This is a genomic window from Pseudomonas sp. YL2 (genome assembly GCF_023063025.1).
Classification (GTDB): Bacteria; Pseudomonadota; Gammaproteobacteria; order Pseudomonadales; family Pseudomonadaceae; genus Aquipseudomonas; species Aquipseudomonas putida_A.
This window is the reverse complement of sequence record NZ_JAJSLU010000002.1, coordinates 394,321-442,727: the sequence shown is the minus strand read 5'-3', so window position 1 is coordinate 442,727 and position 48,407 is coordinate 394,321. Positions and strand designations below refer to the sequence as shown.

Genomic DNA, 48,407 nt, shown 5'->3' with positions numbered 1-48,407 from the left:
GGGGGGGGGGGGCTCCGCCCCGGAGGGGGGGGGCGACGAGAGAGGGTTTTTTGGTCCCCCGCCCTCTCCGGGGGCAACCCCCCCTCCCACAGGGGATTCGTGCTGAATTCGCATCCTGCGTTAAGATGCCACTCACTCGAAAACAACAAGGTCTGCCTCGCTCCATGTCGGAAAAGGACACCATTGCCGTTCAACTGGTGCGTGAAGCGCTGCTGCAAAGTTGTGCCCCGGGCGTGGCCACGGATGAAGTCTTGAACAAGGTCGGGATTGCTCCGGCGCTGCTGCACAGCAAGCAAGGTCGGGTGCCTGCCTCGCAATACGCCAGACTCTGGCGCTTGCTGGCCCGGCGCGGCGATGACGAGTTCTTCGGCATGGACCCACGCAAGCTCAAGTCCGGCAGTCTTGAGTTCCTTTGCCGCAGCGCCATGGCGCAACCGACGCTGGCCACCGGTCTGGGCATGGGCCTGAATTTCCTCTCCTTGATGCTGGAAAAAATGCCCGCGCAATTGGCGCATCAGCAGAGCCTGGCGGAAATCGTCCTGCTCGAAGACGATCCCGAGCCGCGCCGGGCGTTTACCTATTTCACCTATTGGATGATCGTCCACGGCGTGGCCTGCTGGCTGGCGGGGCGGCGGATTCCGATTCTGGCGATCGAACTGCGCTGCGCCGAGCCGGACTTTTGCGACGACTACCGGGTGATGTTCTCGGAAAACCTGCGCTTCGACCGTCCGCGCACGCGGATGATCTTTGCTGCTGACTGCCTCGACCTGCCGATCAAGCGTACGGCCGAAGAACTGAAACGCTTTCTGGCCCATGCGCCGGCGAACATTCTGGTGAAATACCGCGACCCGGAAAGCCTGGCCAGCCGGATCAAACAGGACCTGCGGCAGCTACCCGCCGAACAGTGGCCGGAGACCGAGGCGCTGGCGCAACAACTGTGCATGTCCGCCTCGACCCTGCGCCGACGTTTGTCCGAGGAGGGGCAGACCTATCAGGGGCTCAAGGACAGCGTGCGCAAGGAATTGGCGATCAGCTGGCTGGCGGAGCCGTCGATCAGCTTCGTCGAAATCGCGACGCGGCTGGGGTTTGCCGATGCGAGCTCGTTCTACAAGGCGTTTCGCAAGTGGTCGGGGTCGAACCCTGGGCATTACCGCACCCTGATCCTCAACGAAGCGGTCTGATCCGGATTGTTTGTAGCCTGATCAGGCCTCTTCGGGAGCAAGCCCCCTCCCACATTTGAAATGCATTTTTCCTGTTATTTGCAGCCTGCCTGGATTGCTCAGGTGGCCATCATTTGAAATGCATTCCTTCTTTGATTGCAGCCTCCCTTGCTTTTGTGGCTGATCCCTCATTGTGAAATGCAATTCCCTGTGGGAGGGGGCTTGCTCCCGAAGGCGTCAGTCCAGCCTGTGCATCTCTCGAACCTTGGCCAAACCAGTCAGCCACTTTGATGGCTTTGACCATTGCCGCTTCAGCGCCGCAGCGCGACTATCCCTGTGTTGTTTACGGTTCCCAGCCTAATAAAAACACCGAGGGATTCTGGCAATGCGCGATTACCTGTCTGCCACCGAACAGTTCAACTATCAGCACACCGTGGACGCTGCGCTCAGCGGCACGCTGGAGGCGCTCAACGCCTGCGTCGAATGTTGCGACCGCCACGCCTTGCCGGGGCGCATTGCGTTGTTCTGGGAGGGCCGCGACGGCGCGAGTGCCACGTACACCTTCAGCGAGCTGCAAGACCAAGCCGCGCGTTTCGCCAATTTCCTTCTCGAACAAGGCGTGCAGAAGGGCGACAAGGTCGCCGGTCTGCTGCCACGCAACATCGAGTTGCTCATCACCGTGTGCGCCACCTGGCGCATTGGCGCGGTGTATCAGCCGTTGTTCACCGCATTCGGCCCCAAGGCCATCGAACATCGCCTGAACAGTTCCGGCGCCAAAGTGGTGGTCACCGACGCGGTCAACCGGCCGAAACTCGCTGAAGTCAGCGAATGCCCGACCATCGTCACCGTCGGCGGCGCCAAGGGCCAGGGCATCGTGCGTGGCGATTTCAGTTTCTGGGCCGAGCTGCCTAATCATTCCAGCGTCTGCGAACCGGTATTACTGTCGGGCGAAGACCCGTTCCTGCTGATGTTCACCTCGGGCACCACCGGCCCGTCGAAAGCACTGTCGGTGCCGCTCAAGGCCATCGTCGCGTTCCAGAGCTACACCCGCGACGCGGTGGATCTGCGTCCCGAAGATTCGTTCTGGAACGTCGCCGATCCGGGCTGGGCCTACGGCATCTATTTCGGCGTCACCGGCCCTATGTCGATGGGGCACCCGATCACTTTTTACGATGGCCCGTTCACTCTCGAAAGCACCTGCCGGGTGATCAACAAATACGCCATCACCAACCTCACCGGTTCGCCAACCGCGTATCGTCTGTTGATTGCCGGCGGCAACGAGTTCGCCAAATCGATCAAGGGCAAGCTGCGCATCGTCAGCAGCGCCGGCGAGCCGCTCAACCCGGAAGTGATCCGCTGGTTCGCCGACAATCTCGGCGTAGTCATTCACGACCATTACGGCCAGACCGAACTGGGCATGGTTCTGTGCAACCACCACGGTCTGCAGCACCCGATCCACCTCGGCGCCGCCGGTTTCGCCTCGCCGGGCCATCGCATCGTGGTGCTCGACGAGCAGTACAACGAACTCGGCGTCGGCCAGCCGGGCATTCTCGCCATCGACCGCACCCAGTCGCCGATGTGCTGGTTCGGCGGCTACGAGGGCGTGCCGACCAAAGCCTTCGTCGGCGATTACTACCTCAGCGGCGATACCGTGGAGTGGAACCCGGACGGCAGCATCAGCTTCGTCGGCCGTAGTGATGACGTGATCACCACTTCCGGCTACCGCGTCGGCCCATTCGACGTCGAAAGCGCGCTGATCGAACACCCGGCGGTGGTCGAAGCCGCCGTGGTCGGCAAGCCGGATCCGGAGCGCACCGAACTGGTCAAGGCCTTCGTCGTGCTCAACCCGCAATACCGCGCCGAACCGGCGCTGGCCGAAGAGTTGCGGCAACACGTGCGCAAACGCTTGGCCGCGCATTCGTACCCGCGGGAAATCGAATTTGTCAGCGAATTGCCGAAAACCCCAAGCGGCAAATTGCAGCGCTTTATCTTGCGCAACCAGGAAATCGCCAAGGCTCAAGAGGCCGCGGCGCATAACGTTTCAGCTTGAATCAGGAAGTCAGTCATGCAGATCGAGAACAAGGTTTTTATCGTCACCGGCGGCGCCTCCGGCCTGGGCGCGGCCAGCGCTGAATTGCTGGTCAGTGCCGGCGCCAAAGTGATGCTGGTGGACATGAACGCCGAAGCGGTAGCCGCTCAGGCCCAGCGCCTTGGCGCGCACAGCGTGGTGGCCGACATCAGCAACGAAGCCGCTGCCGAAGCTGCGGTGCAGGCGACGGTGAAAGCCTTTGGCAGCCTCAACGGTCTGGTCAACTGCGCCGGTATCGTCCGTGGCGAAAAGATCCTCGGCAAGAACGGCCCGCATGCGCTGTCGAGTTTTGCCCAGGTGATCAACGTCAACCTGATCGGCAGCTTCAACATGTTGCGTCTGGCCGCGGCGGCCATCGCCGAGAGCGAAGCGAATGCCGATGGCGAGCGCGGGGTAATCATCAACACCGCCTCGGTCGCTGCGTTCGACGGCCAGATCGGTCAGGCCGCGTATTCCGCCTCCAAAGGCGCGATCGCCAGCCTGACCCTGCCGGCCGCCCGTGAACTGGCACGCTTCGGCATCCGCGTGATGACCATCGCCCCGGGCATTTTCGAAACGCCGATGATGGCCGGCATGACCCCGGAAGTGCGCGAGTCGCTGGCCGCTGGCGTGCCGTTCCCGCCGCGTCTTGGCAAACCTGCCGAGTACGCCGCGCTGGTTAGGCATATCATCGAAAACAGCATGCTCAACGGTGAGGTGATCCGTCTCGACGGCGCCTTGCGCATGGCCGCCAAGTAAGGAGGATTTGTCATGACTATTGCCAACGATCCGATTGTTATCGTCAGCGCCGTCCGCACCCCGATGGGCGGTTTTCAGGGCGAACTGAAAAGCCTCACCGCGCCGCAACTCGGTGCCGCCGCGATCAAGGCCGCGGTTGAACGCGCCGGAGTTGCCAGCGATGCGGTCGACGAAGTATTGTTCGGTTGCGTATTGCCGGCCGGCCTCGGTCAGGCACCGGCGCGTCAGGCGGCACTGGGTGCCGGGCTGGATAAATCGACGCGCTGCACCACGGTCAACAAGATGTGCGGCTCGGGCATGGAAACCACCATTCTCGCCCACGACATGCTGCTGGCCGGCAGCGCCGATGTGGTGATCGCCGGCGGCATGGAAAGCATGTCCAACTCCCCGTATCTGCTGGATCGTGCCCGCGCCGGCTACCGCATGGGCCATGGCCGGGTGCTCGATTCGATGTTCCTCGACGGTCTCGAAGACGCCTACGACAAGGGCCGTCTGATGGGCACCTTTGCCGAGGACTGCGCCGAAACCAACGACTTCAGCCGCGAAGCCCAGGATGCGTTTGCCATTGCTTCGACCACCCGCGCCCAACAGGCGATCAACGACGGCAGCTTCAAGGCCGAGATCGTTCCGCTGACCGTGACCGTCGGCAAGGAGCAGGTACTGATCAGCAACGACGAGCAGCCGCCGAAAGCCAAACTGGACAAAGTCGCCTCGCTGAAACCGGCGTTCCGTGAAGGCGGCACGGTGACGGCGGCCAACTCCAGCTCGATCTCCGACGGTGCGGCGGCACTGGTGCTGATGCGCCAGTCGCAAGCGCAGAAACTCGGGCTTAAACCACTGGCGGTGATTCATGGTCACGCGGCGTTTGCCGACACGCCGGGCCTGTTCCCGGTGGCACCGATTGGCGCGATCAAGAAGCTGGTGAAGAAGACCGGTTGGGCGTTGAACGAGGTCGATCTGTTCGAAATCAACGAAGCGTTCGCCGTGGTGGCGATGGCCGCGATGACCCACCTGGAAATTCCCCACGACAAGCTCAACGTGCACGGCGGCGCCTGCGCGCTGGGCCATCCGATCGGTGCCTCGGGCGCGCGGATTCTGGTGACCTTGCTCTCGGCCCTGCGCCAGAAAAACCTGAAACGCGGGATCGCGGCGATCTGCATCGGCGGCGGTGAAGCCACGGCGATGGCCGTGGAATGCGTTTATTGATTCACGCAATCCCTTTGTAGGAGTGAGCCTGCTCGCGATGGCGTCGTGTCAGTCAACACTGATTTATATGACCCACCGCTATCGCGAGAAGGCTCACTCCTACAAGGGAAAGCGGGTCGACTTGAATTTAAGGATTCACCATGATTCCCAACGAAGACCAGACCCAGATCCGCGACATGGCCCGGCAGTTCGCCGAGGAACGGCTGAAACCGTTCGCCGCCGAGTGGGATCGCGAGCATCGTTTCCCCAAGGAAGCCATCGGCGAGATGGCCGAACTGGGCTTCTTCGGCATGCTTGTGCCGGAGCAGTGGGGCGGCTGTGACACCGGCTACCTGGCGTACGCCATGGCCCTGGAAGAAATCGCCGCCGGCGACGGCGCCTGCTCGACCATCATGAGCGTGCACAACTCGGTGGGCTGCGTGCCGATTCTCAAGTTTGGCAACGACGACCAGCGCGAACGCTTCCTCAAACCGTTGGCCAGCGGCGCCATGCTCGGCGCCTTCGCCTTGACCGAACCGCAGGCCGGTTCCGACGCCAGCAGCCTGAAAACCCGCGCACGGTTGGAAGGTGAGCACTACGTGCTGAACGGCTGCAAACAGTTCATCACTTCCGGGCAGAACGCCGGGATCGTGATCGTGTTTGCGGTGACCGATCCGAGTGCCGGCAAACGCGGGATCACGGCGTTCATCGTGCCCACCGATTCGCCGGGCTATAAAGTCGCCCGGGTCGAAGACAAGCTCGGCCAGCACGCCTCGGACACCTGCCAGATTCTGTTTGAAGACGTGAAGGTGCCTGTCGCCAACCGCTTGGGTGAGGAGGGCGAAGGCTACAAAATCGCCCTGGCCAACCTCGAAGGCGGGCGGGTCGGCATCGCCTCGCAAGCGGTGGGCATGGCCCGCGCTGCGTTCGAAGCGGCTCGCGATTACGCCCGCGAACGCGACACCTTTGGCAAACCGATCATCGAACACCAGGCCGTGGCGTTCCGTCTGGCCGACATGGCCACGCAGATCGCCGTCGCCCGGCAAATGGTGCATTACGCCGCGGCCCTGCGTGACAGCGGCCAGCCGGCGCTGGTCGAGGCTTCGATGGCGAAACTGTTCGCCTCGGAAATGGCCGAGAAGGTTTGCTCAATGGCGTTGCAGACGCTGGGCGGTTACGGTTATCTCAACGATTTCCCGCTGGAACGCATCTACCGCGACGTGCGCGTGTGCCAGATCTACGAAGGCACCAGCGACATTCAGCGCATGGTTATTTCGCGCAATCTCTGACAAGGAATCTTGCCCATGACTTACGAAACGATTCTGCTGGAAAACCACGGCCGCGTCGGCCTGATCACCCTCAACCGCCCACAGGCGCTGAACGCCCTGAACGCGCAACTGGTCAGCGAAGTGAACCATGCCCTCGATGGTCTGGAAGCGGATGCGAACATCGGTTGCATCGTCATCACCGGTTCGAAGAAGGCCTTCGCCGCCGGCGCCGACATCAAGGAAATGGCCGAGCTGACCTACCCGCAGATTTACATGGATGACCTGTTCAGCGACAGCGACCGTGTGGCCAACCGCCGTAAGCCAATCATTGCTGCGGTCAACGGTTTCGCCCTCGGTGGCGGCTGCGAACTGGCGCTGATGTGCGACTTCATCCTGGCCGGTGACAACGCCAAATTCGGTCAGCCGGAAATCAACCTCGGCGTGCTCCCGGGCATGGGCGGCACCCAGCGCCTGACCCGCGCCGTGGGCAAAGCCAAGGCCATGGAAATGTGCCTCAGCGGGCGGATGATCGATGCGGTGGAAGCCGAACGCTGCGGCATCGTTGCGCGGATCGTGCCGAGCGATGAACTGCTCGACGAGGCGCTTAAAGTCGCCGCGGTGATCGCCAGCAAGTCGTTGCCGATTGCGATGATGATCAAGGAAAGCGTCAACCGCGCCTTTGAGGTCAACCTGACTGAAGGCGTGCGCTTCGAACGCCGGGTGTTCCATGCGGCGTTTGCCACCCAGGATCAGAAGGAAGGCATGGCGGCGTTCGTCGCCAAGCGGACGCCGGAGTTTGAGGGCAAATAATGCGCTGAGCTGACTGACGCCTTCGCGAGCAAGCCCGCTCCCACATTGGATCTGCGTCGTACACAAATCCCATGTGGGAGCGGGCTTGCTCGCGAAGCTTTTGGCGTTACAACTGATAGTTCTTCAGCTCCCGAGCAATCACCATCCGCTGAATCTCGCTCGACCCCTCGTAGATCTGGGTAATCCGCGCATCGCGGTAGTACTTCTCGACCGGATAGTCTTCCAGATACCCATACCCGCCATGAATCTGAATCGCCGAGGAACAGACCTTTTCGGCCATTTCCGAGGCGAACAGTTTGGCCTGTGAGGCCTCCGACAGGCACGGTTTGCCCGCCGTGCGCAGGCGCGCCGCGTGCAGGATCATCAAGCGCGCCGCGTTGATTTGCATGTGCATGTCGGCCAGCAGGTTGGCGATGCTCTGGTGTTCGTTGATCGGCTTGCCGAACTGGATGCGATCGCGGGAATACACCAGCGCCGCCTCAAACGCGGCCCGGGCGATGCCCAAGGCTTGCGCAGCAATGCCGATGCGGCCGCCTTCGAGGTTGGACAAGGCAATCGCCAGGCCCTTGCCGCGCTCGCCGAGCAGATTGGCCTCGGGAATGCTGCAGTTGTTCAGGGTCACCGCGCAGGTGTCGGAGGCGCGTATGCCCATCTTGTGTTCAGTGCGATCGACGATGAAACCCGGGGTATCGGTGGGCACCAGGAACGCGGAAATGCCTTTCTTGCCCAGATCCGGATCCGTCACCGCAAACACGATTGCCAGTTTCGCCCGTTTGCCATTGCTGACGAATTGTTTGGCGCCGTTGATCACCCACTGGCCGTCGCGCAGTTCGGCGCGGGTGCGCAGGTTGTGCGCTTCGGAGCCGGCCTGCGGTTCGGTGAGGCAGAAGCAGCCAATCGTCTGGCCACTGGCGAGATCCGCCAGCCAGGTCTTTTTCTGTTCTTCGCTGCCGTAATTCAATACCGGCCCGCAGCCCACCGAGTTGTGGATGCTCATGAACGCGCCGGTCGCGCCATCGCCGGCAGAGATTTCTTCCACCGCCAGCGCATAGGCCACGTAATCGACGTAAGTGCCGCCCCATTCCTCGGGCACCACCATGCCGAGCAGACCGAGTTCGCCCATCTTCGCCACCAGTGCGTCGTCGATCCAGCCGGCCTTTTCCCAGGCTTGCGCATGCGGCGCGATTTCGCCACGGGCGAAGTCCCGGGCCATGTCGCGGATCATCACTTGTTCTTCAGTCAGTTCGAGATCGTGCATGGCTCAGCTCCCGCTCTCAGTAAAACCGTGAAAGAAACTCGCGACATGCCCGGTGTCCAGCGCAGCAAGGGTCGGCGGGTTCCAGCGTGGGGTCTTGTCTTTGTCGATCAGCAGGGCGCGCACGCCCTCGATCAGGTCGCCGCGTTCGAACCACTGGCGATCCAGATGCAGTTCGAGAGCGAAGCAGTGTTCCAGGCTCAGGTGCCGACCGCGACGGAGCATTTCCAGGGTCACGGCCATCGCCAGTGGCGAGCGGGTCTCCAGCAGGTCAGCGGTGGTCGTCGCCCACTCATGGCTGTCGGCGACGGTGACGGCGCGCAGTTGCTCGACAATGCTCGGCACGTCCGGCAGGGCGAAGAAGTGGTCGATGGCCGGGCGCAGTTTCTCCAGCGGCGCATCGGCCAGGGTTTGCACGCCGTTTTTCGCCAGCAGGCCCTGCAGATCCTTGAGCGGCGTGTCGCGCCATTCCAGATGATCGAGTTGTTCGTCGAGGCTCGACAGTTTGCTGCTGTCGACAAACCAGTCCGCCAACCCGCAGTACAACGCATCGGCCGCGCGAATCTGCACGCCACTGACGCCCAGATAGATCCCCAGTTCACCGGGAATCCGCGAGAGGAAATAGCTGCCGCCGACATCGGGGAAATACCCGATCGCCACTTCCGGCATCGCCAGCCGGCTCTTTTCGGTGACCACCCGCAGATCCGCGCCTTGCACCAGGCCCATGCCGCCGCCGAGGACGAAACCGTCCATCAAGGCCAGCACCGGTTTGCGGTAATGATGTAGCGTCAGGTCGAGGGCGTATTCCTCGACGAAGAAATCTTCGTGCAGCGTGTCGCCGCTTTTGAAGCTGTCGTACAGCGAACGAATATCGCCACCGGCGCAGAATGCCTTCTCACCGGCACCGCGCAGCACCACGGCGTGCACGCTGGCGTCAGTCGCCCAGGCATCGAGTTGCTGCTGCAACTGACGAACCATGTCGAGGGTGATGGCGTTGAGACCGGCGGGGCGGTTGAGGGTCAGGTGACCGATGTGATTGCGAACCTCGGCCAGCACTTCGTCTGGCGTGGCATCCATGGACGGCGTCCGCTGGGATGAAGCCTGAGCAGTCATCACTAACTCCCTGCTTTTATTGTCTTTATTCGAGAAGCTCGCGCGCGAGCGTTGACGGATCGTAACAGTGCAAATTTGCCGTGTACAACCGGGATATGTGCAGGGGGAGTTTGCGTTTTTGCAGCAGGTTGAGGATTGCCTTTGTGGCGAGGGAGCTTGCTCCCGCCGGGTTGCGAAGCGGCCCAACACCGCGGTTTTACGACTGCTGCGCAGCCAAGCGGGAGCAAGCTCCCTCGCCACAATGATGCAGGTGGTTATCGGGTGAAGACTTCGCCGATGCTGCGGCGTTTGGCATGCAGCTCGCTGGCGTGGATCAGTTGCTCGAGGTCTTCGGGGGTGACGTCGATAAACGCTTCCATGTCGGCCAATGCCAGTTTCAAATCCTCAGCGGTAATTGCCTGGCTATCGACCGGTGCCAGTGCCGGCGCTGGCTCGGCCGGGCGCTTGGGGTAGCGGATGCGCGTCAGGTTGTTGTAGGCCAGCGCGCTGAGCAGCATGCACGCGGCGGCGAGCATCACCGGTTCCATGGCTTTCCAGTCCATGGCGATGGTGGCCGGATCGGCCAGTACCAAGGTCAGCGCCAGTGCGCCGGCCGGTGGATGCAGGCAACGCAGCCAGCACATCAGGATCAACGCCATGCCTGCTGCCAGGCAGGCGCTGCCCAAGGTGCGGCCGAGGACGTGGGCCACCAGCAGCGCGACCACGCTGGCGCACAGGTAGCCGCCGATGATCGACCAGGGTTGCGCGAGGGCGCCCGATGAGACGGCAAACAGCAACACCGCTGAAGCGCCCAACGGCCCGATCAGGTGATACGCGACCTCAATGCCGAACACCTGACTGCACACCCAGACGCTGAACAAAGTGCCCAGCGCCATGCCGATCGCGGCGCGGCTCCATTCGGTGGGGCGGGTGTTGATGGCGGCGGGCAACCAGCGAGCGAGCATGTGAATCGGGTCCTTGCAGTAAATTCGGGGCAAAAAAAAGGACTTGTCCGTTTCGGAAAGTCCTCGAAGCGTTCCAACTATTGGGGGAGGAACGCGCACAGTGTGCCGTGCAAAGTCGATGCTGACAAATTCATATAAATGCTGCTTCAGTGCATTATTTTTGAGTTGTCGCCACGCGGCGTCCGCTGACAAAACACAAATACCCACCCAGCCCCGCCAGAGCGCTCAAGGCGTAGAACATGCTCGGCGCCGGCGTGTGCATCAGCAGAACCCCGCACATCACCGGACTCAGCGCACCGCCCAGCGCCGCGAGGTTCTGCGCACCGTAGTAACTGCCGCGCAGCTCTTCGGGCGCGAGGGTGTCGACGAAGAGGAAATCCGCCGGATAGATGATCATCTCGCCGAGGGTGAAGATGAACATCGCCACGCACCAGCCGACCAGACTGTCGGCCAGGCTGAAGCCGATCAGACCGACGATGAACAACGCGGTGCCGCCGGCAATCCAGAACCGCAGGTGCTCACGCTTGAGGAAGCGGCCGATCTGGTATTGCAGCAGGATCACCGTGATCGCGTTGCAGGCGAGCAGGGCGGCCATGGTGTCGAGGGTCTGCTCCTGCGTGTGGGTCACCAGCAGATACTGCGACAGGTACAGGGTGAAGCGCCCGTGAACCAGGGTGCTGAGCAAGCAACCGAGGGTGAACAGGATCATCGTGCGGTCGTTTTTCAGAATGATCAGGGTGTTCAGGAAACTCTGCGGGGGGCTGGCCTGCGACTCCGGACTGGCCTCGCGGGACACGCCCAGCAGCAGAAAAACGCTGCCAGCGGCAATCAGCCCCGCGACGATAAACGGCGCTGAAGGCTGAACCCCGGCAATCACCACGCCGATCATCGGGCCGACGGCGTAGCCAATATTGGTCAGCGTGTAGTTCAGCGAAAACGCCTTGACCCGCTGGCCGACCGGCAGGTTTTGACTGAGCATCGCTTTGGAACAGATCAGGAACAGCGCCGACGCCGTTTCACTGATGATCAGCACCAGCGTGACCAGGTACAGATTCTGCGCGAAGGTCAGCAGCATCAGGCCGACACCGCTGGAAAGCATGGTCAGGATCAATAGTTGGCGCTTGTCGAGTCGATCGATGATGTAGCCGCCGTACAGCGACAACAGCGTGGCACTGAACACGGCGATGCCCAACAGCAGGCCGACGTCTTGCGGGTTGAGACCCAGTTTGTTGCTGAGGAACAGGGTCAACAGCGGGCTGATCAGGGCACGGCTGATGACGATGCTCAGCGAGGTGATCATCAGTCGGCGGATCAGGCGGGAGTAGGTGGCCACGAAGAGATCAATGTCCTTATTTCAGAATGCGCGGGTGAGCCTTGCCATCCTCACCGGGTCCCGCTCGGCGGTCAACCTGACACACCGCAATTCCTCTCTGTGGGAGCGGGCTTGCTCGCGAAGGGGCCGGCACATTCAGCATATTTATTAGCAGACACACTGCCTTCGCGAGCAAGCCCGCTCCCACAGAGGGGATTTGCAGTGTTCTCAGTCGAGGGGCAGGTGCATGGCGCAGCGTCGCTCGGCGGCAAAGCCATGCTCGATTTCTTTCTGCAGAGCATCGAGCAAATGCGCTTCGTGCTCACCGGGTGCGACTTCCACAAACCCCATCCGCTGATAAAACGGCGCATTCCACGGCACGTCGCGAAACGTGGTCAGGGTCACCGCGCGCAATTGCTCATGGCGGGCATGTTCGATCGCAGTCAACACCAGTCGACGACCCACGCCTAGCCGCTGAAACGCCAGGCTGACGGACAGTTCTTCAATGTGCAGCAAGTTGCCGAAATCCAGCGCGCGAATAAATCCTGCGAGCTGCGCCGAGGTGTTTTCGGCGACCCAGACGTACGCATTGTCGATGGCTTGGCGGTGTTGCGCGGCGCTGGCCACGTCGGTGTCGGCCAGCCAGGCGAGGGTCGGATCTGTGCGAAACAGCTCGGCGGCCGAGCGTTCGATGGCGGGGAGGGCGGCGGCATCATTCTGCCGCGCCCGGCGTACAACAAAACTCATGGTAAACAGTCCCTGTAGAAGCTGCCGCAGGCTGCGATCTTTTTCCTGAAAGCGCAAAAGATCGCAGCCTCAATCAGTTCCTACAAGGGCTTCAGATACAACAGCACGTAATCGTTCTTGTCGAAACGCCCGGTCAGCACCGGTTGCAGGCTGGCCAGCGGGGTGCCTTGCAGCGATTGCAGGTCCTTGCTGTCCATCATCAGCCAGGCCGGGCCTTTGAGGGCTTCGAGTTGCTGCACCGTTTCGGTGAACTGCGGTTGCAGATCCTGCTCGACATTGACCATGAACTTGATCGCTTTGGCGTCTTTGCCCATGCCGTGCAGCACCAGCGGGGCCGGGTTCTGCTGCACCTGCGCGAAGGCAGCACGACTGAACGCCTGCGTGTCGTACAGACGTCGCTCCACCGGTTCGAACACCGCGGCATACACCGTCCACAAGGCTAACACCGAGCACAGCGCCAACACTTCGGCCCGCCAGCGCGGGATCATCAGACGCGACAACGCGAGCAATTGCAGAACACCGAGTACGATCAGCACCAGGGTGATGCCGTCGAGTTGCTCGGGAAAGCGACGCCTGGCAACCAGCAGGGCGACCATCAACAGCCCCGGCGTCACCAGCCAGATGCCTTGAATCACCCCACGCAATACGCGGAACACTCGTCCGTGCAGGACCTGAAACGGGTACGCCGCGATGATCGCCGCCATCGGCAACATCGGCAGCAGGTAACGCGCCTTCTTCGCCTGTGGAATCGACAGACCGACCATGACGATCAGCCCGGCGGCGGCGCAGTACTGCACCAGACGCAAGGCCGGCCCGCGCTGATGCGGTTTGCTCAGCCAGGTCGCGGCCAACGCCAGGATCGCCAGCGGATACGCCAGTGCGTAGTTGCCGATGGAGCTGGTGAAGTAATACAGCGAACCACTGACCCCTTCGCTGCCGTCCATGCGCCCCATGAACTGCATGCGGATCACGTCTTGCAGGAACGCTTCGCCACCGCTGAGTTTCGCCAGCCACAACAGCAGGCTGACACACGCTGCGAGTAACACAGAAGCGATCACGCCGAACACGAAGAGGCGTTTCCACTCACGGTTGAGCAGGTAGTAACTGCAGAGCATGCCGGTCGGTACCACCAGGCCGATAGGCCCGCGAATCCCGAAGCCCAGCAACAGCAGGACAAAGATCAGCGGCCAGCGCCGGCGCGAGCCGAAGTGGTCGTGCGCATAGCCCAGATAAAACACCGACAGCGCCACGGCGGCGAGCATCAGGTCTTGCGACACCGCGCGCACTTCGGTGACGAAGGTGCTGGTGAGCATCAGCAACGCAATGCTGATCAGCGCCCAGCGCTGCGAATGCACCGCCAGCAAACGGTACATCAATGTCACGATCACTCCACCGGCAATCGCGCTCGGCAGCCATGCCGTCAGGGTGTTGACCGCGCCAAAGGGCAACGACAACAACCAGATGAACAGCGTCGAGAGCGCCGAATAGTCGGCGTACGGCTCACCGTAAGTGGTCGGGAATACCGTTGGCCCGTGCCGGAGCATCTCCTGGGCAAACAGTACGAAACGTGAATCGAAGCCAATGGGCGCCTGTCCGTAAACCCCGGCGATGAACAGCAACAGTGCCAGCAGCCCTGCGATCAGGGACTGCCGGCGGATGACAGGCGACAACGTGATCAAGCGACGTCCGCTTTGTCAGACCATTGCTGCAGCGGCATCGGCAGTTTGCGCGAGTCGCCACGGCCGATCGGGAAGTACTTGAAGCCGTTGCGCGCCAGACGCTCGGCGTCGTACAGGTTGCGGCCGTCGAAGATCACCGGGGCTTTCAGGCGTTGCTCGATCAGGTCGAAGTCCGGCGCCTTGAACTGCTGCCATTCGGTGCAGATGATCAGCGCATCGGAACCCGCCAGCACCGATTCCGGAGTGCCCATCAGCATCAGTTTTTCTTCGTTCGGATACAGATGCTGGGTTTCCTGCATCGCTTCCGGGTCGAACGCGCGCACGCTGGCGCCGGCAGCGAACAGCGAGTCGAGCAGTACGCGGCTCGGCGCGTCGCGCATGTCGTCGGTGTTTGGCTTGAACGCCAGGCCCCACAGGGCGAAGGTCTTGCCGCGCAGATCACCTTTGTAGAACGCATTGATGCGGTCGAACAGCTTGTGCTTCTGCCGCTCGTTGATCGCTTCGACCGCTTGCAGCAGGTCGCTGGAGCAATGCGCCTGTTCGGCACTGTGGATCAGCGCGCGCATGTCTTTCGGGAAGCATGAGCCGCCATAACCGCAGCCCGGGTAGATGAAGTGGTAACCGATGCGCGTGTCGGCGCCGATGCCCTGACGCACCGACTCGATGTCGGCGCCCAGGTGTTCGGCCAGTTCGGCGATCTGGTTGATGAAGCTGATCTTGGTCGCCAGCATGCAGTTGGCCGCGTATTTGGTCAGCTCGGCGCTGCGCAGGTCCATGAACATGATGCGGTCATGGTTGCGGTTGAACGGCGAGTACAGGTCGCGCATCACATCTTGCACTTCGTCACCTTCGCAGCCGATGACGATGCGGTCCGGACGACGGCAGTCGGCCACCGCCGAACCTTCCTTGAGGAACTCCGGGTTGGAGACGATATCGAACTGCAACTCACGACCGGCCTTGTCCAGCGCGGCCTGAATGTGCGCACGCAGAGTGTCGCCGGTGCCGACCGGTACGGTGGATTTTTCCACCAGGATCAGCGGCTGCTCACGGTGGCGCGCCACGGCGTCACCTACCGACAGCACGTATTTCAAGTCAGCCGAGCCGTCTTCGCTGGACGGTGTACCGACGGCGATGAACGCGACGCGACCGTGCTGTACGGCGAGTTTTTCATCGGAAGTGAAATGCAGGCGGCCGGAGTCCAGGCCTTCGCGCACCAGGCTCGACAGGCCCGGTTCGAAGATGCTGACGTGACCCTGGCGCAGCAGTTCGACTTTCTTCTGATCGATGTCCATGCACACGACGTCGTGACCGACTTCGGCCAACACGGCGGCCTGCACCAGGCCGACATAACCGCTACCAAATACTGTGATTTTCATGGAGCACTCCTGAATTCGGGCGCACGAGACGGACGAGTGTTAATAGTGATGACCCCGAGCATGACCAGTGCCACGCCCAGCGATTTAGTGAAACTGAACGATTCGTTGAACAACGGCAGACTGGCCGCCAGCAGGTACACCAGCGCGTAGCTGATGCTCAATAGTGAATAAGCCCGGCCCAGCGGCAGATCGCGCAAGGCCGCGAGCCAGCAGAGCATCGACAGGGCGTAGGCGAAAATCGCCGCCACCACCACGGCCATTGCCGACAGATCGACACTGCCGGTGCTCAGCGCCGTCAGCCATTGTTCCGGTTGCGGCAGGCGCGTCATGCTCCAGCGCATGCCCAGTTGGGCGCCACTGACCAGCATTACGCTGCCCAGAGCAAAACCGATTCCACGCGCTTGGTTCATGACTGTTGCCCCAGCAAAACCACGCCGCCGATCACCAGCGCCACGCCCAGCCAATGCTGGCGGTCGATGGGCTCGCGAAAGACGAAGCGGGCAATCAGGGTGATCAGCACGAAGTTGAGGCTGAGCATCGGGTAAGCGATGCCCACTTCAAGACGTTGCAGCACCAGCAGCCAGACCAGCAGCCCGCTGCCGAGTGAAAACAGCGCCAGCCACAACCACGGCGAACGCAGTTTGTCGGCCCAGGACGAATCAACGCCGCGCCAGCTCTCCACGGCGAATTTCTGCGCGACTTGCCCCAGGCAGGTCAACAGACACGCCGTCAGTAACAGCAACCAGCTCATGACGGATCCTTGGGCAACACCATGATCACCAGATTGCCCGATTCGTAACGGGTACCGTCCTTGGGCAGCAGGTCCAGCTCTTCGAGCTCGTCCTGACCCTTGACACGCATCAGCACGCCGACCGAGCCGCTGCGGCGCGCTTCACGTACCCATTGTTGAACGTTGTCCTTGGTGAGTCGGCGCTCGGCGCCTTCCGGGTAGGACAGACCGTATTTGAGTTCGCCGACCGTGTTGTACAGCGCGACCTCCGGTTGTTTCATGCGCCAGGCCAGCGCTGCCGCCGCACCCAGATCATTGCTCAGCAGGTGCGTGGCGCCGGACAGTTCGGTGACATGGTGGCGGATGAACTGATCCGGGGTTTTGTTGGCCACCACCGACTTGGGCAACGCCGCCGGCAGGATTCCCGCCAGCAACAGACTGCCCAACGCCGGCGCCGCCCAGCACTGCAACGGCAGGAACGCTTGCGCCAGGTTGGCGATGATCCAGCCGATCAGGGCGATGAACACCAGCACCAGGCTGTGCAGTTCGTGGTCGTACACCGGTTTGTTCAATTGCAGGTAAACCAGTGCGATCAGCGTGACCACACCCAGCAACAGGTTCAGCAGGCCGTTGATCCCCAGTGCCCGACCTTGTTCCAGACGCAGGCGATCAGCCAGCGCATTACCCAGCAGCAGTGCCAATGGCAACAGGCACGGCAGAATGTAGGTCGGCAGCTTGCCGTTGCTCAGGCTGAAAAAGCCCAGCGGCAGCCACAACCACAACAACAGAAAGACCATGTTCGGCTGGGCCCGGGTTTGCCAGGCTTGCTTGAACGCGGTCGGCAACAGGCCAACCCACGGCAGACTGAATGCCACCAGCAGCGGCAAGTAGAACCACCACGGTGCATCGTGCTGCGCATCGTCACCGGCAAAGCGCCGGATGTGTTCGTGCCAGAAGAAGAACCGCCAGTAATCCGGTTCTTGTGCGTGCACCGCCAGCGCCCACGGCAAGCTGACGATGATCGCGATGGCGATCGCCACCGGACCGAACACCAGCAGTTCGCGCCAGCGTTTTTGCCAAAGCATCCACGGCAACGCGATCAGTACCGGCAGCAACCAGGCGAGAAAGCCCTTGGTCATGAAGCCCATGCCGCAGGCCAGCCCCAGCAGCGCCCAGGCGCCCAGACGGTGCCCGGTGCTTTTGCTGTCGAGCGCAAACCACAGCGCCACCAGGCTCAGGTTGACCCAGAAGGTGAATTGCGGATCGAGGTTGGCGTACCCGGCCTGACCGGCGACGACGGTGAAGCTCATATAGAGCAGGGCGCAGACGAAGCTCTTGCGCGGATCGTTCCATAGCCTGCGCGCGACCAGGTAGGCCAGCAGCACGCTCAACGCGGTGCTGAGGGCCGAGGCGAAGCGCACGCCGAACAGGTTCTGCCCGAACAGTTCCTGGCCGATGGCGATCATCCAGTAGCCGGCAATCGGCTTCTCGAAATACCGCAGCCCCATGAAATGCGGCGACACCCAGTTGCCACTGAGCAGCATGTCCTGGCTGATCTGTGCGTAACGGGTTTCGTCGGGGATCCACAGGCCATGGGTGCTCAACGGCAACAGATAGGCCAGCAGACAGAGGCCGACCAACAGCGGCAGTGCCCAGCGTCTGGTCATGCGCCTTGCACTCCCAGCCAGCCTTCACGGCCTTCGAGCACACCGCGTTGCACGCGGCCCACGGGCAGGGTGTTGAAAAACTCGGGCAACAAGTCGCCCAAGGGTTTGAAGTCAATATTGCGCTGGCGTGCATCGGCCAGCAATTGACGAAAGTCCTGAGCCATCAGAATCCCTTCTACTTCGGCATGAATGGTGTAGACATTGAGTGCTTGCGACTGGAACCGGTCGAGGATGAAGGCGTTGAAGTCCTTCGCCGCCACGTGCGGGCCGACGACTTCGTCGAAGGTCGGCAGGTCCACCGGAATCTGCGGAGTCCCCAGCGAACCGTCCGCCAGCAGCGGACGGAACAGGCTCTGCCCGCGACAATCGCTGTTGTAGCGAAAGCCGAAGGCCTGTTTGGCCTCGATCACGCGCTCGTCCGCACGCCAACCGGCGGCGGCCGAACACTGGATCTTTTCGCCGAGGATGTCGCTCAAGGTGTCGACGCCGCGCCGGATCTGTTCGATCAGTTGCGCGTCGCTCCAGCGCCCGGCGTTGGCCTGCCAGCCATGGTGATCCCAGGCGTGCAGGCCGACTTCGTGACCGGCGTCCCGGGCCTGACGCATCAGGTGCCCGAGATCACGGCCAATCGGTTTGCCGGGCCAGGCAGTGCCGGCCAGCAAAATGTCCCAGCCGTAGAGGCCGGCAGCGTTGGAGCGCAGCATTTTCCAGAGGAACTGCGGGCGGATCAGGCGCCACAGATGCCGACCCATGTTGTCCGGGCCGACACTGAAGAAAAACGTTGCCTTGACCTGCGCCTCGTCGAGCATCTCCAGCAGCCGCGGCACACCTTCTCGGGTGCCACGGTAGGTGTCGACATCGATACGAAGACCTGCCTGCATTACTTCTTGTCCGCGATTTCGAGCATGGCTTCACGCAGGAAGAAGTCCAGGGTGTTGCCGATGGTCTCGCGCATTTCCACGGTCGGCTCCCAGTTCAGCAGGCGCTTGGCGTTGGCGATGCTTGGCTTGCGGTGTTCCACGTCCTGGTAACCGGCACCGTAGAACGCCTTGCTTTCCACGTCGCGGAAACCGGCGAACGGCGGGAAGTTGTGGCGCAGCGGGTGCGCTTCGAACTGACGCAACAGCTCTTCGCCCAACTGACGGATGCTGGCTTCGTTGTCCGGGTTGCCGATGTTGATGATCTGGCCGTTGCACACGTCGTTGTCGTTGTCGATGATCCGCGCCAGTGCCTCGACGCCGTCAGCGATGTCGGTGAAGCAACGCTTCTGCTCGCCACCGTCGAACAGACGGATCGGCGTGCCTTCCACCAGGTTGAGGATCAACTGGGTGATGGCGCGGGAGCTGCCGATACGGGCCGAATCCAGACGGTCCAGACGCGGGCCCATCCAGTTGAATGGACGGAACAGGGTGAAATTCAGGCCCTTGGCGCCGTAAGCCCAGATCACGCGGTCCAGCAGTTGCTTGGAGACCGAGTAGATCCAGCGCTGCTTGTTGATCGGGCCAACGATCAGGTTCGAGCTGTCTTCGTCGAAGTTCTTGTCCTGGCACATGCCATAGACTTCCGAAGTCGACGGGAAAATCACGCGCTTGTTGTACTTGACGCAGTAGCGAACCAGTTTCAGGTTTTCCTCGAAGTCCAGCTCGAATACGCGCAGCGGGTTGCGGGTGTATTCGATCGGGGTGGCGATGGCCACCAGCGGCAGGACCACGTCGCACTTCTTGATGTGGTACTCGATCCACTCGGAGTGAATGCTGATGTCGCCTTCGACGAAGTGGAAGTTCGGGTGGCTGCGCAGACGGTCGATGGCGTCGGAGCCAATGTCCAGACCGTAGACTTCGTAGCGGTCGTCACGCAGCAGGCGCTCGGACAGGTGGTTACCGATGAAGCCGTTGACACCGAGGATCAGCACACGAGTGCGACGTGGCGCACGACCGGATTCGGCGCCGCGCAGCAGCGAGCCATCGACCAGACCCAGTTCGTTGGCCAGTTGCGGGCCGCTGAGGTACAGGCCGTTGTCGTTGCGCTGACCGGCGTTGATCACCAGCGAGTCCTGACCGCAGGCAATGCGCAGCGGATCGACGCTGATCACGCGGCCTGGCGCCTGGCCTTCGTTGCCCTTGACGACGTCGGCGCTCCAGACGATCAGTTTGTGCTCGCCCACGGCGCAGAACGCGCCCGGGTAAGGGCGGGTGACGGCGCGCACCAGGTTGAACAGTTCTTCGGCCGGTTTGGCCCAGACCAGTTTGCCGTCCGCCGGGGTGCGACGACCGAACACGGTGGCTTTCGATTCGTCTTGCGGGGTTTCAGTGATCTTGCCTTGCAGCATGTTCGGCAGGGTGTCGCGCAGCAGGTCGCTGGCGGCGGTGCGCAGTTTGGCGTGCAGGGTCAGGCCGGTGTCGCTGCGCTCGATGGCAACGCGCTGCTGGGCAACGATGGCGCCAGCATCAGCGCGCTTGACCATACGGTGCAGGGTGACGCCGGTTTCGGTTTCGCCGTTGACCAGCACCCAGTTCGCCGGAGCGCGGCCGCGATAGCGTGGCAGCAGCGAACCGTGCAGGTTGAACGCGCCTTTTTTGGCCAGGGCCAGTAGTGGTTCGCTCAGCAGATTGCGGTAGTAGAAGGAGAAGATGTACTCCGGGTCCAGCTTGGCGATGCGCTCGATCCACAGTGGGTGGTTGGCGTCTTCCGGCGCGTGCACCGGGATGCCTTTGTTGGCGCACAGCTGTGCAACCGAGGCATAGAACGCGTTTTCTTTCGGATCATCGGCGTGAGTGAACACTGCTGCAATGTCATAGCCGCTGTTGAGCAGGGCTTCAATGCCGGCGCAGCCAATATCGTGGTAGGCGAAGACAACAGTTTTTGCACTCATGAGAGAACCTGATCGGAAGTGGAAGAAGTAGCGGTAGAAGAAAGACCATCAACGGTGACGGCAGGGGCCGGAGCGGCCGGCTGGCTGCGCAACACCTTTTCGATGAAGAAACGTGGACGGGCGCGCACATCGCTGTACATGCGGCCGAGGTATTCACCCAGCAGGCCCATGCCAATGAACTGGCCACCGGTGAACACGAACAGCACGGCGAACAGCACGAACATGCCGTCACCGGCCCAACCGGCACCGAAGGCCAGACGCAGAACGATCAGCGCAATCGCGAACAGCACGCCCAATCCGGCCATGGCGAAGCCGACGATGCTCAGCAGACGCAGCGGCGTGGTGGTCATGCAGGTGACCAGATCGAACATCAGGTTGATCAGGCGCATCGGGCTGTATTTCGAGTCGCCGTGTTCACGCTCGGCGTGGGCCACGACGATTTCGGTGGTGTGACGGGCGAAGCTGTTGGCCAGGATCGGGATGAACGTGCTGCGTTCGCGGCAGGCGAGCATCGCGTCGATGATGGTGCGGCGGTAGGCGCGCAGCATGCAGCCGTAGTCGCTCATGGCGACGCCGGTGGAGCGTTGCACGGCAAGGTTGATCAGCTTCGACGGATAACGGCGCAGTGCCGAGTCCTGACGATTGCCGCGCACGGTGCCGACCACGTCGTAACCTTTTTCGGCTTCGGCCACCAGCCGCGGGATTTCTTCCGGCGGGTTCTGCAGGTCGGCGTCGAGGGTGATCACCACGTCGCCCTTGCACTGTTCGAAACCGGCCATGATCGCGGCGTGCTGACCATAGTTGCGGTTGAGAATGACCGCCACGAACGGGCTGTTTTCACGCCCGGCGGCTTCTTCGAGCATGTTCGCCGATTCGTCGCGGCTGCCGTCGTCGACCAGCACGATTTCAAAATCGTGGTGCAACTGGCGGCAGGCCGCCTCGGTACGACGCAGCAGCTCGGGCAGGCTTTCCTGTTCGTTGTAGACCGGGATGACGATCGACACGCTACGGATTGGATAAGGTTTCACAGGCGTTTTTCCATGATTTGAGCGATGGCACCGACCACCCGGTCAAGGTCTTGACCGGTCATGTCGGGGAACAGCGGAATCGAGCACAGCCGCGCCGAGTTCCATTCGGTGTTGGGCAGGTACAGGTCGGGGTCACGCTGGCGATACCAGGTGTGCAGGTGGGTGGCGATGAAATGGATACCGGTGCCGATGCCCTGATCCTGCAACGCCTTCATGAAGGCTTCGCGATCCATGCCGCAACGCTCGCTGTCGATGCGCAGGATGAACAGGTGCCAGGCGTGTTGCTGGGCATAGGCGGGCAGGGCCAGCGGTTGCACCGGCAGGCCTTCGAATTTTTGCAGGTAGCTGGTGGCCAGTTCGGTGCGCCGGGCGTTGATTTCGTCCAGACGTTGCAGCTGCACCAGGGCAATCGCGGCGTTGATGTCGGCCAGGTTGTACTTGAAACCCGGTTCCATCACTTGCGCCTGCGGCTTGCGGCCACCGGTCAGACGGTCATAGGCGTCAACGCCCAGGCCGTGGAATTTGAGCATGCGCACGCGGCTGGCAAGGGCTTCGTCGTCGGTGACGAACATCGCGCCTTCGGCACAGGTCATGTTCTTGATCGCATGGAACGAGAAGATCGCCGTGCCTTGCGAACCGACGTGGCGCCCCTTGTAGCGGGTGCCGGCGGCGTGGGCGGCGTCTTCGATGACCGGGATGCCGTGCTTGTCGGCCAGGGCATACAGCGGATCGAGATCGAATGCAGCGCCGGCGTAGTGCACCGGAATGATTGCTTTGGTTCGCGGAGTGATGGCCGCTTCAATGCGCGCAGCGTCGGTCATCAGCGTGTCGCGGTCGACATCGACAAACACCGGTTTGGCGCCCAGCAGGGAGATCATGTTGGCGGTCGAGACCCAGGTCTGCGACGGGGTGATGACTTCGTCGCCCGGGCCGATGCCCAGGGCCAGCAGCGTGATGTGCATGCCGCCGGTGGCCGAAGACAGGGCCACCGCGTGCTTGCAACCCACATACTGCGCAAACTGCTCTTCGAGTGCCTGGTTTTTCGGCCCCGTGGTGATCCAGCCCGAGCGCAACACCTGCTCGACAGCGGCAATTTCCTCATCGCCAATACTTGGGCGGGAGAAGGGGAGAAACGCCTGACTCATGGGCACCTCATTACAAAAAAAATAAAGGATGGATTCACGCGGTTATTGGATCCAGCCTCAGCGTAGACACAGAAAAGCGCTCCTGCATCAATAACTTGGCAAAAAAAGCATGACGTCGGGGATTGATTGACTTTTCACGATTTGCCCGGCAGGTTGGGGCATAGCCACTACCGAACCTATGGGAATTAAGGTTATGCCGGTTTTTGTGAAAGGAACATGAAAAACCGGTTGGCGAATCGTTTATCTGTCACTTATACAGCCGCTGTTCAGGCTTCTGCCGTCCATCGCAGTTTTTTGTCGGACAGTGCCGCTCAAGTACCTTCTTTACTTCAAGTACATTGCATTTGTTAGTTGTTGTAGTGCTGTACATTTTTTACTCAAGGTTTAACGTTTGATTGATTTAGTTGCTGCAACCCCTGACGCTCCAAAAACCAACCCGATGAGCCTGTACCTCGCGCGTTTGGCGCCCTCCAGCCAACTGACCATGCGCTATGTGCTGCAAGATGCGGCCGATCGCCTGGGCTTTGAAGACATGAATGTCGAAGAGATTCCCTGGCATGCCTTGCAACCGGAAGATGTTGTAGCGCTGGTCGCTGCATTACGTGCAGACAACTACGCACCGAACACTTCTTCGTTGTATGTGAATGCGGTGCGCGGGGTGATGAATGAGGCCTGGCGCATGAGTCTGATCAGCCAGGAACATCTTCTGAAGATGCGTTCGGTCAAGGGCATCGCCGGCACGCGGCTGTCTCAGGGGCGCAATCTCAAGCGCACGCTGATACACGAACTGATGGAAGTCTGCGCCGCCGATCCACGCCCGCAGGGCCTGCGTGATGCGGCAATCATCGCGTTGCTGTACGGCACCGGCATGCGCAAGTCGGAATCGGTGGATCTGGACCTGAATCAGGTTGATTTCAGCGAGCGCAGCCTGTGCGTCACCGCCAAGGGCAACAAGCAGTTGATCAAGTACGCGCCGGCATGGGCTTTCAGCAAGCTCGATGCATGGCTCGAACTGCGCCGCTCGCAGCTCAAGGAAGGCGAGAGCGACGATGCCTTCCTGTTCAACCGTATTCGCCGTGGCAGCCACATCACCCGCGAGCGCATCACCAAGCATGCGATCTACTACATCGCTCGCCAGCGCGGCACGCAGGTCGGGGTGAAGATCATGCCCCACGATTTCCGTCGCTCGTTCATCACCCGGGTGATCGAAGAGCACGACCTGTCGATCGCACAGAAACTGGCGCATCACAGCAACATCCAGACCACCGCCAACTACGATGTGCGCGATGACAACGAGCGGCGGCGGGCGGTGGATCGCTTCGATCTCTGATCAGTTCAGGCCAAACACATGCGCCGCACCGAGTACCGACAGCTGCACCGCGCTGCCGGCGGGCGGCGCGTGCATGCCGGAGCTGCGCACCAGAATCGAACGGGGCGGATCCTGAGTCGCGGATGAGCTCAGTTCAACGGTCAGGGTGCAGGTGTTGCCGGCAAAATCGCGGTCGGTGACCAGCGCAGAGCAGCCTTGACTGTCAGATGCCCCTTCGGCGATCTGCAATTGCTCGGGGCGCAGCATGATCTGCGCGGCGCCGCTGAAGCCGTTGCTGTTCACCGCCACCTGACCCAGATCGCAATGCGCCCAACCCGCCTCGATTCGCGCGGGCAGGACCACCGCTTCGCCGAGAAAGTGCGCGGTCTGTTCATCCTGCGGATAGCGGTAGAGATCCATCGGATGCCCGGACTGCACCAGCCGGCCACTGCGCATCACCGCCAATTGATCGGCAAACGACAACGCTTCGCTCTGATCGTGGGTCACCAGAATGGTGGTGACGCCGGCGTCTTCGAGCAGGCGCGCGACCATTTTGCGCATGGCACTGCGCAAACCGGTGTCGAGGGCGGAGAACGGCTCGTCCAGCAGCATCAGCCGTGGTTGCTGCGCCAGAGCGCGGGCCAGCGAGACCCGCTGTTGTTGGCCACCGGACAATTCGTGGGGCCAACGGTTGGCCATGTTGGCGTCGAGGGCGACGCTGTCCATCAACTCAAGGATGCGCTGGGTGCGGGCCGCACCGGTCAGGGCCAGGCCGAAACCGATGTTCGCCGCCACCGTCATGTGCGGGAACAACGCGCCGTCCTGCGGGACGTAGCCGATCTGCCGTTGATAGGCCGGCACTGCGTGGCTGCGGTCGACCAGCGTCTGGCCGTTGAGGGTGAGGCTGCCGCTGTCGGGAAACTCGAAGCCGGCGATCATCCGCAACAGCGTGGTCTTGCCGGAACCGGAGGGGCCGACTATCACCGTGCGGCTGCCGGTCGGCACGTTGAGGCTGACGTCGTCGAGCGCCTTCTGCGCGCCGAAGGTTTTACTGAGGTTGTGCAGTTCGAGAGCGTTCATCGGCCAGCGGTACGCCTGGATTGGTGATAGAGGATGGCCGTCAGCGGCAGGGAAAGCAGGATCATCAGCAGCGCATACGGCGCTGCGGCGGCGTAATCGATTTCGCTGGTCATCGCCCAGAATCCGGTGGCGAGGGTGCGCGTGCCGTTGGGCGCTAGCAGCAGGGTTGCAGTCAGTTCATTGGTGATTGCCAGAAACACCAGCGCCGCACCTGCCGCCGCGCCGGGAGCTGCCAGGCGTACGGTGATCAGCCACAATGCGCGTATCGGCGAGCGGCCAAGGCTTTGCGCGATGTTTTCCAACTCGACCGGGGCCTGTGCGAAACCGGCGCGCAGGCTGACCAGTGCTCGCGGCAAGAACATCAGCAGATAGGCCAAGAGCACCGTGATGGTGGTCTGGTAGATCGGCCGGGCGAAATGGATGGTCACAGTGACCAACGCCAGCGCAACGACAATGCCGGGCAGGGAGCTGGTGATGTAATTGCAGCCTTCCAGCAAGCGCTGCAGTTTGCCCGGCGAGCGGATCGACAGCCACGCGATGGGAATCGCCGCAACACTGGTCAGCAACGCGCCGGCCACTCCGTAAGACAAGGTCTGCAGCAGCGCCGGCAGCAACTCGTCACCTTGCCAGACCTGTACGCCACCGGCCAGCAGCCAGCGGCCCAGTGTGAGCAACGGCACACCGAGCGCGAGCAGGCAGGTCAAGGTTTGCAGCAATAAAGCCAGGGTTGTCACGCCTCGGCCCAGTTGCACGCTGCGCTGGTCCCGGGCGCTGCCGGAACCGACTCGCGCATAGCGGGCGTTGCCACGGGCGGCAGATTCGGCGGTGAGCATCGCCAGACAGCACAGCGCCAGAACGCCAGCGAGCATGTTGGCCGCCGGGCCGTTAAACGTCGATTTGAACTGATCGAAGATCGCCGTGGTGAAGGTGTCGAAACGGATCATCGCGTACAAGCCGTACTCGGCCAGCAAATGCAGACCGACCAACAACGCGCCACCGCAGATTGCCAGGCGCAATTGCGGCAACACCACCCGAAAGAACACCGCCCACGGCTTGAGTCCCAAGGATTGCGCGACGTCTTCAATCGCCGGATCGAGACGGCGCAAGGTCGCGGCAATCGGCAAATACAGAAACGGGAAATAGGCGATCACCGACACCAGCACACCGGCCGGCAGACCGTGGATCGACGGAATCAGGCTGACCCACGCATAACTGTGGACGAACGCCGGCACGGCCAGCGGAGCCACCGCCAGCACTGACCACAGGCGTCGGCCGGGCAGGTTGCTGCGTTCGGTCAGCCAGGCCAAGGTGGTTCCGAGCAGGATGCACAGCGGCAGGGTGATCAGCACCAGCAGCACGGTGTTGATCAGCAATTCGCCGACCCGCGGGCGAAAGATCAGGGCTTCGATGGTCGCCCAGCCGGTGTACCACGACACGCCGATCACGAACGCAATCGGCAGCAGTGACAACAACGACACCAGCACCGCCGAGCTCACCACCCACGAACTGCCACGCCCGGCCAGCGTGCGGGGCGGGTGAATGAGGCTGGCGGCGGCCGTCGCAACGGCCGGTGCAGGCAAGGTTTCGGGCATCACTTAGAGCAATCCGGCCTGGGTCATCAGCTCGACGGCTTTTTTGCTGTCGAGGGTCGACGCATCGACTTTCGGCGCGTCGAGGGTTTTTAGCGGAGTCAGCTTCGGATTGGACGGCGCGTCTTTACCCACGGCGTATTCGAAGGAGGTGCCGGTTTCGAGAACTTCCTGACCTTCCTTGCTGGTGATGTATTTGACGAACTTCTGCGCTTCATCCTGATGCTTGCTCGAGGCCAGCACGCCAGCGCCGGAGGTGCTGACGAACGCGCCCGGATCCTGATGTTTGAAGTAGTACAGCTTGGTGTTTTTACTGTTTTCGCCGGTCTTGGACTGATCGACGAAGCTGTAATAGTGGTAGATCACACCGCTGTCGATCTGCCCGGCGTTCACCGCTTTGAGCACCGCACTGTTGCCGCGATAGATCGTGGCGTTGGTCTTCATGCCCTTGAGCCATTCCAGCGTGGCAGCTTCACCTTTCTGTTGCAGGACGGCGGCGACGATCGCCTGGAAGTCCGCGCCAGCCGGGGAGGCGGCCCAACGGCCTTTCCAGGCCGGGGTGGCGAGGTCGAGCAGGGATTTGGGCAGGTCTTTTTCAGTCAACTTGCTTGGGTTGTAGACGAACACGGTGGAACGGGCGGCGATGCCGACCCAATTGCCGTGGGCCGGACGGTAGGCGGAATCGACTTGCTCAAGGGTCGCGGGCGCCAGAGGGGCGAACAGTTTGGCGTTGTCCACCAGCACCATCGCCGGCGAGTTTTCGGTGAGGAATACGTCTGCCGGCGAGGCGGCGCCTTCCTGCACGAGCTGGTTGCCCATCTCGGTGTCATCGCCGTTGCGAATGGTCACCGGGATTCCGGTTTCTTCGGTGAAGCCGGCCACCCAGGCCTTGGTCAGCGTTTCATGCTGCGCGTTGTAGACCACCAGACCCACCGAATCGGCGGCAAAAGCCTCGCCGGTGCCGAGCAACGCGGTGGCCAGCAATGCGCGCTTGAAGAAGGATGGAAAGCGTGGATTCATTCGGGCAGCTCCTGTTTTCAGACGTTATGAGCAAACCCTCGCAGGAAACAATGCGAACGATTTGCAAGTGTCGAGTCGCGGCAATGTAGGGTGGCAAATGAGAAAAAAACGTCAAAGAAGCCGTTAATACTTGTCATTGCCATTCAAATTTACCGCGACTCTCTCCTTTTGTCTTAACGTCATTGCTCAGGAGTGGGGAATGTAAGCCACGCTCTGGTCTGCACGCCCGTGGAATACCTGTTCGCCACGGGTCGGGGTGGTGGTGATGACCTGATGATCAGCCTTCAGCGCATCGAGTGGCACGGCGTCACCGGAACGGTATTGCGCCACGAAAATCGTGCGTTGCGGATCCCAGTGTTCCCCGCTGGTCCTTTCCAGCCAGGCGATCAGCGTCGCTGTGTCGCCATTGTGCGGGAAGTCCTCGATCGTTTCCGGCACGTAGTAGAACGGTGCACCACCGGTTTGCAGGTACATCGGTACTTTGTTGTCGACCTCGATCATGACCATGCGCCATTGATTCAATGGTGCCTGCTGACTGGCCTGTTCGCGAACCTGCTCGCCGAAGCGGATGACACCGCCGCCGCTGTTGGTCCATGGGTAAAGCACACCCAGTACCGCAGCGAGCAACACAGTGGTGACAGCGAAGCCGAGCTTCAGCCCACGGCCTTCGCTGTTTCGGGCGGCCATGCGCCGGGTCACCCACCAGGCACCCAGCAATTGCGCGAAGGGCACCAGCGGCAAGACGTAATAGCTGCGGCGACTGCCACTGGCGGTGAAGAACAGCATCAGCAGCGCGAGCCCTTGAATCAGCCAGCGGGTATCCGGTTCGATGTACTTCCAGTTGCGCGCGGCCACCCACAAGGCGATCAACCAGCACGGCGCCCACGGCAAGGTGTACACCGGCAGGTAGATCAAGTAGGTGTAAATCGGCCCGAATTGATCGAACGGCTGGAAAAACCGCACGACGTTTTCACGCAGCACCAGGCCGAGGCCGCTCTGTTCGTAGTTGGGCGCACCGTAGAGGTGAGACAACAGGAACGGCGCCATGTAAAACGCCCCGGCGATCAATATCGCGCTGAACAGTCGCAGGTTCAGGTGACGTTTCCAGCGGTGTTCGCTGAGCAGGTGCGGCAGCAGCACCAGCCCCGGCAGGATGAAACCGATCAGGCCCTTGAACAGCGACGTCAGCGACAACAAACCGAAGAACACCACGTAGCGCCAGAAGCGGGTGTCATCCGGGCCGCGCCAATACCACCAGACGGCCGCCAGCACACCGCAGACGGTGAGAATGTCGGCGGTGGCGACTCGCGCCCAGAACACGAAATAGAAGGTGGTCGCGAGCATCCAGCCGGCGATCAGCCCGGTGCCTTTGCGAAACAGTTGCTCGCCAAGCAGATACACCAGCCACACGCTGAACCACGCGGAAATCACCGAAGACAGACGCAACGACCAGTGCCCCAGTCCGCCGGTGAACCAGGAGGTCGCGGTGATCAGCCAGTACGACAGCAGCGGTTTGTCGTAATAAGGACTGCCTTTGAGATAGGGATCGAAATAGTCGCCGCTTTGCAGCATCTGCAAGGCGATGTTGGCCCAGCGGGTTTCCGGCCCCCACAGCTCGCGACTGCCCAGACCGAGCAATAACAGCAGGGCAGTTGCGGCCAGCAGAAGCAGCAACGCGCCCCGATCTTTTTTGTCTGCGGTCATGGTTTGCTCTGGGCAAAGATAAAGATTTCCAGGTTGCCGCGCCGGAAGTGCTGACCATCGATCGGCAGCAGCTCCAGTTGTTGCTCGTCAGAGGTGCTGTTGACGCGCATCACCACGCCCACCGAGCCTTTTTTGCGCGCCTGGGTCATCCACTCACTTACGCCGTCGAGGCTGACCTTGCGTGAGGCCATGGCCGGGTCATCGAGGCCGTATTTGAGCTCGCCAACGGTGTTGAACAGGTCGACTTGCGGGCGACGCAAACGCCAAGACAGTGCCGACGCAGCGCCCAGGTCGTTACTCAGCAACGAGCTGGTTTCGCTCAGTTCCTGCTGATGTTCGGCAATGAACTGATCCGGCATTTTGCTGTTGACGATGGTCGCCGGCATCGCGGCCGGCAGCAATGCGACGAGCAGGCCGATGCCCAACGCCGGCATTGCCCACAGCGCCAGAGGGCGCAAGGCTTGCAGCGATCCGGCAATCAGCCAGCCGAGCAGCACGATATAGCCCAGCGACAGGCTGAACATTTCGGTGTGTTGGTAAATTTCACGGGTCGCTTGCAGATAAATCAGCGCGATCAGTGCGGCGATGGCCAGCACTACGTTGACCACACCGTTGATGCGCAAGACGCGGCCGTTCTGGCGCTCAAGCCAGCCCATCAGCGTGTAGCCCATCAGCAAGGCCAACGGCAGCAGGCACGGCATGATGTAAGTCGGCAGTTTGCCGCTGCTCGCGCTGAAAAACGCCAGCGGCAGCAGGAACCACAAGGCGAGGAAGGCGATTTTCGGATCGCGCTTTTCCCGCCAGGTACGCAGCAGCGTCGAAGGCAACAGCAGTGCCCACGGCAAGGTGGAGGCAAACAGCAGTGGCAGGTAGAACCACCATGGTCGTGCGTGCTGTGCGTCTTCACCGGCGGCGAAGCGGCGGATGTGTTCGTGCCAGAAGAAGAACCGCCAGAAATCCGGTTCACGGGCATGCACGGCCAGTGCCCATGGCACGCTGACCAGCGCGGCCACCGCTACGGCAACCAGTCCATAACGCACCAGTTCACCGAAGCGCCGTCGCCAGATCATGTAGGGCAGGGCGATCAGCACCGGCAGCATCAGGGCGAGGAAACCTTTGGTCATCAGGCCCATGCCGCAGGCAAATCCCAACAAAGCCCAGCCGCCCAGCCGCGCGCGCGGGGGGTTGCTGTCGATGGCAAACCAGATCGCCCCCAGACTCAGGTTGACCCACAAGGTGAACTGCGGATCGAGGTTGGCATAGCCGGCTTGTCCTGCGATCAGGCCGAAGCTCATATAAAGGAGGGCGCACGCGGCGCTGATTCGCGGGTTGTTCCACAGGCGCCGGGCCAGCAGATAGGCCAGCCACACGCTAACTCCGGAGCTGAGTGCCGAGGCGATGCGCACGCCGAACAGGTTCTCGCCGAAAATGGCCTGACCGATAGCGATCATCCAGTAGCCGGCGATCGGTTTTTCAAAGTAGCGAATGCCCATGAAGTGCGGCGCCACCCAGTTGCCGCTCTGCAGCATTTCCTGGCTGATCTGCCCATAACGGGTTTCATCGGGAATCCACAGACCGTGAGTCATCAGCGGCAGCAGATAAAACACCACGAATGCCAGCACCAGACCGGGTATCGCAAAGCGTTCGATCAGGGAGCTCTGGTGGAGGCGCGGCAAATTCAGCGCTGCATGGTGCAGCGGTTTGTTCTCAGACGTCATGACTGGACCTTGGTGCAGTACAAAGTGTGCGTTTCAGTGACGGCCCGGCAATTTCCGTTGCAGGCGCGGCACTGGGTTGAATGAATGCAGAGGCGAGTACGGCCGGTGGGCGTGTCCTGCATTCAGAGAACGGGTCTGCTTCCAGCTTTAAGTTCTCCTTGAGAAGACAAGCTTTAAAATGAAATATTTCCAATTGCTGAAAGTAAAAAACATTTCTTATTACAAATTCATTGGCGCCAACACGCCGTGCCAGAGCATTGACTGAGTCATGGCCTTATTTAATTAAGTCTGATGATTACTTGTTCAATCGTTGCCAACCCTCGGGGTTCATGAGGCCAATGACTTCAAGTTTTCCTTGCGCATCTATCCGGGCCAAAACAGTGCTGCCATATTCGGCGGCGACCGCGCGCGGGTAGCCGGTCTGCCGTTCGAAGTCGGCAATGCAGCCGCTGTGGGTTACCAGGATCATGTTCTGTCCCGGGGTCTTGTGTGCCACCAACTCATCGCGCATCGTCGGGCCACAGGTTTCCAGCCATTCCGCCGCCACGGCATCGTGGCCGAGCATGTAATGCGCAGTCTGCAGGGTGCGCGTCAACGGGCTGCTGAAGAACTGGGTCTTTTCCAGGCCCAGTTGCGTAAAGCCACGGCCTACCTGAGCTGCAGCAATGCTGCCAGCCTGGGTGATACCGTCTGCCGGCCCCAGACAGGGATTGGTCGAGCGGTCGCAACGTTCGGTGTGGCGAACCAGTGCGACGACCTCACCGGCCTGCCAGGCCTTCACCCATTCCTGGGTAGCCGACGCACTCGCATAGCGCAGGTTGGCGGGCGAACGTTGCATCCAGACGAAGCCACAAATCAGTGTAATCAACAGCAAACCGACAGCAATGATTGCCCAGGTGCGCGGACGAGACAGATCCCATCGCCTGGACGGTGATTGTACGTGTACTAATTCAACCACGACGTTGCCCCTTGTCATTCCCGAGTTCCACTCAGTACACGCGCAGTGCAACGTAAGCTCCAGGAGGTTAGTTACTTTACGGTGGTCTACTTGAATGGCTGCTGAACACTACGTTCAGAGTCGTGGCGGAGCAGTGAAGAACATGTGAAAAATTTGCGAGGTCCGGCGTGTTTTAACTAAAACGGCTATTTGATAAACAAACTCAAATACCCGTTTTGTTTGTTTTAAACACTTAACAACAACGCCGGGCAAGGCGAAGCTGCGAATATTGGTCAACGTCGTCGCGCCGCCCCTTGCAGCCCTGACATCAGCACTGGAGTCATTGAACCGGATGGACCTCAAGCAAAGCCTCGCCAATCGGATTGTGATTGTGTTCGCCTTGATGAGCGCGGTGGTGGCCGGTGTCTTCGCGATGGGCATTGTGGCCACGGTGCATGTCGTCGAGCACAAGCTGACCATGACCGCCCTCAGCGGTGGACTGCGCCGGTTGTTGGCGATGGACGACATCAATCAATGGCGCCACGAGCCGGAAAAGAGTGAGTTGTTTTTTTTCGAGAACGGTCCAGGCCCAATGGCGCTGACGCCACAACTGGCAGCACTGCCCCAGGGGTTTCAGGAGATCACCTTCAACGGTGACGATTTCTACGCGATGGTTGAGGCGGTCGGCGGACGCAAGTATGTGTTGCTGCGCAATCAGGAAAGCTTCGAGCAGCGCGAGCACTTGCTGTTCGTGGTGGTGATGGTCGGGTTCATCCTCAGCGTCATGCTGGCCGTCGCGCTCGGCAGGCTGCTGGCGCGGCAGGTCATGGCGCCGGTGATTCGCCTGGCGGGGCAGGTGCGTCATCGTGATCAGTTGATCGCATTGGCGCCGGCGCTGCATCCGGATTACGCCGATGATGAAGTAGGGGAGTTGGCCCTGTCTTTTGACCAGACACTCGGCCGGTTACGCGAAACCCTGAATCGGGAAAAGCTCTTCACCAGCGACGTCAGCCACGAACTGCGCACACCGTTGATGATTCTGGCCAGCTCCTGCGAGCTGTTGCTGGCCAACCCTTCGCTGGATCCGCGTTCCACCCAGCAGGTCACACGCATCGCCCGGGCCAGCGCTGAAATGCGCCAACTGGTCGAAACCTTCTTGATGCTGGCGCGCAAGCCGGAAGAGCTTGGCACCGAATCCACTTGCACACTCAAATCGATCGCCGACGCCCAAGTGGAAATCTGGGGGCGACTGATTCGTGAAAAGGGCCTGGAATTCATCTACGAGCCGCAACTGGCGGGCAGCACGTTCTATGACCTGACGTTTCTGCAGTCGGTCATGGGCAATCTGTTGCGCAACGCCTGGCACTACACCGATCAGGGCTTTGTCCGCTTGACCCTGCTCAAGGACAGTTTCGTGGTCGAGGACAGCGGCATCGGTATTCCGGAAGAGAAACGTCACGCGATGTTCCAGCCATTCGTGCGCGGTGATGAGCAGCGCGGTGAAGGCCTTGGGCTGGGGTTGTCGCTGGTGCAGCGAATCTGTAGCCATCAGCGCTGGCAGGTTCAGTTGGTGACTCGCGAACCGAACGGCTGCCGTTTCACCGTCACGCTGTTGGCGACTCAGGAGGCCGACGGGCAGGCGCGAGAATTGCCCGCCGCCTGATTGATCAGGGCAGCCAGGCGTTTGACGTTGTTCTGTTGCGCAGCCACCAGCTCGTCGATGCTCGGGCCGGACGGAGTTTGCAAGGTTGAATGGCAGGTCAGCAGCGCATTGTCCGCCGCACCGCTGGGACGCAGGCGCCATTTGACGTCGATCAGTCCGTACTGGCCGGGGATCGAGTCGAAACGCTGCACATCGATGCGCACCGAGACGTTGCCGCGACTGCCGGTATTGCTCAGTTGATCGTTCAAGGCACTGCGCAACTCATCCGCCAGACTCGCCCCCCACCACTGGGTTTCCAGAATCGCCAGGCCATTGTTGCCCTGACGGATGACGATTTGCGGGCGGTCGACCTGCGGCGGCACGCTGATCCCCTCGATCGGAATCTGCGCGCCGGCCCGGGACGGCGGCAGTTGCACCGGGGTCAGGGTGTGAAAGTTGATCGGCTCGCTGCGGCAGGCGCCCAGCAGCATGAACGCAGCGAGCACGGTGATCTTCAGCGGTAAAGCCATGGGGGAGCTCCTGTGCTCAATTGCGCGGCGGTCCTTTCAGATCCAGCGGCGCCGCGTTGTCGGGACGACCGCGAATCAGCGATTCCGGATGGCGACCGAGATAATCCGACAGCTCACGCAGCGAGCGCGACATGCGCCCGAGTTCGTCGAGGGTCTCGGTGAGTTTCTCGCGCTGCGGCGAATCTTCGGCCAGGGTCGAGCTGGCGGACTGCAAGGTCTTGCTGACGTCGGCCAGGGTGGTCTGCACGCTCGGCAGGGTTTTCGCATTGAACTGGGTCAGGCCTTTGCGCAGCTCGACGAGGTTGCTGTCGAGGTTGCCGGCAATCCGTTCGACCGGGAGTTTGTTGAGCTTGTCGACCACGGCTTCGAGTTTTTCCTGCAACTGTTCGAGGCTGCCGGGCACGGTTGGCAAGACCACCGGCCGAGCCGTCGCGTCGAACGCAACTTTCTCGGCTTTCGGGAAGAAGTCCAGCGCGATGTACAACTGCCCGGTCAGCAGGTTGCCGCTGCGGGCCTGGGCGCGCAGACCGTTGTCGACGAAGGTGCCGAGCAAACGAATGCCGGCGGCTTCGTCGTCGGGATCGTGCTTGAATTCGGTGAGCATTTTTTTGTAGGCCTGACCGAGGCGCTGCGGGTAAATGACGATGCCGACATTAAGCGGGAAGCTGCGTTTCTTCGCGTCGAAATCGAGATTGATGCCGACCACCCGGCCAATTTCCATGCCGAGAAACTCCACCGGCGCATCGACCTTGAGCCCGCGCAAGGACTGCTCGAAGCGCAGCACCATGTATTGCGCCTTGCCGTTGGGCGGGGCGAGGGCGGTCTGCTGATCGGCGAACAGTTCGAAGTCCTTGTCGTCGGCGGCGGCCACATCGTTGGGGCTGTAATCCGGCGCACGGAAGGCAATGCCGCCGACCAGCATGGTCGACAGCGATTCGGTCTTCACCGCAAAGCCGTTGGCGCCGACATTGATGTCGATGCCGCTGGCGTTCCAGAAACGGGTGTTTTCGGTAACGAACGCGTCGTTCGGCGAATGGATGAACACCTCGATGTCCACGCCCTTGCCCTCGGGGTTGAGGGTGTAAGTAACCACCTGACCGACCGGAATCTTGCGGTAGTAAACCGGCGAACCAATGTCCAGCGAGCCGAGATCCGGCGCATGCAGCATGAAGCGCTTGCCCGGTTCGCCGTACGTGATCGGCGGCGGATTCTCCAGGCCCTTGAAGTGTTTGGCGCGGCTGTCGGACTGGCCGATGTCGGCGCCGATGTAGTCGCCGGAGAGCAGGGTGTCGATGCCCGAGACACCACCAGCGCCGATGCGCGGGCGCACGACCCAGAAGTGCGAGTCTTCGCGGGTAAAGGTTTCGGCCTGCTTGGCCAGTTTGATCGTCGCGTCGACGCTCTTCTGATCGCCGCTCAACTCGACGTCAGTCACCTGACCGATCACCACATTGCGGTATTTGACTTCGGTCTTGTTGGCGGTCAGGCCGCTGCCGGTCTTGAAGTTGACGACGATGGTCGGGCCTTCCTGCATCAGGTTGTGCACCACCAGCGAAATACCGACCAGCACCGCGACGATCGGCACGATCCACACCAGTGAAATACCGAAGCGACGCGTCTTGATCGGCGCTTGACCCGGTGCTCGTGGCTCATCGGCGGCTGACGACTTCATCCATGTCCTCCTCGGTTTGGTGGATGCTGAGCGTCAGGAACGCAAAAGCACCTCATCAATATAGAAGTGCTTGGCGATAGAGCAAATAAGCGAGGAGATGGTTACGTGGTGGATGCCTCAGCCGAGGATTTCACGCAGGCGATACCAGAACATGCCCAGTGCCAGCAGCGGCGAACGCAAGGCCGGGCCGCCGGGGAAGGTCATGTGCGGTACCGCGCTGAATACGTCCATGCCCTGACTGTGGCCGGCGTGAATCGCTTCGCCCAGCAGCTTGGCGCACCAGTGCGTGACGTTGAGGCCGTGCCCGGAGTAACCCTGAGCGTAGAACACGTTCGGCTGCTGCTTGAGCCGGCCGACCTGCGGGAAACGGTTGGCGGTGATGCCGATCTTGCCACCCCATTGATAGTCGATGTGCACGTCCGCCAGTTGCGGGAAGACCTTGAGCATCTTCGGGCGCATGTAGGCGGCGATGTCCGCCGGATCGCGCCCGGAATAATGGCAGGCGCCGCCAAATAGCAGGCGTCGATCCGCTGAAAGCCGGTAGTAATCGAGGCCGACTTTCTGGTCGCACAACGCGAGGTTGTGCGGGATCAATTGCGCGGCGCGCTCCTCGGACAGCGGCTCGGTGGCGATGATGTAACTGCCGGCGGGCAGGACCTTGCCGCTGAGTTGCTGTTCGAGTTCATCCAGATGCGCATTGCAACCGAGCACCAGACTGCCGGCGCGGACGCTGCCGCTGGCGCAGCGCACTTCAACGGTTTCGCCATGAATGATCTGCAGTACCGGGCTTTGCTCGAAGATTCGCACACCGAGGGACGCCGCCAGACGCGCTTCGCCTTGCACCAGATCTAGCGGGTGCAGATGACCGGAGCCCATGTCGATCAGACCACCCGCGTAGATGTCGGCGTTGACCACTTGCTGACGGATCAGCTCCGGGCCGACCAAACGGGTCTGGTGTTGATAACCGAGTTCGTCGAGGCTGACCTGTTCGTCCTTGAACGCTGCGAATTGCGCCGGAGTGTTGGCCAGCTCGCAGAAGCCCCAACGCAGGTCGCACTCGATGGCGTTCTCGGTGATGCGCTGGCGCACCAGTTCCACCGAGTCGATGCCGGCGCGTTGCAGATAACGTACGCCTTCGTTGCCGACGTAACGGGCAAAGCCTTCGACCTCGTGACCAATGCCGCGAATCAACTGACCGCCGTTGCGCCCGCTGGCGCCCCAGCCGATGCGCCGGGCTTCGAGCAACACCACCGACAGCCCGCGCTGGGCCAGTTCGATGGCAGTGTTGACCCCGGTGAAGCCGCCGCCGATCACGCAGACATCGGCGCTGAGATCACCGTCGAGTGTCGGCCAAGGCGTGCTGGCCCGGGCCGAAGCCGCATAATAGGAGCGGGCGTGTTCTTTGCTGTACTGATTCATTTGTTCGACTTCACTTTGCTCCAGGACCGGGTCATCAGACGCATGATCGGCTGGGGCGGGGTAGAGGAGATGTAGAGCTTGTCCAGCACCGCCTGGGACGGGTAGACCTCGGGATTGTTCACCAGCGCCTGATCCATGTACTGCTTGGCGGCCGGGTTCGGGTTGGCGTAACCGACCGAAGCGCTGACCTTGGCAATCACTTGCGGATCGAGCAGGTAATTGATGAAGGCGTGGGCTTCCTTGGTGTTGCTGGCGTCGGCCGGAATCGCCAGCAAATCGAACCACAGGTTGGCGCCTTCCTTCGGAATCGCGTAAGCGATGTTCACCCCGTTCTTGGCTTCCTTGGCGCGGTTGGCCGCCTGGAACACGTCGCCGGAGTAGCCGAAGGCTACGCAGATGTCGCCATTGGCCAGGTCGGAAACGTATTTCGAGGAATGGAAATAGGTGATGTACGGGCGAATGCTCAGCAGTTTCGCTTCGGCCTTTTTATAGTCTTCCGGGTTTTCGCTGCGAGGGTCCATGCCCATGTAGTTAAGGATCGCCGGGAACACTTCGTCCGCCGAGTCCATCATCGACACGCCACACTGGGTGAGTTTCTTCAGGTTTTCCGGCTCGAACAGCACGGCCCAGGAATCGATGTGATCGATGCCGAGCACTGCCTTGACCTTGTCGACGTTGTAGCCGATGCCGTTGGTGCCCCACAGGTACGGTACCGAGTGCTGGTTGCCCGGGTCGTTCTTTTCGAGCAATTCGAGCAATTTCGGGTCGAGATTTTTCCAGTTCGGTAGCTGCTCGCGATCGAGTTTGAGGAACGCCCCGGCCTTCACCTGACGCGCGAGGAAGTGGTTGGATGGCACCACCACGTCATAGCCGGTACGGCCGGCGAGCAGCTTGCCTTCCAGGGTTTCATTGGAGTCGAAAACGTCATAGATCACCTTGATCCCGGTCTTGGCCTGGAAGTCGGCGAGGGTGGTTTCACCGATGTAGTCGGTCCAGTTGTAGACGCTGACCTGTGGCTGGGCCAGGGCTGCGGTGCTGCACAACAGCGCCAGTACGGCGGGAACCATGGATTTCAATAGACGCATATCGACACCTCTTCGAATTTTTTGGATTTTTCAGGTGGTTCGCTAATTCCTGTGGGAGGGGGCTTGCTCCCGAAGAGGCCGGCACATTCAACATTTTCTGTGACTGACAGACCGCTTTCGGGAGCAAGCCCCCTCCCACAAAAGCCCATCCCATAGAGGTGAAGGGGCTTTGTGGGATGGATCAGACGCTCAGCAGCAGGAACTCGCGCTCCCAGGAGCTGATCACGCGCTTGAAGTTTTCATGCTCGGCGCGTTTGACCGCGACGTAACCGCGCACGAACTTGTTGCCCAGGTAACGCGCAACGGTGTCGCACTCTTCCATTTGCGTCAGCGCGTCTTCGATGGTGATCGGCAGGCGCAGGTTGCGGCGTTCGTAGGCACGGCCTTCGACGGCGGCACTCGGTTCGATGCCTTCGACCATGCCGATGTAGCCACACAGCAGGCTCGCGGCGATCGCCAGATACGGGTTGGCATCGGCGCCCGGCAGGCGGTTTTCCACGCGCATGGCTTCCGGCCCGGAGGTCGGCACACGCAGGCCGACGGTGCGGTTTTCTTCGCCCCACTCGACGTTGACCGGCGCCGAAGTGTCCGGCAGGAAGCGGCGGAACGAGTTGACGTTGGGCGCGAACATCGGCAGCACTTTCGGGATGTACTTCTGCAGGCCGCCGATGTGATGGCGGAACAGCTCGCTCATCGTGCCGTCGGCATCGGCGAAGATCGGCTTGCCGGTGGCGATTTCCACCACGCTCTGGTGCAGGTGCATGGCGCTGCCGGGTTCGTCGCCAATCGGCTTGGCCATGAACGTGGCAGTGACGTTGTGCTTGAGCGCCGCTTCGCGCAGGGTGCGTTTGAACACGGTGATCTGGTCGGCCAGATCCAGTGCGTCGCCGTGCCGGAAGTTGATTTCCATCTGCGCCGGGCCGTCTTCATGGATCAGCGTGTCCAGATCCAGACCTTGCAGCTCGCACCAGTCGTAGACGTCTTCGAACAGCGGATCGAATTCGTTGGCGGCATCGATCGAGAACGATTGCCGACCGCTTTCGGCACGGCCCGAACGGCCCAGCGGCGCCTTGAGTGGCAGATCCGGGTCTTCGCAGCGCTGGGTCAGGTAGAACTCCATTTCCGGCGCAACGATCGGCTTCCAGCCCTTGTCGGTGTACAGCTGCAGGACTTTTTTCAGCACGTTGCGCGGCGACAGTTCGATCGGGTTGCCGAACTTGTCGAAGGTGTCGTGGATGACGATGGCGGTCGGCTCGATCGCCCATGGAATCACATACACGGCGTCGCTCACCGGTTTGCAGACCATGTCGATGTCGGCCGGGTCGAGCAGGTCGTAGTAGATGTCGTCGTCGACAAAATCCCCGGTTACCGTTTGCAGCAGCACACTTTCCGGCAGGCGCATGCCTCGCTCATGCAGGAACTTGTTGGTCGGTGCGATCTTGCCGCGGGCGATGCCGGTCAGGTCGCTGACCACACATTCAACTTCGGTAATCTTGTGATCTTTCAGCCACGTGAACAGCTGATCGAAAGGGGCATTCATAAAGACCTCGTTATTGGTTTTATAGACGCCGGGGAGGGCGGGTTTCATCTTCCGCCCCTTCCCCTGTGGCGCGTTGACGACTATCTTGGGCGTGCCTTGCCGTTCCATCTATCCACTTTAAGCAGCACCAAAGCGCACCAAAAGAGTGCGCAAGGTCTCCCATGACAACGTGTATTCCGCTACAGGTTCAGGCTTTCAATACCGCTGATGTCAGCGAACAGATCCGCGCCACGCCGGGTTGGGTCCAGCATTACCAGCAGATGTCTCCCGGGCATTTCGCCGGGCAGATCCGCTATCTGGACCTGGAGGGAGTGCAGGTCTACGAAGAACAGATGAACACCCGCGTCGAGCAGACGTTCAGCGCGCCATCGGGGGCCTTGGCCTTCTGTTTCGATCGCAGCGACAACGCGCTGTATCTGCTCAACGAAGACAGCCGCAACATCTGGATCACCCCGGAGAACTACCAGGAAATTGCCGTGGTGTTCGGCCCGGAATTCGTCCGTCAGCACGGTCTGGATGTGGCGAGACTCGATGGATTGTTCATGGCGCCGCTTAACTGCGGGCAGAACGCCTTGTTCAGTCGCTGGTTAAGCTCAACTCTCACGAAGTTGTCGCAAGCTGTTGATCCATTTGATAAAGACTCACTGACTCAGCAGTTACTCGAAGACTGCCTGTTCATCCTCGACAACGCACACACCCGTCTTGATCGCGGCGGATTACAGCGGCGTAGCGAAGAACGGATGATCATGAAGCGAGTAGGGGAGTGGGCGGCAGATTCGCCGGAAGACACCGTCAATCTGCTCGAACTGTCGAAGGTCGCAGGGGTGCCGTTGCGGCAATTACAGCAGGCGTTCAAAGCCTATACCGGGATGACCCCGAGTCACTGGCTGCGCCTGCGCCGGCTGAACAGTGCACACCGCGAATTGCTCAAGCGCCGGCCCACGGAAACCACCGTGGCCGAGGTGGCGATGCGCTGGTCGTTCTGGCATCTGGGGCGGTTTTCCAGCAGTTATCGGGCGCTGTTCAAAGAGCTGCCGAGCGAGACGCTGAAACGCTAGAGATTGCAGTAACGGGCAAAAATATCTTTGTGTCCCAAGCGAAGTTAAATAGAATCAGTCTCATTTGAATCTAACTTCGCGCAGGGTCTCTTGAGATGATTGAAGCCGCCACGCCATCTGAGCAGAGCCTGCACGCGCTGTACCGCGATCACCGAGGCTGGCTGGAAACCTGGCTGCGTCGACGCATGGGCAATGCGTGGGATGCGGCGGATCTGAGCCAGGACACCTTCATGCGCGTGCTGTGCAGCGCCCAACCGATTGCCGACATGCGTGAGCCTCGTGCCTATCTGCTGACCGTGGGTAAGCGTCTACTGAGCAACTTCTACAGCCGCCGCAGTCTGGAAAAAGCCTACTTCGAAGTCCTCGCGCAACTCCCGGAGGAGTGCGTGCCATCGCCCGAACAGCGTTGGCTGCTGCTGGAAACCCTGCAAGCGCTGGACGAATTGCTCGATGGTTTGCCGCGAGCAGTGCGTCGGGCGTTTTTATGGAGTCAGCTTGAAGGCCTCGGTTACCGCGAAATCGCCGAGCGCCTGCAAGTGTCCGAGCGCACCGTCAAACGTTACATGGCGCAGGCCTACGAGCATTGTCTGCTGGTGGAGCTTTGATGCGCGTAGCCCCCAGCGATGAAGGCCGCGAAGTCGCCCGCGCCGCCGCGCACTGGCTGGCGTTGATTGAGTCCGGCGAAGCGGGCGCTGACGATCATGCGCAATTGCAGGTCTGGCGCAACAGCGATAGCCGGCATGAACACGCGTGGCAGAAAATCCAGCGCTTGCGCGAACGGTTTTCCGCTCTGCCTTCTGCGCTGGCCATGGCTACGCTGGATCGTCCGGACGCTGCGCGTCGGGCCGCGCTGAAACGCGCGCTCGGCATCGCGGCACTGGTGCCGGCGGCCTGGCTGATCAGTCGGCAACTGCCGCTGGATGTCTGGCGCGCGGATTTGCAGACGGGCACCGGTGAACGCAAAAAATTGCCGCTCGCCGATGGCAGTTCGTTGCAGCTCAATACCGACAGTGCCGTCAATATGGATCTTGCTGCCGGTCAGCTCACGCTGGTGCGGGGAGAGATGGCCCTTGATGTACCAGGCAACTCAGCCCTGATCATCAATGTGCCGTACGGGCGAATCATCGTCAGTCACAGTGAGATTTGCGTGCGTCTCAATGAGCGTGACTGCAATGTGTCGGTGGTCCGTGGCTCGGTGCAGTTGCAACCGTCAAGCGGGCTAGCGCTGATACTCAATCAGGGCCAGCAGATCAGGCTGCAGGCTTCTGGTGCGGGTGCTGTCCGAGCGTTTGACAACTCGATGCCGAGCTGGCGCGACGGTGTACTGATGGCGCAGAACCAGCCGCTGGGGGATTTTCTGCGCGAATTAAGCCGTTACCGCCCTGGCGTGCTGCGCTGGGATCCGGAGCTGGAGGCGTTGCGCATCACCGGCAGTTTTCGCCTGGATAACACCGATCAAGTGCTCTCGCTATTGGCGGCCAGCCTGCCGATCGACGTGCAGAAACGCACGCGCTTTTGGGTCTCTCTCGTTCCGCGAAAATTGTCCCAGTCCAAAAAAACAGTCTGAGACCTGTCCCTTTTTTTCGCCTCGCTGGTCATTCCAGGCAAGTGAACCAAATCGAGAGCTTTTTCCTATGCCTGCAGTATTTCCAGGTCGTTTGCGTCCGTTGTTGCAGTTGAGCCTTTTGTTGAGCCTGAGTGCCAGCCCCCTGTTGATCCCCAGCAGTTGGGCGGAAAGCGCCGACCGCCGCGCTTATCAGGTGCCTGCCGGCAGCCTGGGTGCTGCGCTGACCCGTTTTGCCGGACTGGCCGGGGTCAATCTGTCGGTAGATCCGGCCTTGGTCAGCGGGCGCAACAGCAATGGTTTGTCGGGTGAGTTTGGCGTGGAGGAGGGCTTTACCCGGTTGTTGCTGGGGTCCGGTCTACAGCTGCAACCGGCGGGCGACCGCGCTTACACAGTCATTCCTGCGCCGGACGGCGGCAGTCTGGAACTGGCAACCACTTCGATTCTTGGATCGACGGGTGGCACGGATACCGAGGTTTTTGCCGGTGGCCAGGTGGCGCGCCGTGGTTCGCAAGGACTGCTGGGTTCCAGGGATTTCATGGAGACCCCGTTCAGCATGACCACCTACACCAGCGAAACGGTGAAAAACCAGCAGGCTCGCACTCTGGGCGATCTGATCGCCAGCGATCCCTCGGTGCGTGCGACCAACCCGGCAGGCGGCCGTTATGAGCAATTCACCATCCGCGGTTTCAGCCTGTTCAACAGTGATGTTTCCTACAACGGGCTCTACGGGGTTCTGCCCACTTATACGATCGACATGGAAATGGCCGACCGCGTCGACATCCTCAAGGGCCCGAGCCAACTGATCAACGGGATTTCGCCGCGGGGCAGTGTAGGAGGGGGGATCAACGTGGTGCCCAAGCGCGCCGGCGATCAGCCGAATACATCGCTGACGGCCAGTTACGCCTCGAACAATCAGCTCGGCGGCGCCGTCGACATCGGCCGTCGCTTTGGTGAGGACAACCAGTTCGGCCTGCGTTTCAACGGCGTCAAACAATCGGGTGACACTGAATGGGATCACCAGAGCGTCGATCGCGACATGGCAGTGCTGGGCCTGGATTTTCGCGGTGAGCGCCTGCGGCTTTCCACCGATATCGGTCACACCGAGCGCGATACCGATGCACCGCAAGAACGTGTGCAGGTCGGTGCAAACGCGAAAGTTCCGGATGCTGATGATGTGCGCGACAACTACGCGCAACCCTGGAGCCAGGCGCGAACCAAAGATACGTTTGGCACGCTCAATGGCGAGTTCGACGTCAGCGATTCGGTCATGTTGTATGGCGGCGTCGGCGCCCGTAACAGTAACCACGATTTCCTTCGGCATGCGGTGTCGGTGACCAACGACGCCGGCGACTTCAGCGTTCAACCGCGGGACTTCACCCGTGACGAAAATGTCCGGACTGCCACGGCGGGTGTGCGCAACTGGTTCCATACCGGTTCAGTCAGCCACGAGGTCAATCTGGCGGCCAGCTACTTCTACATGGATTTCGAAAATGGTGGCGCGCGGTATGCGGCGGGGCGCAGCAATCTGTATGACCCGGTGGAAACCGCAAAGCCGCGCACGCCAACACGCTACGACGCCAAGGTCTACACGGAAAACCGCTTCAGCGGCGTAGCACTGTCCGATACGCTGGGGTTCTTCGATGATCGCCTGTTGCTGACCCTTGGCGCTCGCTGGCAGAGGGTTCAAGTCGACGACTGGAGCGATGATGTGAAGGGTGACACAGCCTATGACGAAGAAAAACTCTCGCCATCCGGCGGCATTCTGTTCAAGGCGACGGACAAGCTCTCGCTCTACGCCAACTACATGGAGGGCCTCAGCCAAGGGAAAATTGCGCCATCGACGTCGATCAACGAGGATGAAATCTTCCCGCCTTTTATCAGCCGACAAGTCGAAGTCGGGGCCAAATATGACGCGGGTTTGTATGCGCTTACAGCGTCTGTGTTCAGGATCAAACAGCCTGCTTATGAAACCAACGCCTCGACACGAGTCTTCGGCCCGAACGGCAAACGACAGAACGACGGGGTGGAGTTGAGTGTGTTCGGCGAGCCGTTCAAAGGGTTTCGATTGCTCGGCGGCGTGATGTACATCGACAGCGAACTGACCCAGACCACCCATGGAACCTTTGACGGTAACCGCGCACCCGCGACCCCCAAGTACAACGTCAATTTCGGCGCAGAGTGGGATGTCCCAAGTGTGCAAGGGCTGACGCTGACAGGGCGCGGAATCTATTCAAGTTCGCAGTATCTGGATCAGTCCAACCAGAAGGAAATCGACTCATGGGAGCGATTCGACGTGGGGACGCGCTACGCCTTTAAACTGGACGACAAGACCATCACCGTACGCGCCAATGTCGAGAACGTATTGGATAAACGCTACTGGAGTTCGGCGGGCGCATCAGATGACAGTGAACCCGGTTTGACGCTTTCGACGCCGAGGACTTATCTGCTATCGGCAACGGTGGATTTCTGAATTGCTTTCTTGAGTAAAAAAGGGTGCTTAAATGGAGGGTAAAATCTTCGAAATTCAACGATCTACTGTTAACTACACTAAATAGCCGTTTAGTAGAGCTATCGTAAAATACGCCGCCATCCACCGGAGCAGAGCATGTCTCAACGCACAGTAAACGCACAGGCCTTGATTCAGGCGCTGGATCTGCAATCTCACGTGGAAGGCGGTTATTTTCGCAGAACCTATCAGGCCGATCATAGAGAGATGCTCGATACCGTCGGTGGCCCACGGTACCTGATGACATCGATTCACTACCTGTTGACCGAGCAATCACCAGTGGGCCAGTTTCATTTCAATCATTCCGACATTGTGCATTTTTTCCATCTGGGCGATCCCATCGAGTACAGCATGATCCATGCTGACGGCTCGCTGGAAACGCTGGTAATGGGCAACGACATTCTGGCGGGACAGCATCTGCAAATGCATGTGCCTGGCGGAATCTGGAAAGCTTCGCGACTGCTCGAGGGAGAACATGGATTTGGCTTGATCAGCGAGGCCGTGTCGCCGGGATTTGATTTTGCGGATATGGAGATGGGTGATCGACGCAAACTGATTGCGCAGTTTCCACAGCACCGGATGCTGATTGAAAAACTGACGCGGGATGCTGATTGAAGGTCGCCAATTGCAGGCAAGGCCGAGGTTTTGAAAAGAGGACTCAGGGTAAAACTCTGGATTGAAATCTGGCGTGCAACCGGGCTAACCCTGAAACATCTTGTTACGTGTAATGTATATTATGTTAAACCACGTATTACGCTACGCGCCTCCTGCACTGTCCATTTTCACGATCCTGTGACTATTCTTCCAAAAACCTCTGTTGCTCTAAAATTCATGGCCTTACCCTACATTCCTCTCAGCTAGCCTAGACTTCCCTTCCACTTATCAGTGTCGTGTCCCGCTTACCATTCAACGTCTACACTCACCGCTAACAAATTCGATATTACGATGCTGGTGTCCACATGGCGTCACCGTTTGTCCCTTTCCCAATTTTCTGCCCTTACGCTGAATGGCGTCCATCAGGCCTCAGTCAATTTCCACAAAATGCCGATGTGTTCGCTAACCTGGAAGCTGTCACAGCTTCCAGCCTTCCATTTATCAGCGTCTGGTACTGCCAACGATATCTGGCTTGGTTGGCGCATAGCTGGAGTCCTGAGCAAGCTTCTGAGGCTTACTATTTTGAAACCACTCACCTCGAGCGCCTTCTAAACTGGAGCTTCTCTCAAGGCTTTTCATTGTTGGATTTAGATTCCGAGGCGCTCCTTCAGTACGCGTCCTTTTTTTGCAATCCGCGGCCTGACTGGTGCGCTCCTAAAGCGTGTTCAAAATTCCTCGCGGATCCATTGGATCGTTACCAGAACTGGATGATCAACCCTGACTGGCGGCCGTTCCTTTCGTTACCTCGTGACGCATCACGCCAACTTGGTCTCGCGCAGGCCGTTCTGAATAAATTCTATGACTTTTATTATCATGAGATTTCCTCAAACCGACCCGTACCAATCCTAAAAGGTAACTCCCTACATTCGAAGAATTCGCCGAAATTGACAGATTATGAAATGGACTGGTATCTGAACAATCTTCAAGACCTACCTTTCGGTGAGTCTTACAAAATAAGCACGCTCGTATATTTTGCACTCGCTAGGAGTTCAAGGCGCACGCGACGGCGGTTAGTGGGCACTTCGAGCAATCCTGGATTGCTCAACCAATTTTCAAAGAATTCTGAGGGCGAATGGGGAGAATTACTCTCCAGAGGTGAATTCAGGGTCTTAGGTAATGAATTCACTCTTATGTTTGAACGTTATCTGAGACATCTGGGACTGGATTCTGAAATGCCGATACCTCCGCATAGGCTGTTCGCGACATCGCCTGATAGTAAGTTTGCGCGAAAATGCAGGGCAGAATTGGTCAGAATGGCTCTTGCATCTGAGGATGTCCAAATTAGAGGGGCTGCAAATAAATTCCGATTCCTTACATTTTCCTCCATGCGTAGATCGTCAACATCCTAGTGTAAGGCTGCTGATTCCTCCTCGGCCCACAAAGATATCTCGGATCGCTCATCGCTTTATGTAGTGGGCTGGAGGGCAAAATTACGGACTTTATGGATATTGACAATGCTCAGGCTTGGCAACCAAATTCGGGGAATTAACAGCGATCAGGCGGTCGCTAACTTTTCTAATACTCGCCCTAACTGTATTCCCTAGACGTTGTTCTCCGAGCTTGCCGGTCTTGAATCAAGTCGGCCGAAAACCGTCGGTATTGACCTTGAAGGCCTCCCCTCTCACGCCCAGGCGCTCCGATGTGCTGTGCCGTTCCAAGCATAGAGCTCTCGGCGAAAGCAGAGCGCATCACCGCTACAGGCTTGTTGATTGCGGCGCAAAGCTCAAGGCATCGCGTCAATGCCAGTCCACGCATGCTGATGACATCTATGCCGTGGGCCATCGGACGTGCGCCGAAGCAATCCTTATAGATGCGCTCGAAGATGATTTCATCGGATGGGCCTTCGACCAAAACGACCTTTTTCGCTAACACCAGGCGAAGGGTGTCGTAGCCAGGCAGCCTTTGGAAATAGCTCACTGTGTCTGGATGAAGCTCTGTGATTTTGGACGCGCTGTTACGGTGTAGAAGCAACAATGCGTCGAGGCCGAGCTTATTCAACACGTATGTGCTGTGAGTGGAAATAAAGAGCTGCTGATCTTCCGTCGACAGATCTTCGATTCGATTGAGTAGAGTCGTCAGGCTCGTGTGAGATAGATGGTTTTCGGGCTCCTCGATCATAACGATATTCGCCTTCGCGGAATGACGCTTCATCGCCAGAGAGATCTTAATCGCAGCCTGTTGACCCTGGCCTGCCATCGCGAATGGGAGCCCGTCGACATGTGGAGTAACCACGCTTTCCCAAGATGTACGAGATGTCTG

General features: G+C 60.4%; 39 protein-coding genes (1 of these 39 running past the window's edge). 13 read left to right on the top strand and 26 right to left on the bottom strand.

Going from position 1 to position 48,407, the window contains the following annotated elements; translation table 11 throughout:
- Window positions 1–164 precede the first annotated feature (164 nt).
- From LVD08_RS05025 to LVD08_RS05000, 6 genes are all read left to right on the top strand, one after another.
- Window positions 165–1,181: an AraC family transcriptional regulator gene (locus LVD08_RS05025; protein WP_247267616.1), complete on the top strand. Its 1,017-nt coding sequence runs from the start codon at window positions 165–167 to the stop codon at window positions 1,179–1,181.
- A 364-nt stretch (window positions 1,182–1,545) separates the two neighbouring features.
- The gene (locus LVD08_RS05020) at window positions 1,546–3,210 is read left to right on the top strand and encodes an AMP-binding protein (RefSeq protein ID WP_247267615.1); all 1,665 of its coding nucleotides are present in this window, start codon (window positions 1,546–1,548) and stop codon (window positions 3,208–3,210) included.
- 15 nt (window positions 3,211–3,225) lie between these two features.
- Complete coding sequence (locus LVD08_RS05015) at window positions 3,226–3,987, top strand: SDR family NAD(P)-dependent oxidoreductase (RefSeq protein WP_139054020.1); 762 nt, start codon at window positions 3,226–3,228, stop codon at window positions 3,985–3,987.
- Between the two features lie 12 nt (window positions 3,988–3,999).
- Entirely contained in the window at window positions 4,000–5,193 is a 1,194-nt protein-coding gene (locus LVD08_RS05010; RefSeq protein ID WP_096796066.1) for an acetyl-CoA C-acyltransferase, read from the top strand.
- Between the two features lie 140 nt (window positions 5,194–5,333).
- Window positions 5,334–6,461 carry an acyl-CoA dehydrogenase gene (locus LVD08_RS05005; protein ID WP_096796065.1) on the top strand — a complete coding sequence of 376 codons (1,128 nt, stop codon included), beginning with the start codon at window positions 5,334–5,336 and terminating at the stop codon, window positions 6,459–6,461.
- A gap of 15 nt (window positions 6,462–6,476) precedes the next feature.
- Entirely contained in the window at window positions 6,477–7,250 is a 774-nt protein-coding gene (locus LVD08_RS05000) for an enoyl-CoA hydratase (RefSeq protein WP_247267614.1), read from the top strand.
- A gap of 106 nt (window positions 7,251–7,356) precedes the next feature.
- Here the strand turns inward: LVD08_RS05000 and LVD08_RS04995 are convergent, their stop codons facing one another.
- The 14 genes from LVD08_RS04995 to arnB all read right to left on the bottom strand — a co-directional run bounded on the left by LVD08_RS04995 (window position 7,357) and on the right by arnB (window position 23,118).
- The gene (locus LVD08_RS04995; protein ID WP_247267613.1) at window positions 7,357–8,508 is read right to left on the bottom strand and encodes an acyl-CoA dehydrogenase family protein; all 1,152 of its coding nucleotides are present in this window, start codon (window positions 8,506–8,508) and stop codon (window positions 7,357–7,359) included.
- Window positions 8,509–8,511: 3 nt separating this feature from the next.
- On the bottom strand, window positions 8,512–9,618 hold the full coding sequence (locus tag LVD08_RS04990) for an enoyl-CoA hydratase/isomerase family protein (RefSeq protein ID WP_247267612.1): 1,107 nt from the start codon (window positions 9,616–9,618) through the stop codon (window positions 8,512–8,514).
- Between the two features lie 254 nt (window positions 9,619–9,872).
- Entirely contained in the window at window positions 9,873–10,562 is a 690-nt protein-coding gene (locus LVD08_RS04985) for an HPP family protein (RefSeq protein ID WP_247267611.1), read from the bottom strand.
- Window positions 10,563–10,716: 154 nt separating this feature from the next.
- Window positions 10,717–11,895, bottom strand: a complete 1,179-nt coding sequence (locus LVD08_RS04980; protein WP_247267610.1) for an MFS transporter — start codon at window positions 11,893–11,895, stop codon at window positions 10,717–10,719.
- Window positions 11,896–12,102: 207 nt separating this feature from the next.
- The gene (locus LVD08_RS04975) at window positions 12,103–12,621 is read right to left on the bottom strand and encodes a GNAT family N-acetyltransferase (protein WP_247267609.1); all 519 of its coding nucleotides are present in this window, start codon (window positions 12,619–12,621) and stop codon (window positions 12,103–12,105) included.
- An 80-nt stretch (window positions 12,622–12,701) separates the two neighbouring features.
- Window positions 12,702–14,300 carry an ArnT family glycosyltransferase gene (locus LVD08_RS04970; RefSeq protein ID WP_247267608.1) on the bottom strand — a complete coding sequence of 533 codons (1,599 nt, stop codon included), beginning with the start codon at window positions 14,298–14,300 and terminating at the stop codon, window positions 12,702–12,704.
- Window positions 14,297–15,676, bottom strand: coding sequence for a UDP-glucose dehydrogenase family protein (locus LVD08_RS04965; RefSeq protein WP_103367181.1), 1,380 nt, complete (start codon window positions 15,674–15,676; stop codon window positions 14,297–14,299). The genes LVD08_RS04970 and LVD08_RS04965 overlap by 4 nt, the downstream gene beginning before the upstream one ends.
- On the bottom strand, window positions 15,673–16,086 hold the full coding sequence (gene arnF / locus LVD08_RS04960; RefSeq protein WP_103367180.1) for a 4-amino-4-deoxy-L-arabinose-phosphoundecaprenol flippase subunit ArnF: 414 nt from the start codon (window positions 16,084–16,086) through the stop codon (window positions 15,673–15,675). The genes LVD08_RS04965 and arnF overlap by 4 nt, the downstream gene beginning before the upstream one ends.
- Window positions 16,083–16,427 carry a 4-amino-4-deoxy-L-arabinose-phosphoundecaprenol flippase subunit ArnE gene (gene arnE, locus LVD08_RS04955; protein WP_097089729.1) on the bottom strand — a complete coding sequence of 115 codons (345 nt, stop codon included), beginning with the start codon at window positions 16,425–16,427 and terminating at the stop codon, window positions 16,083–16,085. Before arnE ends, arnF begins: the two co-directional genes overlap by 4 nt.
- Window positions 16,424–18,073, bottom strand: coding sequence for a lipid IV(A) 4-amino-4-deoxy-L-arabinosyltransferase (gene arnT / locus LVD08_RS04950; protein ID WP_183785028.1), 1,650 nt, complete (start codon window positions 18,071–18,073; stop codon window positions 16,424–16,426). Before arnT (LVD08_RS04950) ends, arnE begins: the two co-directional genes overlap by 4 nt.
- Window positions 18,070–18,954 carry a 4-deoxy-4-formamido-L-arabinose-phosphoundecaprenol deformylase gene (gene arnD / locus LVD08_RS04945; protein ID WP_247267607.1) on the bottom strand — a complete coding sequence of 295 codons (885 nt, stop codon included), beginning with the start codon at window positions 18,952–18,954 and terminating at the stop codon, window positions 18,070–18,072. Before arnD ends, arnT (LVD08_RS04950) begins: the two co-directional genes overlap by 4 nt.
- On the bottom strand, window positions 18,954–20,945 hold the full coding sequence (arnA, locus tag LVD08_RS04940; RefSeq protein WP_247267606.1) for a bifunctional UDP-4-amino-4-deoxy-L-arabinose formyltransferase/UDP-glucuronic acid oxidase ArnA: 1,992 nt from the start codon (window positions 20,943–20,945) through the stop codon (window positions 18,954–18,956). Before arnA ends, arnD begins: the two co-directional genes overlap by 1 nt.
- Window positions 20,942–21,973, bottom strand: a complete 1,032-nt coding sequence (gene arnC / locus LVD08_RS04935; RefSeq protein ID WP_123586304.1) for an undecaprenyl-phosphate 4-deoxy-4-formamido-L-arabinose transferase — start codon at window positions 21,971–21,973, stop codon at window positions 20,942–20,944. The genes arnA and arnC overlap by 4 nt, the downstream gene beginning before the upstream one ends.
- A complete protein-coding gene (gene arnB, locus LVD08_RS04930) occupies window positions 21,970–23,118 on the bottom strand; it encodes a UDP-4-amino-4-deoxy-L-arabinose aminotransferase (protein ID WP_103367174.1) in 1,149 nt (382 codons plus the stop codon). Before arnB ends, arnC begins: the two co-directional genes overlap by 4 nt.
- Before the next feature lie 439 nt (window positions 23,119–23,557).
- Here arnB and LVD08_RS04925 point away from each other — a divergent pair, with 439 nt between their 5' ends.
- Window positions 23,558–24,448: a site-specific integrase gene (locus LVD08_RS04925; RefSeq protein ID WP_027611947.1), complete on the top strand. Its 891-nt coding sequence runs from the start codon at window positions 23,558–23,560 to the stop codon at window positions 24,446–24,448.
- Here the strand turns inward: LVD08_RS04925 and LVD08_RS04920 are convergent, their stop codons facing one another.
- From LVD08_RS04920 to pmrG, 6 genes are all read right to left on the bottom strand, one after another.
- On the bottom strand, window positions 24,449–25,507 hold the full coding sequence (locus LVD08_RS04920) for an ABC transporter ATP-binding protein (protein ID WP_247267605.1): 1,059 nt from the start codon (window positions 25,505–25,507) through the stop codon (window positions 24,449–24,451).
- On the bottom strand, window positions 25,504–27,099 hold the full coding sequence (locus tag LVD08_RS04915; protein WP_247267604.1) for an ABC transporter permease: 1,596 nt from the start codon (window positions 27,097–27,099) through the stop codon (window positions 25,504–25,506). The genes LVD08_RS04920 and LVD08_RS04915 overlap by 4 nt, the downstream gene beginning before the upstream one ends.
- A 3-nt stretch (window positions 27,100–27,102) precedes the next feature.
- Window positions 27,103–28,116 (bottom strand): iron ABC transporter substrate-binding protein, encoded by a 1,014-nt coding sequence (locus tag LVD08_RS04910; RefSeq protein ID WP_247267603.1) that lies wholly within the window; start codon window positions 28,114–28,116, stop codon window positions 27,103–27,105.
- Window positions 28,117–28,302: 186 nt separating this feature from the next.
- Window positions 28,303–29,820, bottom strand: a complete 1,518-nt coding sequence (locus LVD08_RS04905) for an ArnT family glycosyltransferase (RefSeq protein WP_247267602.1) — start codon at window positions 29,818–29,820, stop codon at window positions 28,303–28,305.
- On the bottom strand, window positions 29,817–31,538 hold the full coding sequence (gene arnT, locus LVD08_RS04900; protein WP_247267601.1) for a lipid IV(A) 4-amino-4-deoxy-L-arabinosyltransferase: 1,722 nt from the start codon (window positions 31,536–31,538) through the stop codon (window positions 29,817–29,819). Before arnT (LVD08_RS04900) ends, LVD08_RS04905 begins: the two co-directional genes overlap by 4 nt.
- Window positions 31,539–31,833: 295 nt before the next feature.
- Window positions 31,834–32,376: a lipopolysaccharide core heptose(II)-phosphate phosphatase PmrG gene (gene pmrG, locus LVD08_RS04895; protein WP_342453828.1), complete on the bottom strand. Its 543-nt coding sequence runs from the start codon at window positions 32,374–32,376 to the stop codon at window positions 31,834–31,836.
- A 451-nt stretch (window positions 32,377–32,827) separates the two neighbouring features.
- Between pmrG and LVD08_RS04890 the strand changes: the two genes are divergently transcribed.
- Window positions 32,828–34,138: a sensor histidine kinase gene (locus LVD08_RS04890; RefSeq protein WP_247267599.1), complete on the top strand. Its 1,311-nt coding sequence runs from the start codon at window positions 32,828–32,830 to the stop codon at window positions 34,136–34,138.
- On the opposite strand, the gene LVD08_RS04885 is transcribed toward LVD08_RS04890, so the two are convergent.
- From LVD08_RS04885 to LVD08_RS04865, 5 genes are all read right to left on the bottom strand, one after another.
- Entirely contained in the window at window positions 34,096–34,647 is a 552-nt protein-coding gene (locus tag LVD08_RS04885; protein ID WP_247267598.1) for a PqiC family protein, read from the bottom strand. The two genes, LVD08_RS04890 and LVD08_RS04885, sit on opposite strands and share 43 nt — an antisense overlap.
- A 16-nt stretch (window positions 34,648–34,663) precedes the next feature.
- Window positions 34,664–36,319 carry a PqiB family protein gene (locus LVD08_RS04880; protein ID WP_103367168.1) on the bottom strand — a complete coding sequence of 552 codons (1,656 nt, stop codon included), beginning with the start codon at window positions 36,317–36,319 and terminating at the stop codon, window positions 34,664–34,666.
- A gap of 117 nt (window positions 36,320–36,436) precedes the next feature.
- Window positions 36,437–37,738, bottom strand: a complete 1,302-nt coding sequence (locus LVD08_RS04875) for an NAD(P)/FAD-dependent oxidoreductase (protein WP_247267597.1) — start codon at window positions 37,736–37,738, stop codon at window positions 36,437–36,439.
- Window positions 37,735–38,823: a polyamine ABC transporter substrate-binding protein gene (locus LVD08_RS04870; RefSeq protein WP_247267596.1), complete on the bottom strand. Its 1,089-nt coding sequence runs from the start codon at window positions 38,821–38,823 to the stop codon at window positions 37,735–37,737. Before LVD08_RS04870 ends, LVD08_RS04875 begins: the two co-directional genes overlap by 4 nt.
- Before the next feature lie 181 nt (window positions 38,824–39,004).
- Complete coding sequence (locus tag LVD08_RS04865; RefSeq protein WP_247267595.1) at window positions 39,005–40,363, bottom strand: glutamine synthetase family protein; 1,359 nt, start codon at window positions 40,361–40,363, stop codon at window positions 39,005–39,007.
- 161 nt (window positions 40,364–40,524) lie between these two features.
- Here LVD08_RS04865 and LVD08_RS04860 point away from each other — a divergent pair, with 161 nt between their 5' ends.
- From LVD08_RS04860 to LVD08_RS04840, 5 genes are all read left to right on the top strand, one after another.
- Window positions 40,525–41,421 carry a helix-turn-helix domain-containing protein gene (locus LVD08_RS04860; RefSeq protein WP_247267594.1) on the top strand — a complete coding sequence of 299 codons (897 nt, stop codon included), beginning with the start codon at window positions 40,525–40,527 and terminating at the stop codon, window positions 41,419–41,421.
- 95 nt (window positions 41,422–41,516) lie between these two features.
- A complete protein-coding gene (locus LVD08_RS04855) occupies window positions 41,517–42,026 on the top strand; it encodes a sigma-70 family RNA polymerase sigma factor (RefSeq protein ID WP_247267593.1) in 510 nt (169 codons plus the stop codon).
- The gene (locus LVD08_RS04850) at window positions 42,026–42,988 is read left to right on the top strand and encodes a FecR domain-containing protein (protein ID WP_247267592.1); all 963 of its coding nucleotides are present in this window, start codon (window positions 42,026–42,028) and stop codon (window positions 42,986–42,988) included. The genes LVD08_RS04855 and LVD08_RS04850 overlap by 1 nt, the downstream gene beginning before the upstream one ends.
- Before the next feature lie 67 nt (window positions 42,989–43,055).
- Window positions 43,056–45,458, top strand: coding sequence for a TonB-dependent receptor (locus tag LVD08_RS04845; RefSeq protein WP_247267591.1), 2,403 nt, complete (start codon window positions 43,056–43,058; stop codon window positions 45,456–45,458).
- A gap of 135 nt (window positions 45,459–45,593) precedes the next feature.
- Window positions 45,594–46,109: a cupin domain-containing protein gene (locus LVD08_RS04840; protein WP_247267590.1), complete on the top strand. Its 516-nt coding sequence runs from the start codon at window positions 45,594–45,596 to the stop codon at window positions 46,107–46,109.
- A gap of 1,566 nt (window positions 46,110–47,675) precedes the next feature.
- Here the strand turns inward: LVD08_RS04840 and LVD08_RS04835 are convergent.
- Window positions 47,676–48,407, bottom strand: partial view of an ATP-dependent nuclease gene (locus LVD08_RS04835; RefSeq protein WP_342453827.1) — the 3' portion only. 225 nt of this gene lie beyond the right edge of the window; the window shows 732 of its 957 coding nt (coding positions 226–957); its start codon lies beyond the right edge, outside the window; the stop codon is at window positions 47,676–47,678.

Excerpts from the sequence above, each read along its gene's own strand:
- LVD08_RS04860 (WP_247267594.1), top strand. The coding sequence starts at position 40,525 with ATGACAACGTGTATTCCGCTACAGGTTCAGGCTTTCAATACCGCTGAT.
- LVD08_RS04910 (WP_247267603.1), bottom strand. The coding sequence starts at position 28,116 with ATGAATCCACGCTTTCCATCCTTCTTCAAGCGCGCATTGCTGGCCACC.
- LVD08_RS04870 (WP_247267596.1), bottom strand. The coding sequence starts at position 38,823 with ATGCGTCTATTGAAATCCATGGTTCCCGCCGTACTGGCGCTGTTGTGC.
- arnB (WP_103367174.1), bottom strand. The coding sequence starts at position 23,118 with ATGAGTCAGGCGTTTCTCCCCTTCTCCCGCCCAAGTATTGGCGATGAG.
- LVD08_RS04920 (WP_247267605.1), bottom strand. The coding sequence starts at position 25,507 with ATGAACGCTCTCGAACTGCACAACCTCAGTAAAACCTTCGGCGCGCAG.
- LVD08_RS04855 (WP_247267593.1), top strand. The coding sequence starts at position 41,517 with ATGATTGAAGCCGCCACGCCATCTGAGCAGAGCCTGCACGCGCTGTAC.
- LVD08_RS04995 (WP_247267613.1), bottom strand. The coding sequence starts at position 8,508 with ATGCACGATCTCGAACTGACTGAAGAACAAGTGATGATCCGCGACATG.
- LVD08_RS04965 (WP_103367181.1), bottom strand. The coding sequence starts at position 15,676 with ATGAAAATCACAGTATTTGGTAGCGGTTATGTCGGCCTGGTGCAGGCC.
- LVD08_RS04990 (WP_247267612.1), bottom strand. The coding sequence starts at position 9,618 with ATGACTGCTCAGGCTTCATCCCAGCGGACGCCGTCCATGGATGCCACG.
- LVD08_RS04875 (WP_247267597.1), bottom strand. The coding sequence starts at position 37,738 with ATGAATCAGTACAGCAAAGAACACGCCCGCTCCTATTATGCGGCTTCG.
- pmrG (WP_342453828.1), bottom strand. The coding sequence starts at position 32,376 with ATGCAACGTTCGCCCGCCAACCTGCGCTATGCGAGTGCGTCGGCTACC.
- arnE (WP_097089729.1), bottom strand. The coding sequence starts at position 16,427 with ATGAGCTGGTTGCTGTTACTGACGGCGTGTCTGTTGACCTGCCTGGGG.
- arnF (WP_103367180.1), bottom strand. The coding sequence starts at position 16,086 with ATGAACCAAGCGCGTGGAATCGGTTTTGCTCTGGGCAGCGTAATGCTG.
- LVD08_RS05005 (WP_096796065.1), top strand. The coding sequence starts at position 5,334 with ATGATTCCCAACGAAGACCAGACCCAGATCCGCGACATGGCCCGGCAG.
- LVD08_RS05025 (WP_247267616.1), top strand. The coding sequence starts at position 165 with ATGTCGGAAAAGGACACCATTGCCGTTCAACTGGTGCGTGAAGCGCTG.
- LVD08_RS05010 (WP_096796066.1), top strand. The coding sequence starts at position 4,000 with ATGACTATTGCCAACGATCCGATTGTTATCGTCAGCGCCGTCCGCACC.
- LVD08_RS04840 (WP_247267590.1), top strand. The coding sequence starts at position 45,594 with ATGTCTCAACGCACAGTAAACGCACAGGCCTTGATTCAGGCGCTGGAT.
- arnD (WP_247267607.1), bottom strand. The coding sequence starts at position 18,954 with ATGCAGGCAGGTCTTCGTATCGATGTCGACACCTACCGTGGCACCCGA.
- arnA (WP_247267606.1), bottom strand. The coding sequence starts at position 20,945 with ATGAGTGCAAAAACTGTTGTCTTCGCCTACCACGATATTGGCTGCGCC.
- LVD08_RS05015 (WP_139054020.1), top strand. The coding sequence starts at position 3,226 with ATGCAGATCGAGAACAAGGTTTTTATCGTCACCGGCGGCGCCTCCGGC.
- arnT (WP_247267601.1), bottom strand. The coding sequence starts at position 31,538 with ATGACGTCTGAGAACAAACCGCTGCACCATGCAGCGCTGAATTTGCCG.
- LVD08_RS04890 (WP_247267599.1), top strand. The coding sequence starts at position 32,828 with ATGGACCTCAAGCAAAGCCTCGCCAATCGGATTGTGATTGTGTTCGCC.
- LVD08_RS04915 (WP_247267604.1), bottom strand. The coding sequence starts at position 27,099 with ATGCCCGAAACCTTGCCTGCACCGGCCGTTGCGACGGCCGCCGCCAGC.
- LVD08_RS04925 (WP_027611947.1), top strand. The coding sequence starts at position 23,558 with ATGAGCCTGTACCTCGCGCGTTTGGCGCCCTCCAGCCAACTGACCATG.
- arnT (WP_183785028.1), bottom strand. The coding sequence starts at position 18,073 with ATGACCAGACGCTGGGCACTGCCGCTGTTGGTCGGCCTCTGTCTGCTG.
- LVD08_RS04975 (WP_247267609.1), bottom strand. The coding sequence starts at position 12,621 with ATGAGTTTTGTTGTACGCCGGGCGCGGCAGAATGATGCCGCCGCCCTC.
- LVD08_RS04865 (WP_247267595.1), bottom strand. The coding sequence starts at position 40,363 with ATGAATGCCCCTTTCGATCAGCTGTTCACGTGGCTGAAAGATCACAAG.
- LVD08_RS04985 (WP_247267611.1), bottom strand. The coding sequence starts at position 10,562 with ATGCTCGCTCGCTGGTTGCCCGCCGCCATCAACACCCGCCCCACCGAA.
- LVD08_RS04845 (WP_247267591.1), top strand. The coding sequence starts at position 43,056 with ATGCCTGCAGTATTTCCAGGTCGTTTGCGTCCGTTGTTGCAGTTGAGC.
- LVD08_RS05000 (WP_247267614.1), top strand. The coding sequence starts at position 6,477 with ATGACTTACGAAACGATTCTGCTGGAAAACCACGGCCGCGTCGGCCTG.
- LVD08_RS04885 (WP_247267598.1), bottom strand. The coding sequence starts at position 34,647 with ATGGCTTTACCGCTGAAGATCACCGTGCTCGCTGCGTTCATGCTGCTG.
- LVD08_RS04850 (WP_247267592.1), top strand. The coding sequence starts at position 42,026 with ATGCGCGTAGCCCCCAGCGATGAAGGCCGCGAAGTCGCCCGCGCCGCC.
- LVD08_RS04880 (WP_103367168.1), bottom strand. The coding sequence starts at position 36,319 with ATGAAGTCGTCAGCCGCCGATGAGCCACGAGCACCGGGTCAAGCGCCG.
- LVD08_RS05020 (WP_247267615.1), top strand. The coding sequence starts at position 1,546 with ATGCGCGATTACCTGTCTGCCACCGAACAGTTCAACTATCAGCACACC.
- LVD08_RS04905 (WP_247267602.1), bottom strand. The coding sequence starts at position 29,820 with ATGACCGCAGACAAAAAAGATCGGGGCGCGTTGCTGCTTCTGCTGGCC.